Here is a 52314-nt window from a genome sequence, read left to right on the forward strand (position 1 = left end):
CGTGAATCGCTTCCTCGGCCTTCACCGGATGCATGAAGCACAAGGTCGCCTCGGGCAGGGTCTCGTGGACCAGCCGCACTTCGCCGATCGACGCCACGTCATAATGCGTGACACCGCCGTCCCACAGGACGCGCAGCAGGTCGGGCGAGGGATTGGCCTTGACCGCATAAAGCGACCGGCCCGGAAACTTCTCGACGAAGAAACGGGCAGCAGCCTTGGCCGCGTGGGGACGCAGCAAGGTGACCGGCTGGACCGGCTTCAGTCGTGCAATGTCAGACGCGCCGGTGGCCACAAAGGCTTCGGTGCGATCGGAAAGGGGCGCTAGCCCCAGCGCGAAGGGGTGCTCAGCCAATGCAAGGGACCTCCAAGTGCCTTTCGGCGACAGTTGACGAACAGCTGCCTTGCGGTTGGAAGTCCCATGGGGCAGCGGGGCGCGATATATGAACCGGTCCCCCTTAACGCAACCTTTTTGTCGCGTCGGATGCGGCTTCGGTTTCGGTCTGCCGCACCTCAGAAACGGATGAGCCAAGCTGTTGAGAGAGAATGACAATCTTCCGGGACGAGACGATGTCCTGAAGGCCCGGGAGCGGATCGCCGGACTGGTCGTCGAGACACCGCTCCGGCCGCTGCGTATCGGCGATGTCACGCTGTGGCTCAAATGCGAATCGATGCAGACCGGCGGATCGTTCAAGCTGCGCGGCGCGAGCAACCGTCTGGCCCTGCTCGATTCGCGCGAGCGGGCGGCGGGCGTGGTCGCCTTCTCCAGCGGCAACCATGCGCAGGGCGTCGCCATCGCCGCGCGGCGGCTGGGCATTCCGGCGACGATCGTGATGCCGTCGGACGCGCCCGCGCCCAAGGTCGCCGGGACCCGTGCCGAGGGTGCCGAGATCGTCTTCTATGACCGGGCGAGCGAAGACCGAGTCGCGATCGCCGCCGCGCTGGCGGCCGAACGCGGCGCGGTGGTGGTCCCGAGCTTCGATGATCCGCACATCATCGCGGGGCAGGGGACGGCGGGGCTCGAGATCATCGAGCAATGCCCAGAGCCGGTGTCGCGCATCGTCAGCTGCTGCGGCGGCGGCGGACTTGCAGCAGGATTGGCGCTCGCCGTTCCCGATGCCGAGATCGTCACCGCCGAGCCGGAGGGCTGGGACGACATGGCCCGGTCGCTTGCACTCGGACATATCGTCGGGGTCGCGCCCGATGCGCCGCCGACGGCCTGCGACGCGCTCCAGACTCCGCTCGTCTCGTCGCTGACGTTCGGCATCCTCCACGCGCGCGGCGCCCGAGGGGTCGCCGTCAGCGAAGACGAGGTCCGCGAAGCGGTCCGCTTCGCCTGGCGCAGCCTCGAGATGATGGTGGAGCCGGGCGGCGCTGCGGCGCTCGCGGCGATGCTCAGCGGAAAGGTCGCGGCGCAGCCGGGAACGGTGGTGATGGTGACCGGAAGCAACATGGACCCGGACGCGCACGCCCGGTGGGTCGCCTAGGCGCTGGTGCTGGTCCGGTAGGAGCCGGGATCGAGCTGGGCCGGCGAGCAGAGCTCGACGCTGCGGGTCAATTCCTCGAGCTCGGCGGCGAGCGTCTGGAGCTCGGCGACGAGGGTCTTGGGATCGGCTTCGCGAATGTCGCGGCTGGCATCGAGCAGCGTCTCAAGCATCATTGCGATGCAGGGCAGGATCGTGCCTTCGATGCGCTCGAACGCATCGGCAAGCTTCTGATTCTGGTCCCCACCCATCATGATGGTGCCCTGTAGGACAAGAGGGGTTAAGAAGCGGTTGCAGGAGACAGGATGAACCAGACCGCCGCCACCCTCATGTCCATCGCCATGCTGGCCGCCTTCGTGCTGCTCGGCTTCGGGGCGCGCTTCGCCTTCAAGCCCGACACGCGCAAGCAAGGCGGGCTGATGGTGCTCGCCGGCATCATCCTGATGGCGAACGTCTTGATCTGGACGGTGTAACGACCGCCCCGGCCTTCGCCGGGGCGACGCTCGAGAGCCTACTTGCCCAGCCGCATGTCCAGATAGCCGTCGACGCTCTTCATCAGGAGGTCGAGCTCGTTCGCGAAGAAGTGGTTCGCGCCCGGGATCGTGTCGTGATGAATGGTGATGTGGCGCTGGGTGCGCAGCTTGTCGACCAGCTTCTGGACGCTGCCCGGAGTGACCACCTCGTCCGCCTCGCCCTGGATGATGATGCCCGAGGAAGGGCAGGGGGCGAGGAAGCCGAAGTCATACATGTTGGCCGGCGGGGCGATCGAGATGAAGCCCTTGATCTCGGGCCGGCGCATCAGCAGCTGCATCCCGATCCAGGCACCGAAGCTGACGCCCGCGACCCACGTCTGCTCGGCCTCGGGGTGGATCTGCTGGACCCAGTCGAGCGCGCTCGCCGCGTCGCTGAGTTCGCCGATACCATTGTCGAACGTGCCCTGGCTCTTGCCGACGCCGCGGAAGTTGAACCGCAGGGTCGCAAAGCCGCGCCGGACGAACGTCTGGTACATCAGCTGCACGATCTTGTTGTTCATCGTGCCGCCCGCCTGGGGGTGGCTGTGCAGGATCAGCGCGACCGGCGCGCGCGGGCGGATGCCCGGGTGGAAACGGCCTTCGAGGCGGCCTTCCGGCCCCGGAAAGATGACTTCGGGCATGGGCTCTCTTGAGGCTATGGGGAGTAAGCGCGGGCGCCTATATAGGCGGCAGGCCCGAAACAGCAATCGTGAGTATCGCGCGTGATCCGACGTCGCATCTATCTGGACCATGCCGCGACCACGCCGGTCCTGCCCGAGGCGCAGGCGGCGATGGTCGAGGCGCTGGCGTTCTGGGCCAATCCGTCGAGCCCGCATGGTGAAGGCCGCGCCGCCAAGGCCGCGCTCGAACGAGCCCGAACCACGATCGCCGACGCGCTCGGCTGGCGCCATGACGTCATCGTCACGAGCGGCGCGAGCGAGGCCGTGTCGATGGTCGCGGCCCGGGCGACCGTCCCCGGTCGTGCGGTCGGCGCGACCGAGCATGACATCGTGCCGCATGCGATGGGCGAGGGCGCGGCGGTCCTCCCCGTGGGTGCGGACGGCCTGATCGATCGCGCGGCGCTGGCGGCGGTGCTCGCCAGGGGACCCACCCTCGTCGCCATTCAGCAGGTCAACAACGAGACTGGCATCATCCAGCCGCTCGGCGAGATCGCAAGCGAGGTCCGGGCAGCGGGATCGCTCCTCCTCGCCGACTGTGCGCAGAGCGCGGGCAAGATGCCGCTCCCCGACGCCGACTTCATCGCCATTTCGGCCCACAAGTTCGGCGGGCCTCCGGGCATCGGCGCACTGCTGGTCCGTGACCTTGCCACCCTCAAGGCGAGCGGGGGCCAGGAGAAGGGCTATCGGCGCGGCACGCAAAACCTGCCCGCCGTCGCCGGCATGGCTGCCGCTCTCGCGTCGCGCGCGCACTCGGGCGCCATGCCCCGGCTCCAGCGGCTCCGCGATCTCCTCGAAGGCGCGGTCCGGGACGCGGGCGGCGTGGTGATCGGCGATGGTGCCGAGCGCCTGCCTGCAATCAGTGCAATCGCGCTTCCGGGTGCCTCGAAGGACGGGCTGCTGATCCAGCTCGACCTCGCCGGCTTTGCGGTCAGCGCGGGATCCGCCTGCTCGAGCGGCAAGCTCAAGGCGAGCCGCGTCCTTGCGGCCATGGGCGTTCCCGAAAGCGTTGCCGCCGGCGCGCTGCGCATCAGCATGGGGCCGCAGACGAGCGAGGATGATATCCGCGCCTTTGCCGAGAAGTTCGCCGCCATCGCCACCCGTGCGCGGGCCGCATGATCTATCTCGACTATCAGGCGACCACTCCGCTCGCGCCCGAGGTGAAGGCGGCGATGCTTCCCTGGCTCGATCATTTCGCCAATCCGCATTCGCCGAGCCGCCCCGGCCGCGAAGCTGCCGCGGCGATCGAGATCGCGCGTAAGGACGTCGCGTCGCTGCTTCCTGCAGGCGGCAATCTGCTCTTCACCTCGGGCGCGACCGAGGCGCTTAACATGGCGCTGCGCGTGATCGAGGGGCGCATCGTCACCGTCGCCACCGAACATGCCGCGGTGCTCGATACGGCGGAGTGGCTGCGCGGACAGGGTCGCGACGTCGAAATCCTCCCGGTCGGCAGCGACGGCCTGCTCGACCTCGGGCGGCTCGAAGCTGCCCTGCGCACGCCGACCGCGCTGGTCGCAGTGATGCTGGTCAACAACGAGATCGGCGTCGTCCAGCCAATCCTCGACATCGCCAGGCTCGCGCACGAGGCCGGCGCGCTGATGCTGTGCGACGCGGTCCAGGGCTTCGGGCGATTGCCCATTCCGCAAGGGCCGGATCTCGTGGCGGTGAGCGCGCACAAGATCCACGGACCCAAGGGCATTGGCGCCTTGTGGGTTCGCGATGGCGTCAGGGTCGAGCCATTGTTCCACGGCGGCGGGCAGGAGCGGGGCCTTCGCTCGGGAACGCTGTCGCCGATGCTCTGCGTCGGCTTCGGGCAGGCCGCGCGCATCGCCGCGGACCGAGGCGCCGAGGACGTCGCCCATGTCGCCCGGTTGTGGGATCTCGCGCTCGAGGAGCTCGGGCATGATTGGACACTCAACGGAAGCGCGACCGAACGCTACCGCGGCAACCTCAATCTCCGCCGCGAGGGATTGGACGGCGCGCGCCTCCTTGCTGATTGCCGCCAGATCGCTTTCTCGCTCGGTTCGGCCTGCGCCAGCGGCTCGGGTCGTCCAAGCCACGTGCTGCGCGCGCTGGGGCTGAGCGACCGGGATGCGCGGAGCAGCATCCGCCTCGGCTTTGGCCGTTACACCAGCGCGCAGGACGTGATCTCTGCCTGCACCTTCATCAACGAGGCCGCCAAGGCCCAGCAACGGTTTGCCGCATGACCCTCATCACCTTCCTCAAGTCCGACGGGACCCCCGACGTGACCGTCGAGGCTGCCGAGGGGGCCAACCTCCTCGATGTCGCGCAGGAGGCGGGGCAGCCGCTCGAGGGCACCTGCGACAAGTCGATCAGTTGCTCGACCTGCCACGTCATCCTCGCGCCCGAGGACTTCGCCCGGATGCCGGCGGCGAGCGAGGAGGAAGAGGATCTGCTCGACCTCGCGCAGGACGTGCGGCGCACCAGCCGGCTGGCCTGCCAGCTCGCGGTTTCGGGATCGACGATGACGGTAAGGATGCCCGGCTGACGGGCCCGAGGGTGGGAGCCGGAACGACCCGGAACGAAATCGTTGTGGCTGCTTCCTTCCGGACCTGACCAGGTTGGCGACGGCTCCGTCCGCCCGACTCCCGCGGCGCATATGGCGGGACATGGGCCGGAGCGCAAGAAGTGGCGCAGCCTCGCCCCGCCGCTTACAACCATCCGCGATGACCGACGACGAATCGCGCCACGACGAACCCGGCCTTGGGCTCGACCTTCCTGCGCAGCCGCTGGAGAAGAGCGCGGGGGCGTCGCCCTACCGGGTGCTCGCCCGCAAATATCGTCCGCAGAGCTTCGCCGAGCTGATCGGGCAGGAGGCAATGGTCCGAACGCTCGGCAATGCGATCGCCAGCGGCCGCATCGCCCACGCCTTCCTGCTGACCGGGGTGCGCGGGGTGGGAAAGACCTCGACCGCAAGGCTCGTCGCCAAGGCGCTCAACTGCATCGGTCCTGACGGGAACGGCGGCCCGACGATCGACCCTTGCGGCGTGTGCGAGCTCTGCCGCGCGATCGCCGAGGGGCGCCACATCGACGTCACCGAGATGGACGCCGCGAGCCACACCGGCGTCGACGACGTCCGCGAGATCATCGAGGCGGTGCGCTATTCGGCGGTCAGCGCGCGCTTCAAGATCTACATCATCGACGAAGTCCACATGCTCTCGAAGAACGCCTTCAACGCCTTGTTGAAGACGCTCGAGGAGCCGCCCGCGCACGTGAAGTTCCTGTTCGCCACCACCGAGGTGAACAAGGTTCCGGTGACCGTGCTGTCGCGTTGCCAGCGCTTCGACCTTCGCCGGATTCCGGCCGAGAAATTGGTCGATCATTTCCGCCGCATCGCCGAGATCGAGCAGGTCGAGATCGAACCCGACGCCCTGACGCTCGTCGCGCGTGCCGCGGAAGGTTCGGCGCGCGACGGCCTGTCGCTGCTCGACCAGGCGATCGCGCATGGCGCCGGGGTCGTCACCAGCGCCGCCGTGCGCGACATGCTCGGCCTTGCCGACCGCGGACGCATCCGCCGCCTGCTCGCGGTGCTCCTTTCCGGCGATGCCGGGGCGGCGCTCGCCGAGCTCGACGAGGCGCAGGCGCTCGGCATTGACCCCACCGCGCTTCTCCGCGGGCTGATGGAACAGCTTCATTCCGCCTCGCGGGCCAAGGCCGGGGGCGGGGCCGATCCGCTCGCCAGCGCCGAAGAGCGCGAGGCGAGCGAGGAGCTAGCCGCGAGCCTCGGCTGGTCGCAGCTTCATCGCCTGTGGCAGTTGCTCCTGAAGGGTCTGGCCGACGTCGCCGCTGCGCCCGACCCCAACGAAGCCGCGGCGATGGTCCTGCTGCGGATCATCCATGCCGCCGAACTTCCCGATCCCGCAGCGCTGATCGCCCGTCTGCAGGATGGGGGCGAGACGAGCTCGGCGTCGCCGGCGTCTCGTGGTCCGGCACCTTCTCGAAGCGCTCCGGCGGCACAGACGCCCGTTGCGCCACCGCCGCCGCCGGCCGCACAGCCCGAGCCGCAACCGACCGCGCCCGCCACCTACCGCGAATTCGTCAAGGCGCTCGAGGACGGCGGCAAGGCACTTCGCGCGGTCCAGCTTCACAATCAGGTCGGGCTGGTCAGCTATGCGCCGCCCGATCTCGTGCTGAAGCCGCTCCAGCCGCTCGGCGCGACCTTCGCCCGCGAACTCGCCGACGACATCCGCGCGGTGATCGGCGAGCGCTGGCAGGTCACGCTCGGCGACGGCGAGGCACAGCCCTCGCTCCAGGCGCAGGACAAGATGGCCGAGGACCGCGCCCGCGAGGCGATCCTCGCCGAACCGCCGGTCGCCGCCATCCTCGCCCAATATCCGGGCGCCACCCTCGAAACCGTCACCCACAAGGATTCATCCCATGCCTAGCCTCGAAGAAATCATGCAGATGGCGCAAAATGCGCAGGCCGAACTCCAGAAGGCGCAGGACAGCCTCGACAAGATCGAGGTCGAGGGCCAGTCGGGCGGGGGCCTGGTCAAGGTGCGCTGCTCAGCCAAGGGCCGCATCATCGCCATCTCGATCGACGAGAGCCTTCTCGTTCCGTCGGAAAAGACGATGGTCGAGGATCTCGTCGCCGCCGCCTTCAACGATGCCCGCGCCAAGGCCGACCAGGCTGCCGCCGCCGAGATGCAGAAGATGAGCGCCACTTTGCCGCTCCCCCCGGGCTTCCAGATGCCGTTCTGATCCCTGCCGTCGCCCCGGCGAAGGCCGGGGCCTCGGTCGGTCGAGCGCCAGCCTCCTGAGGTCCCGGCCTCCGCCGTGACCACGCTTGACACCCGGCTCCTTGCCGCCACTCTCCTCGATCAGGAGGAGACAGACACATGCATCCACTCGGCGCCATGCAGCATTGGCCGTTGCGGGTCATGCGTCTCGTCGACCATGCCGAGCGCGAGCATGGCGACCGCGAGATCGTCAGTGCCTGGGCCGACGAGAGCATCACCCGGACCAACTGGCGGGGGGTCGCAAGCGATGCGCGGCGGATGGCCAAGCGCCTGGCCGGCCTCGGCATCGCCAAGGGCGACCGGGTCGCGACGCTGGCGATGAACCACGCCCATCACCTGACCAGCTGGTACGGCACCATCGGGATGGGCGGGGTGCTCCACACCATCAACCCGCGACTCTTTCCCGACCAGCTCGCCTTTATCGCCAATCATGCCGAGGACAGGGTGCTCCTCTACGACAAGGCTTTTGCGCCCCTGGTCGAGAAGATGAAGGGCCAGTGGCCGACCATCGAACATTATGTTTGCATGGACGATGGCGAGTTTCGCGCCTGGATCGACGGCAACGACGATGATTTCGCTTGGGTCGAGGGCGACGAACGCGATCCTTGCGGCCTTTGCTACACCAGCGGGACAACGGGCAATCCCAAGGGCGTCCTCTACGAGCATCGTTCGACGATGCTTCATACCCTGGTCGAGGTGAGCCCCGACGTGTTCGAACTGTCGGGGCGGACCACTGTCCTTCCGATCGTCCCGATGTTCCATGCCAATGCCTGGGGCGTCCCTTGGGCGGCACCGATGGTCGGCGCGAAACTGGTCCTGTCGGCCGACTATCGCCCGCAGCAGATGTGCGACCTGTTCCGCGAGGAAGGGGTGACCCATTCGGCGGGCGTGCCGACCGTCTGGCTCGGCATGATCGACCATATCGAGCGCACCGGTGCCGACCTCGGATCGCTGAGGAGCGTCTCGATCGGCGGTTCGGCAGCGCCGCGCGCGATGATCGAATGGTTTCGGAGCAAGGGGGTGAGCGTCGGCCACGCCTGGGGCATGACCGAAATGAGCCCGATCGGCACCTGCGGCACGCCGCCGTCCAACTGGGACGAGATGACCGACGAGGAGCAGGTCGACTTCATCTGCCGCCAGGGCCGGATCCCGTTCGGAGTCGAGCTCCGGATCGTCGACGACGAGGACAATGTCCTTCCGCGCGACGGCGTCGCCACCGGGCGGCTCCAGACCCGCGGCCACTGGATTGTCCAGCGCTACTTCAAGGAAGAACAGGACGCGACCGACGCCGACGGCTGGTTCGACACCGGCGACGTCGCCGCGCTCCATCCCGACGGCACCATGCAGATCACCGACCGCGCCAAGGACGTGATCAAGTCGGGTGGCGAGTGGATCAGCTCGATCGAGCTCGAGAATGCGGCCGTGGGCGTGCCCGGCGTCGCCGAGGCCGCCGCGATCGGCATCGCCCATCCCAAATGGGACGAGCGGCCCATGCTGCTGATCGTCCGGCGCCCGGGCAGCGACGTCCATGCCGAGACGATCCGCGAGCATCTGGCGAAGCACATCGCCCGCTGGTGGATGCCCGACGCGATCGAGTTCGTGGAGGAGCTTCCCCACACCGCCACCGGCAAGCTCAGCAAGAAGACGCTTCGCGAGCAGTGGAAGAATTACGTCCTGCCCACCGCCGAGGCGATGGTCGGGCGTTAGGCTTTCTGCTATCGGCGCCCTCGCCAGAGGGCCGGGCGGCCGCGTCGGGGACTTGTTCCCCGCCGAGGAAAGTCCGGGCACCACGGAATAACGGTGCCGGGTAACGCCCGGCGGCCCCGGCTTATGCCGGGGTCAGGGACAGTGCCACAGAAAGCAGACCGCCGCTCTTCGGGGCGGTAAGGGCGAAAGGGTGCGGCAAGAGCGCACCGCGGCTCCGGCAACGGCAGCCGGCACGGTAAACCCCACCGGGTGCAAGATCGAATAGGGGTGGCACATGGGCCTGTTCCGGCTCGCCGCCCGGGTTGATTGCTGGAGCCGTCGCGCAAGCGCCGGCCGAGAGGAATGGCCGCACAGCCGCCGCAAGGCGGTGGACAGAACCCGGCTTACAGGCCCTCTGGCACTTTCACCGCCGACCACTAGTTAGGCAGGCAATGGCGCGTTCCACCCGATCCAATGACTGGGGCTTTCCCCGCTGGCGTTCCTATGCCGACAAGGGGCGGGATGCGGCGCGCATCCGCCTGTGCGACCGCGAGGGTTGCACCGAACCCGGCGACCGTCCGGCCCCCAAGGCGCCCAACAGCCCCGAGCGCTGGCACTTCTGCGAAGCGCACGCCGCCGAATATAACAAGAACTGGGACTATTTCGCCAATCTCTCGGCCGCCGAAGCCGCGGCGCGCGAAGCCGACGAGCAGCGCGGCGCCAATGGCTTTAAGCAGAGCGCGCACTGGCAGTGGGGCGGTCCGGGCGACGGCACCCGCAGCCGCGAGGAAATGCGGGCCTTGTCGGTACTCGAGCTCGACAGCGACGCGAGCATCGCCGACATCAAGGCCGCCCACCGTCGCCTCGCCAAGGAAAGCCACCCCGACCTCAAGCCGGGGGACGAGGACGCGGCCAAGCAGTTCCAGGCGATCCAGGCCGCCTACGATGTCCTGAAGAAGGCCGAGGAACGGCGCGAAGCGGCGAAGTGACCGCCGCTTTCGTCTCGCTCTAGTCGACCGTCATGAAGGTGGCGACGCTGTGCGCGATGGCGCGGCTTTCGTCGCCGCCATGGGCGACCCCGCGGACGAAGGCGATCTGCCGGGTCAGCTTGTAGCATTCGCAGCGGGCGATGACGGTCTCGCCCTTGGCCGCAGGACGGAGATAGTCGAGCCGCAGGTCGAGCGTCACCGCCGGCCGGAAGCCGCCGAGCGCCTGCCAGATCGAAGTCCCCGAGCAGGTGTCGATCAGGCTGACGATCGCGCCCGTCGCCATCACGCCGCTGGCGGGAATGCTGACCAGCTCGGGCCGCCAGGGCAGCGCCAGCTCGACCCAATTGTCGCCATGGGCGCGATATTCGAGACCGAGCGCGCGGCCATGTCCGACCCGCCGCGCCATCGCGAAGAAGGCGGCGGGGTCGAACGGAGCCGTCACGCCGTCGCGAAAGTCGCTCATGCGTAGCGCTTTGCCGTGTCCTGGATCAGCGCGATCATGTTGGGAATGCCCTGGGTCCGGTTGGAGGAAAGCTGGCGCGACAGGTCGAACGGCGCGAGCGCTCCGGCAATGTCCATCGCCGCAATCTCGCTCGCCGGGCGGTCCTGCACTGCGCTCAGCACCAAGGCGACGATGCCCTTGGTGATGGCGGCATTGCTGTCGGCGAGGAAATGGAGGCGGCCGCCCTCGGCCTGCGTCGGATAGACCCACACGCTCGCCGAACAGCCGCGCACCTTGCTCGCGTCGGTCTTGAGCGGCTCGGGCATTTCCTCGAGGTCGCGCCCGAGGTCGATCAGCAGCCGGTAGCGTTCCTCGCCGTCGAGCAGTTCGTAATCGTCGAGAATGGCGGCAAGGGCGGGGAGGGGCATGGCCCGGCCTTAGGGAAAGCCGGCTGCGGAGAAAAGCGTCGTCCCTGCGCCGGCAGGGACGACAGGATCACTTGTTGCGCAGGTCGTCGATCTCGCGGGCGAGGCTGTTTTCCTTTTCGACCGTGATCCGCTCGAGCACGTGGATGCGCTCCTTGAGCTCGCGGACCTCGTCGCGCAGCATGCGCGTCTCGGCACTGTCCTCGGAGGCGGCGCTGTGAATGAGGCCGTTCATCCGGTCGCGCCGTCCGTCAAGACGGCCACCGCGCAGGCCACCCCTGGCCTTGATCAGCTGGAAGATGAAAACCATGCCGATCAACAGCAGCAGAAATTCGAACGGGTTCATCTACAGCACTTTCTCACGCACGAGGTCGGACGAAGCAGGGCTGTCGCGCAGCGCTTCGATCTGCGCCGCGGTATGGATCCCGCCGTCGGTCGCAATCCGCTCGAGAACCCGGACCCGCTGCTCGAGCTCGGCGACGCGGCTCGCATATTGGGCGGCCTTCTCGGCGGTATTCTCACCCATGGCGGTGATCTGCCGCTCCTTCATCTCCATCGCGCGCATCACGACCTTGGCGAGGATGGCGACGATCGGGATCATCATTCCGATGATCGGAATCATGAGAGGACTCATGGCTACTAGTTCCTTGTCAGCTGGAGCTGGTCGATCTCGCGGGCGAGGCGGCTGCCTTCGTCCGTGACGATCCGTTCGACATTGGCGAGCCGGTCCTTGATCGAGCCGAGCTCGGCGCGGAGCTGCGCATTCTCCTGGGTCAGGAGCTTCACCCGCTCCTCGGTTTCCTTGCTCTTGATGGGGTGGAGCGCCTGGCCCCACGCGCCGTCGAGCGGATAGCCGTTCTTGATCCGCAACCAGGTGGTGATCACCCAGCCGCCGATGGCAATCGCGACGATGGTCGCGATGAACGGAAACACCACGCTGATGATCTGGATCTTGTCGTCCATCGTGCCTGGCTCCCTAGCGGAGTTGCTCGATCTCGCGAGCGAGACTGCGATTGTTGGTGAGGACATAGCTCTCGACATCGCCGAGGCGGCGGTCGATCGCCTTGAGGCTGGCGCGGATCTCGCGCGCGGTCCGGGCCGGGGAGGCGCGGACCTGCTGCCAGAAGCGCTGGTCCTCGGGGCTGTCGTTCATCAGCTCGCGCGGGCGGTCCTCGGCGATCCAGCCGGCAATGAAATAGACCGGGAGGATCGAGAAGCCGCTCAGCCACAGAGCGAGGAACATCAGGATCCGGACGACCGCCACGTCGACGCCGGTATAGTCGGCGATGCCGGCGCAGACGCCCATCACCTTGCCGTTGCGCTTGTCCTTGTAGAAGCGCGTGCGGGTCGCGGGCTGGACGCTCATCAGCGGGCCTCCCGGATCCGGCTGCGCTCGGACAGGCGGGCGAGCTCGGCGTCGATGTCGAGGTCCATGCTGTCGCGGCCCGCAAGCTGCGGCCGGTCGGGCGCGCACTGCTGGCGCCAGTTGGGATTCTCGGCGGTCATGATCCGCTCGATCGAGCAGAGCCGGTCGTCGAGCCGCCGGGCGAGATCGTGCAGCTCCTCGAGCAGTTGCTCGTCGCCGCCGGTCAGCGTCGCCGCCGTCTTCCAGCGAGTGACGTAATGCATGATCAGCCACGGCAATCCGATGAACAGGATCGCGACGACCATCACCGGGATCAGAACCTCTTCCACTACTCTATTCCCCCTTGTTCGCGAGGCGCGCCTTCAGCGCTTCCAATTCCTTGTCGACCGCTTCCTCGGCACGGAGGTCGGCGATCTCTTCCTCGAGGCTCTTCGGACCGGTCATGCCGAGCGCCTCGGCGCGGCCTTCGGCGAAGTCGGCCCGGCGCTCGAGCAGTTCGAAGCGGCTGAACGCGTCCTCGGTCCGGCTGCCGTTCAGCATCTCGCGCGCCTTGGCGCGGGTCACCGCGCTCTCGATCCGGGTCGAGATGGCGTTCTGGCGCGAGCGCGCCTCGCGCAGCTTGCCCTGGAGCTTGGCGATGTCGGCCTCATAGGCCTTGAGGGTGGAGTCGATCACGGCGACCTCTTCCTCGAGCCCCTTGGCCATGTCGGCCGCCTTCTGGCGCTCGATCAGCGCCGCCTTGGCGAGGTCCTCGCGGCCCTTGCTAAGCGCCAGCTCGGCCTTCTCGGTCCAGCTGTCGGTCAGCCCTTCGAGCCGGACCATCGCGCGGCGCATTTCCTTGGCATCCGCGATGCTCCGGGCGGCCGACGCGCGAACCTCGACCAACGTCTCTTCCATCTCGAGGATGACCATCCGGATCATCCGCGACGGGTCTTCGGCCCGATCGAGAAGCTCGGTCAGATTGGCGGCCATGATGTCCCGGGTTCGGGAGAAGATGCTCATTCTAAATATACCTCACACGTCGTGGGGTCCCTGCCTGAATTGGGATATGCAGGGGATGTGCCAATACCGGTTTTCCGGCGTTTGTGCTCCCGCCGTTCGTCGGTCTGCCTGAAATCGCTTGCCAAGACTTGGAAATTTGCACCAACTCGACCCCGTGGCGCGCGTCCAGAACTTCATCGGTTCGAGCCTTGCTTTTCTCGACGCGGTCGAGCGGGCGAGCCGTGCTGCGCCCCTGAACCGCCCGGTGCTGGTGATCGGCGAGCGCGGGACCGGCAAGGAGCTGATCGCCGAGCGCCTTCACCACCTGTCCTCGCGCTGGGCAGGGCCGCTGGTGACGATGAACTGCGCCGCGCTGCCAGAAAATCTGATCGAGGCCGAATTGTTCGGGCATGAGGCCGGCGCGTTCACCGGCGCCGCCAAGACCCGCAAGGGCCGCTTCGAGGAAGCCGACGGCGGCACCCTGTTCCTCGACGAACTCGCGACGCTGTCGAGCCCGGCGCAGGACCGGCTGCTCCGCGCGGTCGAATATGGCGAGGTCACCCGGATCGGCGCCTCGCGCCCGGTGAAGGTCGATGTCCGCATCGTCGCCGCCACCAACGAACATCTGCCCAAATTGGTCGACGAGGGCCGCTTCCGCGCCGATCTCCTCGACCGGCTGAGCTTCGAGGTCGTCACCTTGCCGCCGCTCCGGCTCCGCTCGGGTGACGTGCCTCTGCTGGCCGAACATTTCGGTCGGCGCATGGCGTCCGAACTCGAATGGGGCGGCTGGCCGGGTTTCTCGCCCGAGGCCCACGTCGCGCTCGAACGCTATCCCTGGCCCGGCAACGTTCGCGAGCTCCGCAACGTGGTCGAGCGCGCGGTCTATCGCTGGGACGATCCCGAAAGTCCGATCGCGGCGATCCAGTTCGATCCCTTCTCCTCACCCTGGTCGCTGGGCGCGCAGGGCGAACGACCCGCGTCCGTCCCGGCCGACGCCGGCGAGCAGCCCGCCGAGCCCACGCCGGCGGCGCCTGCCATGCCTTCGACCTATACCAGCGACTTCCGCGCCGCGGTCACGACGTTCGAACGCCAGATCCTCGAGGAAGCGCTGCGCGCGAACCGCTTCAACCAGCGCGCGACCGCGGCCGCGCTCTCGCTCAGCTACGACCAGCTCCGCCATGCGCTGAAGCGCCACAAGCTGATGGACGCCGAACCGGCCTGACCGAGCGGCGGGCCTGCGTTGACTTCGCTCCGCCCCCCAACCACATGGCACCCGACATCATCCGACAGGGAGAAGACCATGGCTTTCGAAGTCGCGCCGCTGCCGTACGATTATGCGGCGCTGGAGCCGACCATCGACGCACAGACGATGAAGCTGCATCACGACAAGCATCATCAGACCTACGTCGACAATCTCAACAAAGCGGTCGAGGGCGATCCCTCGCTCCAGGGCAAGAGCCTCGAGGAACTGGTCGCCGGTGCGGATGCCGGCCCCAAGGTCGTCCGCAACAATGGCGGCGGTCACTGGAACCACACCTTCTTCTGGGAAACGATGACCCCGGGCGGCGGCAACCCGTCGGGTGAGCTCGCCAGCGCCATCGACAGCGCCTTCGGTGGCCTCGATGCGCTCAAGGAGAAGTTCAACGCCGCCGGCGCCGGCCAGTTCGGCTCGGGCTGGGTCTGGCTCGTCGCGGTACCGGGGCAGGGGCTCCAGGTCACCTCGACCCCCAACCAGGACAATCCTCTGATGGACATCGCCGAGGTGAAGGGCATCCCCATCATCGGCAACGACGTCTGGGAGCACGCTTACTATCTCACCTACAACAACCGCCGCGCCGATTATCTCAAGGCGTGGTGGGATGTGGTGAACTGGGACAAGGCGGCGGAGCGCCTGGCTGCGGCCCGCTAAGCGACTAGCGTCAAGCTGGAGAACGTCGTCCCTGCCTGCGCGGGGACGACGTTTCCTTATCTAGGCCTTGAGCCGGTAGCCGGTCCGGAAGATCCACCAGATCCCGGCAAGACACGCCGCCGCAAAGGCCAGCGTCGCCGCCAGCGCCACCCCGAAGCTCACGTCCGCGGTGCCGAAGAAGGTCCAGCGGAAGCCGTTGATCAGATAGACCACCGGATTGAAGAGGGTGATCGTCCGCCACGGTTCGGGCAGCATCTCGATCGAGTAGAAGGCCCCGCCGAGGAAGGTCAGGGGAGTCACCACCAGCAGCGGGATTACCTGCAGCTGCTCGAACCCCTTGGCCCAGACCCCGATGATGAAGCCGAACAGGCAGAAGGTCACCGCGACTAGCAGCAGGAAGGCGAGCGCCAGCAGGGGATGCTCGACCCGCAAGGGGACGAACAGGTGCGCCGTCGCGAAGATGACGAGGCTCACGATCGTCGCCTTGCTCGCGGCCGCCCCGACATAGCCGATCACCGTCTCAATCGCGCTCAAGGGCGCGGAAAGAATCTCGTAGATGGTGCCGGTGAAGCGCGGCATGTGGATGCCGAAGCTCGCGTTGAAGATGCTCTCGGTAAACAGCGACAGCATCATCAGCCCCGGCACGATGAAGGCGCCATAGGGAATGCCGCCGACCTCGGTCATCCGGCTGCCGATGGCCGAGCCGAAGACGACGAAATAAAGGCTGGTGGTGATGACCGGCACGGCAAGGCCGGTCCACAGCGTCCGCCGGAATCGGTGCATCTCGAACTTGTAGATGGCGAGAATCCCGCGAATGTTCATGCGCGCGCTCCCGTATTTTCATCCCGGATCAGTCCGACAAAGATGTCCTCGAGGCTCGACTGCTTGGTATCGAGGTCCTTGAAGGCGATCCCCTCGTCACGCATCGCCGCGAGCAGCGAGGGGATGCCGGTCTTCTCGGCATGGCGGTCGAAGTCATAGGTGAGGGTCATGCCATCCTCGGACAATTGCGGAGCCCAGGACGCGAGCGCGGTCGGGACCGTCGGCAGCGGCTCGGCGAGCTGCAGGTGCAGCGTCTTGCGGCCGAGCTTCTTCATAAGCTCGGCTTTCTCCTCGACGAGGATCAGTTCGCCCTTGTTGATAACGCCCACGCGGTCGGCCATCTCCTCGGCTTCCTCGATGTAATGCGTGGTGAGAATGATGGTTGTCCCGCGCTCCTTGAGCTTGCGGACCATTTCCCACATTTCCTTGCGCAGCTCGACGTCGACGCCCGCGGTCGGCTCGTCGAGGAAGAGGATGCTCGGCTCGTGCGCAAGTGCCTTGGCGATCATCACCCGGCGCTTCATCCCGCCTGACAATTCCTTGAGGATGGCCTTGCGCTTGTCCCACAGGGTGAGGTCCTTCAGTACCTGCTCGAGATAGGCGTCGTTGCGCGGCAGGCCGAACAGTTCGCGGCTGAAGGCGATCGTGTTCCAGACCGGCTCGAACACGTCGATGTTCATTTCCTGCGGCACCAGCCCGATCTGCCGCCGCGCCGCCTTGTAGCGGTCACGCCAATGCTCGCCATTGACCAGCACCTCGCCGCCGGTCGCCGAGACCAGCCCGCAGACGATCGAGATGAGTGTCGTCTTGCCCGCGCCGTTGGGGCCCAGGAGCGCGAAGATCTCGCCGTGGGCGATGTCGAGATCGACGCTCTTCAGCGCCTCGGTGCCGCTCGCATAGGCCTTGCGCAGGCCGCGGATCGACAGCGCCCGGTCGGCCTTCCTGCTCTGTTCGCTCATTCGATCGGTCCCGGTTCGGCCGGCGTCTTGTCCTCGGCGGTGAGGCCGTGGCGCATCAGCATCGGCAGGTTGGCGGCGGCGAACAGGAAGGTGAGGGGAATTGCCCCCCACAATTTGAACCCGACCCAGAAGTCGGTGCTGCTGTTGCGCCAGACCAGTTCGTTGAGGACGCCCATCGCGAGGAAGAAGATCGCCCAGTTGCGCGTGAGCTTCTTCCAGCCGAGGTCGCTGAGGCCTGGATAGGCCGACCCCAGCACCATCTTCAGCAGCGGCTTGTCCTTCCACAGCCCGAAGCCGAGCAGCGCCGCGACGAACCAGTAATAGATGGTGGGCTTGAGCTTGATGAAGGTCTCGTTGTGCAGCCACAAGGTGAGGCCGCCGAGGATCACCACCATGATCCCGCTGAACCAGAGGAGCGGCGACACGTGGCGGAAGCGGATCGCCGAATAGGCCACCGCGGCGACCATCGCGATCATGAAGGCGCCGGTTGCGACGAAGATCTTGGCGATGCCCGGCACTGGCGCCAGGAAATTGACCGCGAAGAAGACGAGCAGTGGCCCGAGGTCGATCAGCAGCTTCGCGCCGCCGGTGGGTTCCGCCCCCTTGGCTGGCACGGCGCTCATGCCGGCAGCCCCGCAATGGCACGGGCGACCGCGCGGGGGTCGAAGGGACGGAGGTCGTTGACGCCTTCGCCGACCCCGATCGCGTGGATCGGCAATTTGTACTTCTCCGCCGCCGCGACCAGCACGCCGCCGCGCGCCGTCCCGTCGAGCTTGGTCATGACAAGGCCGGTGACCCCGGCAAGGTCGCGGAACACCTCGATCTGGTTGAGCGCATTCTGCCCGGTCGTCGCGTCGAGGACGAGAATGACGTCGTGCGGCGCCTCGGTGTTGAGGCGGCCGAGCACCCGGCGGACCTTGGCCAGTTCCTCCATCAGGTGGGTCTTGTTCTGCAAGCGGCCCGCGGTGTCGACGATCAGGCAGTCGATGCCCGTCTCGGTCGCCTGTTTGACCCCGTCGAACACGATCCCCGCCGCGTCGCCGCCTTCCTTGCCGCTGATGACCGGCGCGCCGATGCGCTCGCCCCAGATGCGCAATTGCTCGATCGCCGCCGCCCGGAAGGTGTCACCCGCCGCCAGCATCACGCCATAATCCTGCTCCTGGAGCCAGGCACCAAGTTTCCCGATGGTGGTCGTCTTGCCCGAGCCATTGACCCCGATGACGAGGATGACATGCGGGCGCGGAAAGCCCCAGATGTCGAGCGGCTTGGCGACGGGAGCGAGGATCGCTTCCATCTCTTCCGCCAGGATAGTGCGCAGCCCGCGCTCGTCGAGCTGCTCGAACTTGCGCGCGGCGATTGCGTTGCGGATGCGCTTCGAGGCCTCGGGCCCGATGTCGGACGCGATCAGCGCTTCCTCGATGTCGTCGAGGGTCGCAGTGTCGAGCGCCGCTTTCGCGCCCGTGCCGAGCCCGCCGATATTGTCGCCGAGGCGATCGGCGGTCTTGCGGAAGCCGCCGGTGAGTTTGTCGAGCCAGCTCATGATGTGATGTCGATCGTACCTTGGAAGACATGGGTCGCGTCGCCGCGCATGTGGACGGGCTGGCCCGGAGACCAGCTGATGGTCAAGGCGCCCCCGGGCATGGTCACCCGCACCGGGGAGGAGACGAGCCTGGCGCGGATCGCGGCCACGGCGGTGGCGCAGGCGCCGGTCCCGCAGGCGAGGGTCAGGCCCGCCCCGCGCTCGAATGTTTTCAGGCGGATGCTGTCGCCGGTCACCTGCGCGACATTGACGTTGATCCGTTCGGGGAAGACCGGGTCGGTCTCGATGCCGGGGCCAAGTCCCTCGATGTCGATGTCGTCGAGATCGTCGACGAAGAAGACGACATGCGGATTGCCGACGTTGACCGCATGGGGTCGCTCGAGATTTTCCCAGCCCATCGGCATCGGGTCGGTCGCCATCGGATAGGCGAGGGGAATGGCGTCCCAGTCGAAGCGCGGTTCGACCAGGCTGACCTCGACCTCGGCGCCCGCGACGGCACCGTGGATGGTCCCGCCCGCGGTCTCAATGTCGCGCGCGCCGGTCAGCTTGACCACGCAGCGCGAGGCATTGCCGCAGCTTTCGACCTCGCTCCCGTCGGCATTGAAGATGCGCATCGCCACGTCGGCGACGTCGCTCGGCTCGAGCAGGATCAGCTGGTCGCAACCGATGCCGGTGCGACGGTTGGCCAGGTGGCGGGCCAGCGCCTCGGTCATCGCCAGCGGCTCGTCCCTCGCATCGAGGATGACGAAGTCGTTGCCGAGGCCATGCATCTTGTGGAATTGCCGAAGCATCGCGGCGGACTTAGGGGGCGCAGGAACCTTCGTCTACCGCTCAGGAGTTGAGCCTTAATGCCCCGCGCTGCCCAAGACGTCATGCAAAGCCTGATTTTCTCCGCCGTGCTCGATGCGATCGCGGCGCTGAAGGCGGCGAGCGGCAATTTGCCGAACAACCTCCTGCGCCAGGTCCAGGCGATCCACGGCAACGTGACCATGGCCGACCTTCCCAAGGAATTGCAGGACGCAATCGCGGCAAGCACGCGGGCCGCGTTCGCCGGCCTCCTCAAGGAGGGCTATTCGGTCGCGCCCAAGGATGGCGGACCGATGCGGGCGCCGCCCCGCCAGGGCGAACTGGTCCAGCGCGGTGCCGACCGTCCGAGCCGTCCCGCTCCGCGCGGGCCGCGCACCGACAATCGCGGCGGTCCGCGGGGCGAGCGTCCCTCGGGCCCGCGTGGCGACCGGCCCGGCGGCCCTTCGCGCGGTCCGCGTGGGCCGCGCGGCCCGCGCCAGGGCTGAGCGTGCGCGAACCCGTGCCGGCCGTCCCGCGGCCCGCCTTGCTCGCTTTCCTGCCCGAGCGGCTGTTCCGCCCGGAACGGCCGCTGACCTATGTGCCGCTCGCCTGGCTGCTCGCGCTCATCCCGTCGCTGGCATTGTCGGCGCTCGCCAACTGGCTGTTCCCCCAGGGTGGGCCGGAATTCCCAGTGGTCGATCCGAAGCTGCAATTCTTCGGCCTCGTCATCTTCGCGCCGGTCGTCGAGACGCTGATCATGGGCAGCGTATTGCTGCTCCTCAATCGCCTGTTCGGCTTGCTTCCGGCGATCCTGCTGAGTTCGCTCGGCTGGGGCATCGCCCACTCGCTCCAGGCCGTCGCCTGGGGGCTGGTCATCTGGTGGCCGTTCCTGATCTTCTCGACGGTCTTCCTCGTCTGGAAGCAGCGGAGCCTGGTGCTGGCCTTTCTCCTGCCGATGCTCGTGCATGGCCTGCAGAACCTCGGCCCCGCGCTCCTCGTCATCCTCGAGCAGCAGCAGCGCTGATCCTAGCTCGGGATCGGCGCACCCAGTTTCTGCGCGATCCGGGCGATCTCCTCGTCGCTCGGGGGGTCGGGAAGGTCGCGGCCCGGCGTCGCCGCCTCGTCGGGAAGGCCACCACCGGTGCCGGCGATCGTCTCGTTGCGGGGCGACTCATTGGGTCCAGTGCTGATCTTCTCGCGCTCGTCCATCGGGCTCACCTCCTTATGTCGTCTGGCGGACAAGAGACGAGCCGAGCCCGTGGTTCCCGAAGGCTGCGCCCACTCGATTGATTAGCCCGGCAGGGCGGCCCATATGAGGGACAAGGGCCGCGTATCCTCGCGGCGCCAAGGAGCCTATCCAACTTGACCGTCACTCTGCCGATCCTCCCGCTTCGCGACATCGTCGTGTTTCCCAAGCGGATCGTCCCTCTGTTCGTCGGCCGCGAGAAATCCGTCGCCGCGCTCGAGGCGGCGATGGGTCAGGACAAGCAGATCTTCCTCGTCGCTCAGCTAGATCCGAGTGAGGACGATCCCGACCGGGATGCGCTCTACGACCTCGGCGTGATCGCCTCCGCGATGCAGTTGCTGAAGCTCCCCGACGGCACCGTCCGTGTGCTGGTCGAAGGCGTGAAGCGTGCCCGCCTGGTCGGCCTCCACCAGGAGGAAGGTCATCTCACCGCCGAGGTCGAGGAAGTCGACGAGGAAGAAGCCGATTCGACCGAGGCGCAGGCGCTGATGCGCTCGGTGCTCGAGCAGTTCGACAATTACGCCAAATTGAACAAGCGGCTTCCGGCAGAGACCGGGGTGCAGCTGGCCGAGATCGAGGAGCCCTCGGTCCTTGCCGACGCGGTCGCTTCGAACCTGTCGGTCAAGGTCGCCGACAAGCAGGCGCTGCTGGGCGAGCTCAACCCCGCCCGCCGTCTCGAGATGGTGTTCGCCTTCATGGAGGGCGAGCTTGGCGTCCTCCAGGTCGAGAAGAAGATCCGCAGCCGCGTGAAGCGGCAGATGGAGAAGACCCAGCGCGAATATTATCTCAACGAGCAGTTGAAGGCGATCCAGCGCGAGCTCGGCAACGAGAGCGAGGACGGCGGCGACGAGCTGCTCGAACTGGCTGCGAAGATCCGCAAGACCCGCCTCAGCAAGGAAGCCCGCAACCGGGCCAATGCCGAGCTCAAGAAGCTTAAGGCGATGGCGCCGATGAGCGCCGAGGCGACCGTTGCGCGCAATTATCTCGACATCCTGCTCGGCCTGCCGTGGGGCAAGAAATCGAAGCTCAACAAGGACATCGTCACGGCCGAGAAGGTCCTCGACGATGACCATTACGGGCTCGAGAAGGTCAAGGACCGGATTGTCGAATATCTTGCGGTCCAGGCCCGCACCAACAAGCTGAAGGGCCCGATCCTTTGCCTCGTCGGCCCGCCCGGCGTCGGCAAGACCTCGCTCGGACGCTCGATCGCCAAGGCCTGCGGACGCGAGTTCGTCCGCCAGAGCCTCGGCGGCGTGCGCGACGAGGCCGAGATCCGCGGCCACCGCCGGACCTACATCGGCTCACTGCCGGGCAAGATCATCTCGAACCTAAAGAAGGCCGGGACCAGCAATCCGCTCTTCCTGCTCGACGAGATCGACAAGCTTGGCCAGGACTTCCGCGGCGATCCCGCGGCGGCGCTGCTCGAAGTTCTCGATCCCGAGCAGAACAACAAGTTCCAGGACCATTATCTGGAGCTCGACTACGACCTGTCGGACGTCATGTTCGTGACCACCGCGAACAGCCTCGACATGCCGCAGCCTTTGCTCGACCGCATGGAGATCATCCGCCTCGAGGGCTACACCGAGGACGAGAAGGTCGAGATCGCCAATCGCCATCTCATTCCCAAGCAGCTGGAAGCGCACGGGCTGAAGGAGGGCGAGCTGACCATCGCCGACGATGGCCTCCGCGCCGTTCTCCGCTTTTACACCCGCGAAGCCGGCGTCCGGACGCTCGAGCGCGAGCTCGCTAAGGTCGCGCGCAAGGCGCTTCGCCAGATCCTCGAGGGCAAGGCCGAGGCGGTCACCGTCACCGCCGAGAACCTCCACGACTTCCTCGGCGTGCGCCGTTACCGCTTCGGCGTCGGCGAGGAAGAGGACCAGATCGGCGCGGTGACGGGCCTCGCCTGGACCGAGGTCGGCGGCGAACTCCTCACGATCGAGGCGGTGACCGTTCCCGGCAAGGGGCAGATCCGCACCACCGGCAAGCTCGGCGAAGTCATGCAGGAAAGCGTCCAGGCCGCCTGGAGCTTCGTCAAGGCGCGCGCGCCGGCCTATGGGGTGAAGCCGAGCCTGTTCGCGCGCAAGGACGTCCATGTTCACCTGCCCGAGGGCGCGGTGCCCAAGGATGGACCGTCGGCGGGCATCGGCATGGTGACCGCGCTCATCTCGACGCTGACCGGCATTCCGGTCCGCCGCGATGTCGCGATGACCGGCGAGGTGACGCTTCGGGGCAGGGTGCTTCCGATCGGCGGGCTGAAGGAGAAGCTGCTCGCGGCGCTGCGCGGCGGGATCACCACGGTGCTCATCCCGCAGGAGAACGAGAAGGACCTGGCCGAGCTTCCGGCGAACATCCGCGAAGGGCTGACCATTGTGCCCGTCGCCCATGTTGATGAGGTTCTGGCGCAGGCGCTTAGCGCCAAACTCGAGCCGATCGAGTGGAGCGAGGCCGACGAACATGCGGCGGAAGCGACGCCTGGCGCGGGACCGACGGTTTCGCCACTTCGCCACTAGCCTTTTGCGGTCGTGTCCGGCACTACGCGAACTTAATCTAAATCAATGATCGCGCTTGGCCGCGAGTAGCGGGATGTGAGCCAATGAATAAGCAGGACTTGATTGGTAAGGTTGCCGAGCAGGCGGGGCTCAACCGCAATGACGCGGCGCGTGCCGTGGAAACGATGCTGGACGTGATTACCGATGCACTTCGCCGCGGCGACGAGGTTCGCCTAGTCGGTTTCGGCAATTTCGTCGTGACCCGGCGCAAGGCTTCGGTCGGACGCAATCCGCGGACCGGCGAGCCGCTCCAGATCGACAGCACGTCGCAGCCCAAGTTCCGGGCCGGCAAGCTGCTCAAGGAAGCCGTTCAGTAAGGCTGGACAGGCAGGGGGCGGTTCGCTAACCGCCCGTCACCCAAGGCGTGGGCGCGTAGCTCAGTGGTAGAGCACACCCTTCACACGGGTGGGGTCGCAGGTTCAATCCCTGCCGCGCCCACCACGCCGCACTTCCTATCTACGCCGGATCGATCGCCGTAGTTCGCTGCGAAGCAGTCGTGCGCGCGAAGAAAAAGGCCGGCCGCCTCATGGCGACCGGCCCTTTTGCTTACTGGAGGTAGCCCGCGCTGAAGCTGGCCACCCGGCGAAGTTCGCCCCAATCCTCGAAGATGACCTCGCGGCCCTCGCGGCGGATCAGCTTCTGCCGTTCGAGGTCGGCGAACACGCGGTTCACGTTGACGCTCGTCTGGCCGGTGATGTCGGCGATCTGCTGCTGGGTGAAGGGATTGGACATTCGCCGGTTGGCGGCATCGATCCCGCTCCGCTCGGCCGTCTCGCACAGGAGATGCGCGACGCGGGCCATCGAATCGCGGCGGCCGCAATTGAGCAGCCACTCATAGCCGATCGAGGCATGCCGCTGCTCGAGCTTCCAGAAGAAGCGGGCGAGCTCGGGATGGCTGTCGACCACCGCGTCGAAGTCCTTGCGCGGGCCGACCGCGATCTTGCTCTTCACGATCGCCTGGATGCCATAATCCGCCGGCGTGTCGCGCGGGAGGATGCCGTCCCCGGCGAACCGCAGGGCGATGATCTGCCGCCGCCCGGCGCCGTCGGTCTTATATTTGGAAAGGATGCCCGAGTAGACGAAGAAGAATTCGTTCCGCTCGACCCCCGTTTCGCGGAAGGGACGTCGCGGATCGACGTCGACCATCCGGTGGGGAAGCTTTTCGAGGATCGCAACCAGATCCGGCTGCAAACCCGCGCTCGTCAGCGCCTCCCCGACGTGTACACTTGCGCCCGCAGCGCTTCTCAAACGTCTGCTCACTGCAATGCCTTTCGCCCTTGCCCGGGTCGATTATCTCAACAGCATGACAGCTTCGCAAGTAAATTAACGTAAGTTGGCAACCGCAGTTTCGTGCGATTCCTCAGGCCCACATGTTGCGAAGTGTTTCGCAGAAACTGTCGGTTGCGGATTGCGACTGATTTAGCGCGGGAAGGGCGGGCCAACCCGAGTCGGCCTGCGTCAGTCCGGCGAGGCTCCGCTCGCCCTCGTATCGGGGGATGACGTGGAAGTGGACGTGGGGGTCGACCATCATCAGCATCAGATAATTGATGCGGCTGTAGTCGACGGCCTGTCGAAGCATCCGCTCGATTCGCGCGACGAGGTCTCCCTGCTCGGCAAAAGCCTCCGGCGGAAGGTCGCCATAGGCGGTCGCATCGGACGTGGTGCAGAGCACCAGGCTGCCGAGCGTTGGCTGGGCAGGGCGCACCAGCACCGCCCAATGGGCGCCTTCGTGGACGAGATTATGGGGGTAGCCGAACTTGCGCAGGGTCGCGTGCGGATCGGAAAGGGTCATCGGGCTGTCGCTGTTGCTTGCATCGGGAGCCACGCACCCTTAAGGGGCCTTCGCGCCGTGCCAAGCCGTTTGACGGTCAGTGCAGGGTCGTGGCGATCGTAGCTCAGTTGGTTAGAGCATCGGTTTGTGGTACCGAGGGTCGCGGGTTCAAGTCCCGTCGATCGCCCCATCTTTCCTAGTAAACAGCGATCCGGACCGCCCCCCGACATGACCGATCTTTGGAGCTTGCCCGATTTCGACGGGCACGAAGCCGTGCACTTCGTCACCGACCCGGCGAGCGGTCTCAAGGCAATCATCGCGATGCATTCGACCCACCTCGGGCCGGCCGCGGGCGGATCGCGTTTCTGGCATTATGCGCAAGGCGAGCAGGCGCTGACCGACGCGCTGCGCCTGTCGCGCGGCATGAGCTACAAGAACGCCATGGCCGGGCTGCCGCTCGGCGGCGGCAAGGCAGTCATCCTCGCAGACGAAAACCGCACCAAGACCCCGGCGATGCTGGCGGCCTTCGGTCGTGCGGTCGACCGGCTCGGCGGCCATTACGTCACCGCCGAAGACGTCGGAATCGGCGTTGCCGACATGCAGGCGGTACGCCGCGAGACCCGCCACGTCGCCGGCCTTCCGGTCGCCGAAGGCAGTGTCGGCGGCGATCCGGGACCCCACACCAGCTATGGCGTCTTCCTCGGCATCAAGGCCGCGGTGAAGCGCGGGCTCGGCCGTGACAGCCTGTCGGGCCTCCACCTCGCGCTCCAGGGCGCCGGCAGCGTCGCAAGCGGGGTCGCCCGCCGCGCCGCCGCGGAAGGCGCGCGCCTGACCATCGCCGACGTCGACCAGGAGAAGGCCGCCCGGCTTGCCGCCGAGGTCAATGGCCAGCTCGCCGATCCGGCCGAGATCCTCGGCCTCGAAGCCGACGTCATCAGCCCCAATGCGCTTGGCGCGATCCTCGACGATTCGAGCATCGCCGCGCTGCGCGCGCCGATCGTCGCCGGGGGCGCCAACAACCAGCTCGCCCGGCCCGACCATGGCCGGATGCTGATGGAGCGCGGGATTCTCTACGCCCCCGATTATGTCATCAACGCGGGCGGGATCATCAACGTCTCGACCGAATATCTGCAGGACGGCGGCCCCGAGGTCGTGCGCGAGCGGATCGAGGGCATTCCGGGCCGCCTCGAGGCGATCTGGAGCGAAAGCCAGTCGAGCGGCCGCGATCCCGCGACCGTTGCCGACGCCATGGCCCAGAAGCTGATTGGTCGGGGCTAGGGGGGTATGCAGTCGCGCGGGAACGGCGTCGGTCGTCCCGATCAAGGTCGAGGGGCGTCGGCACTTCGTCGCCACCTCGTTGAACCGCCTATTTCCAAGCTGATACTTTGGTTTAAGAAGGTGCCGTACCGATGCACCGCTTCGCCAATCCTGCCCGCTTCCTGAAGATCGCCCGCCCGGCCACCGCGTGGCTGCTCGGGCTCGGGCTCGTGCTGAGCGCGATCGGCATCGCCGGCGCATTGTTCGTCATTCCGCCCGACTATCTCCAGGGGCAGACCGCGCGGATCCTCCACATTCATGTCCCGACCGCCTGGCTCGGCATGGGCGGCTGGACCGGGATCGCCGTCGCCAGCGCCGCGCAGATCATCTGGCGCCATCCGCTCGCCGGGGTCGCCGCGCGGGCGATCGCCCCGGCAGGCGCCTTGTTCGCCTTCCTATGCCTCGCCACCGGCTCGATCTGGGGCCGCCCGACCTGGGGCACCTGGTGGGAATGGGACGGGCGGCTGACCAGCATGCTGGTGCTGTTCTTTCTCTATTGCGGCTACATGGCGCTTGCCGCGGCCGAGAAGGAGCGGGGGCCCGAGGGCCGTGCCGCGCCGATCTTCGGGCTGGTCGGCGCGATCAACCTGCCGATCATCCATTATTCGGTCCTGTGGTGGAACACGCTCCACCAGGCCGAGAGCATCGAGCTCACCCGCTCGAGCATCGCGCCCGAACTGCTCTGGCCCTTGGGCTTCACCCTGACGGGCTTTTCCGCATTGTTCGGCGCGGTGGTCCTGCTCCGGATGCGCGCCGAGCTCGCCTCGGCCAAGGTCGAGGCCCGGCTTCGCAGGGCCGCCGCCGAATGAACCAGTGGGCATTCGTGGTCGCGGCCTATCTGGTCGTCATCGGCGGGACCGCGGGCCTGCTCTTCTGGGCGCTCGCCGCCTGCCGCCGCGCCGAAGCGCAGGCGGAAAGGATCGGCCGACCGCGATGAGCCTTGCGCCCAAGCACCAGCGGCTGGTGCTGGTTTCCCTTGCCGTGGTCGCGCTGATCGGCGCTGCCGTCCTCGCCATGTGGGGCCTCGCCGACCGCGCTGCCTATTTCCGCACGCCCCAGGACGTCGCCGCCGGTCGCGCCGAGATCGGCGTTCCGGTGCGCCTCGGCGGGATGGTCAAGGCGGGCTCGATCCAGCGCCAGCCCGACGGGGTGAGCGTCGCCTTCGTCCTGACCGACGGCAAGGCCGATGTACCCGTCCGCTTTCGCGGGATCGTCCCCGACCTGTTCAAGGAAAACAGCGGCGCGATCGCCGAAGGGCGGCTCAATCCCGACCGCAGCCTCACCGCCGACACGATCCTCGCCAAGCATGACGAGCGTTATATGCCCCCACAGATGGGCAACCAGGCGGCCGAGCTGAAGACGAGGGAAACGGTCAAGTGACGAGCTTGCTGGTCATCCCGGGCCTGACCCGGGATCCGCCTGCCTTCGTGCGACGCGCGCCGGGGCCGCAAGGAAGGCAGACCCCGGATCGAGTCCGGGGTGACGATCTCCTGGAGGTCGAAGCATGATCGCCGAAGCCGGCCTTGCCGCGCTTTGGCTCGCCGCCAGCCTTGCCCTTCTCCAGTTCGCCCTGTCGCTGCTCGGCAATCGCATCGGCGAATTGCGCACCATGGTGGTTCCGGTCGCGGTGGCGCAGGGGGTGCTGACCCTGTTCAGCTTCTTCATGCTGGTCTGGCTGTTCGTCCGCACCGACACGAGCGTCGAACTGGTCGTCGCCAACAGCCATAGCGCCAAGCCACTCATCTACCGGATCGCCGGGACCTGGGGCAATCACGAGGGCTCGATGCTGCTTTGGGTGACGGTGCTGACCGTCGCCGGCGCGCTGCTCGCCCTGGTCGAGCGGCGCTTGCCCGAAAAGAGCCTCCGGGCGACGCTCGGGGCGCAGGCCCTGCTTGCGCTCGGCTTTTTCGGCTTCCTCCTGATCGCCTCCAATCCCTATGCCCGACTCAATCCGGCGCCGGCGAACGGGCAGGGGCTCAACCCGCTCCTTCAGGACCCGGGCCTCGCCTTCCATCCGCCGACCCTCTACCTCGGCTATGTCGGGCTCTCGATCGCCTTCAGCCTCGCGGTGGGTGCGCTCCTCACCCGCGAGGTGGGCCCGGCGATGGCCCGCGCGATGCGGCCGTGGGTGCTGGGCGCCTGGGTGCTGCTGACCATCGGCATCGTCGCCGGCAGCTACTGGGCCTATTACGAGCTCGGCTGGGGAGGCTGGTGGTTCTGGGACCCGGTCGAGAATGCCTCGCTGATGCCATGGCTCGCCGCGACCGCCTTGCTTCACTCGATCAACGTGCTCGCGGCCCGCGGTTCGTTGCGCGCCTGGACGATCATGCTCGCGGTGGTCGCTTTCTCCATGTCGATGATCGGCACGTTCCTCGTGCGCTCGGGCATCCTCACCAGCGTCCACAGCTTCGCGGTCGATCCGACCCGCGGCACCTTCATCCTCGGGCTGCTGGTCTTCTACACCGGCGGGGCCCTGCTGCTGTTCGCGCTGCGCGTGGCGAGCGTGCGCGAGGGCGCACGGTTCGACCCCGTCAGCCGCGAAGGGGCGCTGGTCGCGAACAACCTCCTTCTCTCGGTCATCCTAGGCACCGTGTTCGTCGGCACCCTCTATCCGGTGCTGGTCGAGGCCGTGTCGGGAGAGAAGATCTCGGTCGGGCCGCCCTATTTCAACGCGGTCACCGGGCCGATCGTTTTGCTGCTTGCGGCCCTGCTGTTCCTCGGCCCCCTGCTTCGCTGGCGCCGCGACAGCCGGCCCAACCTCCGCCGGATCGCGTTGCCGACGGTCGTGACGGTGATCGCACTCGCCGCGACCTTCGGCACCGACATGGGCTGGCTCCCTCGGCTTGGCCTCGCTTTCGCCGCGGGCCTTGCAGTGGCGTGCTTCCTTCCGCTCCAGGGCCGGGTGCTCCGTCGGACGCCGCTCACCATCTGGGGCATGGTCGTCAGCCATCTCGGGATCGCCGTCGCCATGGCCGGCGCCGCGGCCGATTCCTCGCTGACGAAGGAGACGCTTGCCGCTGCCCGCCCGGGCGAGGTGCTGACCGTCGGGCCCTGGTCGGTCCGCTTCAACGGCGTCGATCCCGTCGGCGGCCCCAACTGGACCGCGATCGAGGGCCACCTCGTCGCGACCCGTGGCGGCACCAGCATCCGGCTCGATCCGCAGAGCCGCTTTTTCAGCGCACCCCCGACCGAGACCAACGAAGCGGCGATTATTACCCGCCTCGACGGCCAGCTCTATACCGTCATCGGCCACCGCGAAGGCGACCGGTGGCAGCTTCGTCTGTGGTGGAAGCCGATGGTGACCCTGATCTGGCTCGGCGGCGCGCTCATCGCGCTCGGCGGCTTCCTCGCGCTCATCGGGCGGATTCGGCGTGAACGCACCCGGCCGACCGTCTTTGCCGGAGCCGAGGGATGAGCCGCAAGCTCTGGCTGCTCCTTCCATTGCTCGTCTTCGTCGGCTTCGTCGCGGTCGCCGGCTGGCGCCTCAGCGATCCCCCCGACACCACCATCAAGAGCCGGATGATCGGCCGCGACGCGCCCGCCTTCGTCACCGCCGCCATGCTCCCCGGCCGTCCCGGCCTCGCCCGCGCCGACCTCGGCAAAGGCAAGCCGCGACTGATCAACTTCTTCGGCAGCTGGTGCGTCCCCTGCATCGCCGAGGCGCCGGTCCTGCTCGAGCTCCAGAAGCGCGGGGTGGTGATCGACGGAATTGCGCTTCGCGACCAGCCGCAGGACATCGCCAAGTTCCTCGCCGACAATGGCGATCCGTTCGCCGCAATCGGCAGCGATCCCGTGGGCGAAGCGCAGATCGCCTTCGGCTCCTCGGGCGTGCCCGAAAGCTTCATCGTCGATGCCCGCGGGGTCATCCGCTACCAGCATATCGGCCCGATCGCGCCTGAGCAGATCGGCGAGGTGATGGACGCATGGAGGAAGGCGCAGTGATGCTCCTCCCGCGCCCTTCGACTTCGCTGCGCTCCGCTCGGGACGAACGGTGGCGGAAGGTCGTTCGTCCTGAGCGCAGTCGAAGGACGCTGGCGCTCGCCCTGATGGTCGCGTTCGCGCTTCCGGCCCACGCCGACTCCAACCGCCCGCCGGCGCCCTATGCCTACAAGCAGCTTCCCGATGCCCGGCAGGAAGCGCAGGCCACCGCGCTGATGGGCGAGCTTCGCTGCCTCGTCTGCCAGGGCCAGTCGATCCACGACAGCGATGCCGAGATGGCGGGCGACATGCGCCACCTCGTCCGGACCCGGATCGCGGCGGGGGAGAGCCCCGAAGAGGTGCGCTCCTTCCTCATCGATCGCTATGGTAGCTGGGTCAGCTACCAGCCGCGGCTCGACCGCGAGACCTGGTTCCTGTGGGCCTTTCCCCTGCTTCTGCTGCTCGCGGGCGGGTGGCTGGTCCTTCGCCGTCTCAAGGTGCGCCGCTGATGGGTTACCTCTGGCTCCTCATCCTTCTGATCGTCACCGCCGGCGGGCTGTGGCTGGCGGGCAAGCTTAGCGGTGCGGCGCTGCAAGTGATGCTGGCGACCATGTTCGTTGGCGCCGCCGGCTACGCGCTCCAGGGCAATCCGACGCTGGCCGGCGCGCCCAAGGAGGATGAGGCACCGCCGCCCGCGTTGGCGCTGACTGGTCCGCGCCAGGCGATGCTCGGCACCTTTACCGGGGGCGAGCGCTTCCTGCTGGTCGCCGACGCCTTCGCCCGCCGCGGCAACACCCGTGAGGAAATTGGCGCGGTCAAGGCCGGCCTCAAGCGCTATCCTGACGATCTCGCGCTTCGTATCGGGCTCGCCAATGCGCTGGTCGACCATGCCCAGATGATGACCCCGGCGGCCGAACTCGCGTTCGAGCAGGCACGGGCGCTCAACCCGCGCCACCCGGCGCCTTATTTCTTCGAAGGCCTCGCCCGCGCCCGTGGCGGCGATCCCGAGGCGGGGCTGGCGCTCCTTCGCCGGTCGCTCGCGCTGACCCCCGAGGGCGTCAGTTACCGGCCGATGATCGCGCAAGGAGTGGCGATGCTCAGCGGCGCCATCGCCGAGCAGCAGATGGTCCCGCCGCGCCAGGGCGGCGAGCCCGCACCGACGTCGCCGCCGCCCGCGCCCGCTCGCCGCTGACGTTTCCGGGCGGGAACCCGGGTCGCTGCTGCCGCTATTGCGCTACTGGCCCCGGCCGGTCTCGCCCTGAAGCGCGTCGATCTTCTTGGACGCCTCGGCCTTGCTGAGTGAGGAATCGAATTCCTCGCCCGCTTCCTCGCTAAGCGTCTGGAGATAGGAAGCCTGCGCCCCCGTCATCGGCTCGTCGCCGGTAGTCCAGTGATCCGGGTCCTTGACCGCATTGCCGGTCGGATGGGCCTTGGGATCCTGGTCGATCTTGTCCGTCATTGTCCTGCCTTCTCAAAAACTTGATCTGGCAGGACAACGACGATGTTCTTGTCCTGTTCCGCTTAGGCGGCGGCCTCGAACGGAAGGTCGAGCGCCTCGGCGACGGCCTGGTGGCGGATCTTGCCACCCGACACGTTGAGCCCGTTGGCGAGGTGCGGGTCCTGCCGCATCGCTTCCTCGGCGCCGAGGTTGGCGAGCTTCAGCGCGAAGGGCAGGGTGGCGTTGTTGAGCGCGAAGGCACTGGTCCGTGCCACCGCACCCGGCATGTTCGCGACGCAATAGTGGATGATGCCGTCGACCTCGAACACCGGATCGGCGTGGGTGGTCGCATGGCTGGTCTCGAAGCAGCCGCCCTGGTCGATCGCAATGTCGACGAGCACGCTCCCGCGCTTCATCGTCTTGAGCATGTCGCGGGTGACGAGCTTGGGCGCGGCGGCGCCGGGGACCAGCACCGCGCCGATCACCAGTTCGGCTTCCTCGACCGCCTTGGCGATGGTCGCCTTGGTCGCATAGGCCGTCTTGATCTGACTCGAGAAGAACATGTCGAGCTCGGCCAGCCGCTCCATCGAGATGTCGTAGATGGTGACGTCGGCGCGCATGCCGACCGCCATCTGCGCCGCGTTGACGCCCGAGACACCGCCGCCGAGGATCGCGACCTTCGCCGGGGACACGCCCGGAACGCCGCCCAAGAGCACGCCGCGGCCGCCCTGTTCCTTTTCGAGATAATGGGCGCCGACCTGGACGCTCATCCGGCCCGCGACCTCGCTCATCGGCTTCAGAAGCGGGAGCGAACCCGAGCGGCTGGTCACCGTCTCATAGGCGATGCAGGTCGCGCCCGACTTCATCAGCCCTTCGGCCTGAGGCTTGTCGGCGGCGAGGTGGAGGTAGGTGAAGAGCAGGTGGTGCGGCTTCAGCAGGGCGATTTCCTGCGCCTGCGGTTCCTTCACCTTGACGATCATCTCGGCCTTGTCGAACACGCTCTCGGCGTTCGGCAGGATGGTCGCACCGGCCTTCACATAGGCGCTGTCGGGGCAGTCGATCCCGTTGCCGGCACCGGTCTCCACGAACAGTTCGTGACCGGCCGCGACCAGCTCCTTGACCGAGGCCGGGGTAAGGCCGACACGATATTCGTGGTTCTTGATTTCCTTGGGCACGCCAACGCGCATGGGAAAGATCGCCTTCTGCTGAGTTGTGATGGGTAATGCGTTTCGCGCGCGCCTATAGACCGGGTTTGGCCGGGGATGCCAGCAGCTTGCGGCGAGCCGGGCAGGGGAGAGTCGTGCAATTGCAGGCCCATGAGGCCCCTGCTAGGGGGCGCGCCCGATGAACGTCACCGCTGAAGGTGCTGCCGGCCCCGCTCCCGAAGCGATGACCGAAGGCAGCCAGGGTCATGGCCAGGTACACCACGGGTCGCTCGCCAAATTGATGGTGGGCGCCGTCGGAGTCGTGTTCGGCGACATCGGCACCTCGCCCATCTACGCTTTCCGCGAGACCTTCGCCGGGCACCACCTCCTCGCACCCGACCGGCTCCATATCTATGGTGTCCTCAGCCTGATCTTCTGGTCGATGATGATCATCGTGACTCTGAAATATGTCACGATCATCATGCGCGCCGACAACAAGGGCGAGGGCGGCAGCCTGGCGCTCCTCGCGCTGATCAACCGCTCGACCGGAAGCCCGCGCAAGTGGACCAGCGGGATCATCCTCCTCGGCGTGTTCGCGACCTCGCTTTTCTACGGCGACAGCATGATCACCCCGGCGATCTCGGTCCTGTCGGCGGTCGAGGGATTGACCACGGTCAACCAGGGGTTCGAACCGTTCGTGCTCCCGCTCGCGATCGGGATCCTCATCGGCCTGTTCATGATCCAGAGCCGGGGCACGGCCAAGGTCGGCAACCTCTTCGGGCCGATCATGATCGTCTACTTCATCACCCTCGCGGTGCTCGGCGTGTCGCACCTCGCCGCCCAGCCGCTGCTGGTGGTGGAGATGCTCAATCCCGGCAACGCCGCCGCCTTCTTCCTCGCCGAGCCGCTCCCGGCCTTCATCGCCATGGGCTCGGTCGTGCTCGCCGTCACCGGCGCCGAAGCGCTCTATGCCGACATGGGCCATTTCGGCCGCCAGCCGATCCGCTACGCCTGGGTGCTGGTCCTCGTCTGCCTCCTGCTCAACTATCTCGGCCAGGGTGCGATGCTGCTTTCGGTCTCGCCCGCCGAAGCGCTTGAGCGGGTCAAGAACCCCTTCTTCTTCCTCGCGCCCGACACGCTGCGCCTCCCGCTCGTGCTGCTCGCGACCTGCGCCACGATCATCGCCAGCCAGGCGGTGATCACCGGCGCCTTCTCGGTCACCCAGCAGGCGATCCAGCTCGGCTTCATCCCGCGCCTGCGCATCCGCCACACCAGCGAGACCGCCGCTGGCCAGATCTACATCCCGGCGATCAACTGGGCGCTGATGGTGATGGTGCTGCTGCTGGTGGTGAACTTCCGCTCGAGCTCGAACCTCGCCGCCGCCTACGGCATCGCGGTCACCGGCGCGATGTTCATCGACACCCTGCTGCTGGCGGTGGTCCTCGGTTCGCTGTGGAAGTGGCCGGCGTGGAAGGCCTGGCCGCTCCTCGCGCTCTTCTTCGTCGTCGACCTCGCCTACTTCGGCGCCAACCTTCTCAAGGTCCCGGTCGGCGGCTGGTTCCCGCTGCTGGTCGGCGCCATCGCCTTCACCATGCTGACCACCTGGGCCCGCGGCCGCCAGCTGATGCTGCTGCGCATGGCCGAGGCGAGCCTGCCGATGGAAGTGTTCGTGAAGTCCGCCGCGAGCAGCGCGACGCGCGTCCCCGGCACCGCCGTCTTCATGACCAGCTCGGCCAAGGGCGTGCCCCACGCGCTGCTCCACAATCTCAAGCACAACAAGGTGCTGCACGAGCGCGTGATGCTGCTGACCGTCCGGATCGAGGACGTGCCCTATGTGCCGGTCGAGAAGCGGATGGAGACTCAGGACTATACGGCGGGCTTCTTCCGCGTGATCCTGCGCTACGGCTTCATGGACGAGCTCAATGTCCCCCAGGACCTCGGCAAGCTCGAAGGCTGCGGCCCGGCCTGCAAGATGATGGACACCAGCTTCTTCCTCGCGCGTCAGACGCTCATCTCGACGTCGCGCCCGGGCATGGCGAGCTGGCGCGAACGGCTGTTCGCTTGGATGCTTCGCAACTCGGAAAGCGCGATGGAATTCTTCAAGCTTCCGCCCAACCGGGTGGTCGAGCTGGGCAGCCAGGTCGAAATCTGACCCCCTGACACGCGTCGTCCCGGCGAAGTCCGGAACCGCGTCGCCGAACGCGCATACCTCTTGAGGTCCCGGCCACCGCCGGGACGACGCAACTTTCGGTGCGGTTCGGGGCTTCACCGCGCATGGATCAACTCGCCTCCTGGGTCGCGACCATCGCGACCATCACTGCCGCCTGCTTCACCGCCTCGAACCTCGGCAGCCGGATTACCGGCATCGGCTTCATCATCTTCACCATCGGCTCGCTCGCCTGGTTCACCACCGGACTGCTGACCGGGCAGCCGGCGCTGATGTGGACCAATGTCGTGATGACCCTGCTCAACGCCTTCGGCGTCTATCGCTGGCTCGGCCGTCAGGCGAAGCTCGAGGAGGGCGCCAGTCGCGCCGCCGAAAAATCGCGCGAGCTCAGCAGCGAGACCCTGTTCCCGGCCTCGACCCTGACGGCCGCCAAGCTCAAGGCGCGTGACGGGAGCGACCTTGGCACCTGCGTCGACGCGATGGTCGGCTGCAACAGCGGAAGCCTGTCCTATCTGGTCGTCGCCGAGGGCGGCATGGCCGGGGTGGGGGAGACCATCCGCCGGGTCGACTGGCACGGCCTCAAGGTCCACGACGGCGCGGTGAACAGCGACATCGAAACCGCGGCCTTTGCGCGCCTGCCCGAACTTCCCCGCGACAACTGGCCGGGCCGGTGAGCGGCGCGCTGATCGTCACCGCCGGGCTCGGCCGCGAGGACTTTGCCTGGCTCGACGGCGAACGGCGGACCTATTTCCCGCCCGAGCGCAACCAGCTGAGCGCCCACCTCACCATGTTCCATGCTCTCCCGCCCTCGGCCGAGGCGGAGGCCGCGCGCCTGTTGTCCGAACTGTCTCGGCGGGCTCCGCCCAAAGCGACCGTCGCCGGACTGATGAACCTTGGCCGCGGAGTCGCCTACCGAATCGCGTCCGAAGAACTCGAGAAGATCCGGGGCGAGATCGCCGAGCATTTCCACGGCTATCTGAGCGCGCAGGATTCGCAGGGCTGGCGTCCGCACGTCACCGTCATGAACAAGGCCGAGCCCGCCGCCGCCAAGGCCGTGCTCCGGACCCTCGAATCGCAATTCGGGCCGCGACCCCTGAAGATCGCGGCCCTCGAACTGCATCGCTATCTCGGCGGGCCGTGGGAGCGGCTCGGCCGCTGGCCCTTCCGGCCCTAGCTGAGGTCGCCCACGCCGTCGCAGGAGAGATCGAACGCCGCCATGCCGCTCTCGAGCACGCTCGCGAGCATCGGCATCTCGAGAAACTGGTCGACGACGTTGCCGGCGCGAATCTCGTCGGTCGCCTCGGCGATCGCCTCGTCCCAGTCGCTCGCCTCGTAGGTGCCCTGGCCGACCCAGCAGAAGGCGAGGAGCTCGGCCTGCTGGTCCTCGGCAAGGTCGTCGATCGCCGCGCGAAGCTCTTCCTCGACGCCATCGTTGATGTCGTCGTCGAGCACCGACAGCGCTTCGCCATCCTCGCCGTCGACATTGTCCGCATCCTCGTCCGCGTCATAATCGGACGGCACCTGCGCCTCATATTCCTTGGCGCGCAGGATGATCCGGCACAGGGTGTCGATGGGGGTCAGCGGGTCCATGATAAAGTCTCTCCTTTGGCCTGCGTAACACAGGGTGGGGGAGACCGGTTCCTTCTCCGTTGACCGCTCCGAAACCCCCGCCTATATGCCCGCCCGCCATCACGGCGCCTCGACTGCGGGGCGGAGTAGCTCAGCTGGTTAGAGCAGCGGAATCATAATCCGCGTGTCGGGGGTTCAAGTCCCTCCTCCGCTACCACGTCGGTCACGCCCGATGGTGAACTGAAAACCCGCATGGGGGGCAACATAGCCCGGTGCGAAGCGCAAATGCTTCGTTCCCGCCCCCCAGAGGATCAACCGGAAGGAATTATCCTATGGCGAGCACGCTCGTCACGATGCAGCAACTGCTCGAAGCTGGCGCCCACTTCGGCCACCAGACCCACCGCTGGAACCCGCGGATGAAGCCGTACATCTTCGGCGACCGCAACGGCGTTCACATCATCGACCTCTCGCAGAGCGTTCCGCTGTTCGCCCGCGCGCTCGACTTCGTCCAGCAGAGCGTCGCTCGCGGCGGCAAGGTGCTGTTCGTCGGCACCAAGCGCCAGGCGCAGGACGCCGTGGCCGAGGCCGCGCAGCGTTCGGGCCAGCATTTCGTCAACCATCGCTGGCTCGGCGGCATGCTGACCAACTGGAAGACCATCTCCAACTCGATCAAGCGCCTCAAGAGCCTCGAGGAGCAGCTGTCGGGTGACACCGCCGGTCTGACCAAGAAGGAAGTCCTGCAGCTCACCCGCGAGCGTGACAAGCTCGAGAAGAGCCTCGGCGGCATCCGTGACATGGGCGGCCTGCCCGACGTCATGTTCGTGATCGACACCAACAAGGAAGAGCTGGCGATCAAGGAAGCCAACGTCCTCGGCATTCCGGTCGTCGCGATCCTCGACTCGAACTCGAACCCCGAAGGCATCGCCTTCCCGGTCCCGGGCAACGACGACGCCAGCCGCGCCATCCGACTCTATGCCGACGCGATCGCCGAAGCGTCGCTCGCCGGCAAGTCGGGCAATGCGCAGCGCCAGGGTGTCGACATCGGCGCCATGGCCGAGCCGCCGGTCGAAGCCGCGGTCGAGGCGTAAGCCCTTTTCAGAGCGGCCCTTCGACTACGCGCTTCGCGCTCCGCTCAGGACCAACGAGTCTTGAAAGCACAACATCGTTCGTCCTGAGCGTAGTCGAAGGACGCTCGGACGAACGGCTCCACAAAGGAATTCCAAATGGCTGACATCACGGCCGCAATGGTCAAGGAACTGCGCGAGCGCTCGGGCGCCGGCATGATGGACTGCAAGAAGGCGCTGGCCGAGACCGGCGGCGACATCGAGGCGGCGATCGACTGGCTGCGCGCCAAGGGTCTCGCTTCGGCGGGCAAGAAGGCCGGCCGCACCGCCGCCGAGGGTCTCGTCGGCGCGGCCGTCGACGGCACCAAGGGCGTGGTCGTCGAGGTCAACTCGGAAACCGACTTCGTCGCCAAGAACGAGCAGTTCCAGGGCTTCGTCCGCGACGTGACGCAGCTTGCGCTGCAGACCGGCGACGACGTCGAGGCGCTCAAGAAGGCGTCGATGCCGAACGGCAAGACGGTCGAGGAAGCGCTGACCGAGAACATCGCCACCATCGGCGAGAACCAGAACCTGCGCCGCGCCAAGAGCCTTTCGGTGAGCCAGGGCCGCGTCGTCTCCTACGTCCACAACGCTGCGGCGCCGGGCATGGGCAAGATCGGCGTCCTGGTCGCGCTCGAGGGCGACGCCCCGGCCGACAAGCTCGAAGCCATCGGCCGCCAGCTCGCCATGCACATCGCCGCGGCCAACCCGCTGGCGCTGACCGGCGACGACATCGACCCGGCCGTGATCGAGCGTGAAGCCGCGATCGCCCGCGAGAAGAATGCCGACAAGATCGCCGGCAAGCCGGCCGACATCGCCGAGAAGATCCTCAAGGGTCCGGTCGACAAGTTCCGCAAGGAATCGGCGCTGCTCAGCCAGGCGGTCGTGTTCGACGGCAAGACCCCGGTCCAGGACTGGGTCGCCGGTGAAGCCAAGTCGGCCGGCGGCAACGTCACCGTCAAGGACTTCGTCCGCTTCCAGCTCGGCGAAGGCATCGAGAAGCAGCAGAGCGACTTCGCTGCCGAAGTCGCCGCCGCCGCCGGCGTCGCGTAAGACATCTTGCCCCTCCCCCTCGGGGGAGGTGGCAGCCGAAGGCTGACGGAGGGGTTTGCGGTGCGCGCGGCGAACCCCTCAGTCACTTCGTGACAGCTCCCCAGAAGGGGAGCGGCAAGTCTGCACTTCCCAACGGGGCGGGGGCTGCATAGAAGCGCCTCCGCCCCGTTTCGCTTGCTGGAGACCGATCGCCCCATGCCCCGCCGCTTCAACCGCATCCTTCTGAAGCTGTCGGGCGAGGCGTTGATGGGCCCCGGCCAGTTCGGCATCGATCCCTCGACCGTCGCCGCCATGGCCGCCGAGGTGAAGGCCGCCAAGGAAGCCGGCTTCGAACTCTGCCTCGTCATCGGCGGTGGCAATATCTTCCGCGGCATGGCCGGCGCCGCCAAGGGCATGGACCGGGCCCAGGCCGACTACATGGGCATGCTCGCGACCGTGATGAACGCGCTCGCGGTCCAGAATGCGCTCGAGCAGATGGGCGTCGAGACCCGCGTCCAGTCGGCGATCAAGATGGACCAGGTGTGCGAGCCGGTCATCCGCCGCCGTGCCGAACGCCACCTCGCCAAGGGCCGCGTGGTGATCTTCGCCGCGGGCGTCGGCTCGCCTTACTTCACCACCGATACCGGCGCCGCGCTCCGCGCCGCCGAGATGAAGTGCAATGCGCTCTTCAAGGGCACCAGCGTCGACGGCGTCTATTCGGCCGACCCCAAGAAGGTCGCCGACGCCAAGCGCTTCGACACCATCGGCTTCGACCGGGTGCTCGCCGAAGATCTCAAGATCATGGACGCGGCCGCGGTCGCCTTGTGCCGTGACAATGACATTCCGATCGTCGTTTTCAACATCCGCGAGCCGGGCAATCTCGCCAAGGTGCTGGCGGGCGAAGGCGTTGCGACGATCGTTCAGGACCAGGAGGGAAACTGACCAATGCCAGCCTATGACAAGGCCGATATCCAGCGCCGCATGACGGGCGCCGTCGAAGCGCTCAAGAGCGACCTCGGCGGTCTTCGCACCGGCCGCGCCTCGACCGCTTTGCTCGATCCGGTGCAGGTCGAGGTCTATGGCGCCAAGATGCCGCTCAATCAGGTTGCGACCGTCTCGGTCCCCGAGCCGCGGATGATCTCGGTGCAGGTGTGGGACCGCTCGAACATCACCTCGGTCGAAAAGGCGATCCGTTCGGCCGGCCTCGGCATCAACCCGATCACCGACGGGCAGATGATCCGCCTGCCGATCCCCGACATGACCGAGGAGCGCCGCAAGGAGCTCGCCAAGCTCGTCAGCCAATATGCCGAGAAGGCCCGGGTCGCGGTCCGCAACGTTCGCCGCGACGCGATGGACGCGCTGAAGACCGACGAGAAGAAGAAGGAAATCGCCGAGGACGAGCACAAGCGCCTCGACACCGAAGTCCAGAAGATGACCGACGACACGATCAAGGAGGTCGATGCGGCGGCTGCGGCCAAGGAAAAGGAAATCCTCGGCAAGTGAGGTCGCGTCGAACCGGTACCGTGCTTCGACTTCGCTCAGCACGAACGAGCTGAACGTGTCCGACCCCATCGTTCGTCCTGAGCGGAGCGCGGAGCGCGACGTCGAAGGGCAAAGGGCGATCCCCCGCCACGTCGCCATCATCATGGACGGCAACGGCCGCTGGGCCGCCAAGCGCTCGCTGCCGCGGGTCGCCGGGCATCGCGCCGGGGCCGAGGCCGTGCGCCGGACGATGCAGGCAGCGGTCGACAGCGGGGTCGAGGTCCTCACCCTCTACGCCTTCTCGAGCGAGAACTGGCGGCGCAGCGAGGACGAGGTCAGCGACCTCAAGGGCCTGATGCGCTTCTACCTCGAGCGCGAGCTCGGCACGCTCCAGAAGGAGAAGGTCCGCCTTCAGCTGATCGGCGAGCCCGCGGCCTTCGGCAACGAGCTTTACGATCGCCTCCAGCGTGCGGTCGAGGAAACCGCCGCAAACGACCGGCTGACCCTGGTCGTGGCGCTCAACTATGGCAGCCAGGCTGAACTAGTCGGCGCCGCGCGCGAGCTTGCCCGCCAGGCCGCCGCAGGGACGCTCGACCCCGAGGGCATCGACGTGCCGATGCTCGAGAGCCTGCTCCACACCCGCGACCTTCCGCCGCTCGATCTCCTGATCCGGACTTCGGGTGAGGTGCGGCTGTCGAACTTCCTGCTGTGGCAGGCGGCCTATGCCGAGCTTCATTTCACCGACGTCCTGTGGCCGGACTTCGACGAGGCGGCGTTCGGCGCCGCGCTCGCCGAATTCGCCCGGCGCCAGCGGCGGTTCGGCGGCCGATGAACGAAGTCGCACTGCGCTCCGTCACGGGCGTGCTGATGATCCTGACCGCGCTCACCGCCGAATGGTTCGGCGGGACCGCCTTCGCGATCCTCGTCGCTGCGGCCGCGACCGCCATCTATTACGAATGGTCGAAGATGGTCCGGGGCTGGGGCCTCGGTTGGCATGTCGCCGGCTTCATCTTTGCCTTGCTCCCAGCGCTCGCCCTCCTTTGGGTGCGCGAGCGGGCAGGGGTGCCGGTTGGGTCAAAGGGCTTCGAACTCGTCCTCTGGGCCTTCATCGTCACCTGGAGCGCCGACATTGGCGCTTTCTTCACCGGACGCACCTTCGGCGGGCCCAAGCTCGCGCCGACGATCAGCCCCAACAAGACAATCTCCGGCCTTGTCGGCGGCCTTGTCGCGGCAACGCTCCTGTCTGGCATCTGGGCGGTGAACCGCCAGCTCGACTGGGCCTGGCTGGTGCTCGCGCCCGTCTTCGCCGCGGCGGCGGCGGCGGGCGACCTGTTCGAAAGCTGGATGAAGCGCAAGGCTGGGGTCAAGGACAGCGGGCGGATCCTGCCCGGCCACGGCGGCGTGTTCGACCGGCTCGACGGGCTGGTCCCGGTCGCCGTCCTCACCGCGCTGGCGGTGCTCGCGGGTCTCGGCTGATGAAGCGCATCGCCATCCTCGGCGCGACCGGCTCGATCGGCCGCTCGACCCTCGATCTCGTCGAAGCCGCACCCGAACGTTTTGCCGTCACCGCACTGACCGCGGCGACCAACGTCGCGCAGCTCGCCGACGATGCGCGCCGGACCCGCGCCGAACTGGCGGTCATCGCGGACCAATCCCGCCTTGCCGAACTCGAAGCGGCACTCGCGGGCTCTGGGATCCGCGCCGCGGCGGGCGAAGCGGCGCTCGCCGAAGCGGCGACCTCGGCCGACCTCGTCATCGCCGCGATCGTCGGCACCGCCGGGCTCGCCCCGGTCATGGCGGCGGTCCGCGCCGGCAAGACCATCGGCCTCGCCAACAAGGAAGCGCTCGTCTCGGCGGGCGAGCTGATGCTCGAGGAGGCCCGCCGCACCGGTGCGACCCTGCTTCCTATCGACAGCGAACATAATGCGATCTTCCAGTGCCTTGCGGGCCAGGATTGCGACCGCGTCTCGCGCCTGATCCTGACCGCGAGCGGCGGACCCTTCCGCACTTTCACGGCCGAACAGATGGCCCGCGTCACCCCGGCGCAGGCGGTCGCGCATCCCAATTGGTCGATGGGCGCCAAGATCAGCGTCGACAGCGCGACCATGATGAACAAGGGGCTCGAGCTGATTGAGGCGCACCACCTGTTCGCGCTGCCCGAGAGCCGGATCGACATCCTCGTCCACCCGCAGTCGGTCATCCACAGCCTCGTTGAATATGCCGATGGCTCGATGCTGGCGCAGCTCGGCTCGCCCGACATGCGCGTTCCAATCGGCCATATCCTCGCCTTTCCCGAGCGGATGGCGACCGGCGCGCGGCGGCTCGACCTGCTTGCAGTCGCGCGGCTCGATTTCGAGGCGCCCGATCCGTTGCGCTTCCCCGCGCTCCGGCTTGCCCGCGAGGCGCTTCGCCGCGGCGGGGCGGCGCCGCTCACTCTGAACGCGGCGAACGAGGTCGCAGTCGAGGCCTTCCTCGGCGGCGCAATTCACTTTGCCGCCATCGCCGAACTGGTAGAGAAGATGCTGACCGATATGGACAGGCCACTTCCGACCAGCATCCCCGATGTCCTCGCGCTCGACGCCGAGGTGCGCGTGCGTGCCCGCGAAGCGCTTCGGGATGTTGCTGCCTGATGCTCGAAACGCCGCCTATCTGGTTCATCCTGCTGGCGTTTCTCGCGGCTCTTGGCCCGCTCGTCTTCATCCACGAATATGGCCATTACATCGTCGGCCGCTGGTTCGGGATCGGGGCGGACACCTTCTCGATCGGCTTCGGCCGCGAGGTCGCGGGCTGGACCGACAAGCGCGGAACCCGCTGGAAGGTCGGCTGGCTGCCGCTTGGCGGCTACGTCAAGTTCGCGGGCGACATGGACCCGGCCTCGATGGGCAAGGACCTCGACAGCCTGCCCCCGGACGAGCGGCTCCGCGCCTTCCACGCGAAACCCGTGTGGCAGCGCGCGCTGGTCGTCGCGGCGGGACCGATCGCCAATTTCATCCTGGCAGTCCTGATCTTCGCCGCCTTCATCGCCGTCTATGGAGCGCCGCGCACCCCGGCGGTGATCGCGACCGTCCTGCCGGGCTCGCCAGCCGCGGTGGCCGGGCTTCGGCCGGGGGATCGGATCCTTTCCGCCAACGGCAGCGCGATCGACGACTTCAACGAACTGTCCGACTATGCCCGGCTTCGCCCCGGTGAGCAGATCACGCTGACCGTCACCCGCGACGGCGTCGCCCGCGACGTCTCGACCAACCTCGCCACGGTGATGGAGGAGGATCGGTTCGGACAGAAGTTCCGCATCGGCCGCCTCGGCATCGGCTCGCCCAAGCGGGTCTACGAGAAGGTCGGCCCGCTCGCGCTCCTGCCGGAGGCCGTGAAGGTCACCGGCAATGTCATCGAGGGGACCGCGCTCGGCCTGTGGCAGATCGTCACCGGCCGACGTCCGCTGACCGAGCTCGGCGGTCCAATCAAGATGGCGCAGGTCGCCGGCCAGGTCGCCAGCATCGGCATGTTCGAATTCGTGCAGCTGCTGGCCTTCTTCTCGATAAACCTCGGGTTCATCAATCTCCTGCCAGTCCCGATGCTCGACGGGGGACATCTCGCGCTTTACGCGGTCGAGGCGGCTCGCCGCCGTCCGCTGGAAGCGCAGGCGCAGGAGTGGCTGTTTCGCGGCGGACTGGCCGCTCTTCTGACCTTGATGCTGGTCGCGACCTTCAACGATTTGGGGTCGATCGGTCTGTGGCAGGCATTGGGGCGATTGTTGGGCTGACGTACGCTTGATTAAAGCAGGTTGGCGGGGCAGGGGCCGCCCGCTAGAGGCAAGCAGGCATTCGCAAAGCCGTCCGAACGGACGCATCATCAGGCATTTTCCGATGGCGGGGAACGATTACGTGAGTTCAGAGGCGAACAAGGCTTTGACCAGGCGGACGCAGGCAGCGCTGCTGCTCGGCACCATCATCGGCGGTTGGACCGCTCCGGCACTGGCCCAGACGGCCGCGTCGGCGACCACGGCCCCGGCGCCCCAGGCGGCGCCAGCCCCGGCCCCGGCCGTGGCCCAGCAGCGGATCATCCGTAGCGTCGCGGTCCGCGGCGCGCAGCGGCTGGAGGCGGAAACAGTCCGCTCCTATTCGCAGCTCCAGCCCGGCCAGCCCTACGACAGCGAGACGCTCGATGCGGCGATCAAGGCGCTGTACGACACCGAGCTGTTCCAGGATGCGCAGATCACCGGCGTCGACACCGGCAACCTCGTCATCGAGGTGCGCGAGAATCCGGTCGTCAACCGCATCGTCCTCGAGGGCAACAAGCGCCTCAAGGAAGACAAGATCCGCCCCGAGATCCGGCTCGCGCCGCGGCAGATCTTCACCCGCTCCAAGGTCCGCGCCGACGTCGAGCGCATCATCGAGCTCTACAAGCGCCAGGGCCGCTACGGCGCCCGGGTCGAGCCGAAGATCGTCAACCTCGACCAGAACCGCGTCGACCTGGTGTTCGAGATCCGCGAAGGCGACCTCAGCAAGGTCCGCGCGATCAACATCATCGGCAACGACAAATTCTCCGACGGCCAGCTCCGCAAGGAGATGTACACGCGGGAATCGGGCGGCCTGCTCGGCTTCCTCAAGTCCAACGACACCTATGATCCCGACCGTCTCGCGGCCGACCAGCAGAAGCTTCGCGCTTTCTACCTGACTCAGGGCTATGCCGACTTCCGCGTCGTCTCGGCGCTCGCCGAGTTGACCCCGGACCGCCGCGACTTCGTCATCACCTACGTCGTCGAGGAAGGCCCGCGCTACAAGTTCGGCGACATCGCCGCCGAATCCGAACTGCGCGACTTCAAGAACGACACGATCCTGGCGCTCGCCGGAATCAAGAAGGGCGACTGGTTCAACGCCAAGGCGATCGAGGACGCGGTCACCCGTCTCAACGAATCGGCGGGTCTCCTCGGCTACGCCTTCACCGAGATCGACCCGGCCTATGACCGCCAGGCCGACACACGGACGATGAACATCACCTTCCGGGTGGGCGAGACCCCGCGCACCTACGTCGACCGGATCAACGTCAGCGGCAACACCGGCACCCGCGACAAGGTCATCCGCCGCGAATTCCGCGTCAACGAGGGCGATGCCTTCAACACCCTCAAGGTGAAGCGCAGCCAGGACCGCATTCAGAGCCTCGGCTACTTCCAGGAGAAGCTGGAAGTGAAGCAGGAGCAGGTCGCTCCGGACCGGGTCGCGCTCAATGTCGACGTCGAGGAGAAGCCGACCGGCCAGCTCCAGGTGTCGGCGGGCTATTCGAGCCTCGAGCGCTTCATCCTCGCGCTGTCGGTCGAGCAGAACAACTTCCGCGGCATGGGCCAGTCGCTCTCCGCGGGCGTCAACTATTCGCGCTATTCGAAGTCGGTGAACCTCGGCTTCACCGAGCCTTATCTGTTCGACAAGCAGATCCTGCTCGGCGGCCAGATCTATCGCCGCGACTTCAGCAGCTTCAACTATATCGGTAGCGAGCGGAACCGGACCTACAGCCAGGTCCAGACCGGTGGCGGCTTCTCGCTCGGTTTCCCGATCAACGAATATATCAACTTCGGGACCCGCTACACGCTCAACCTCGACGACATCACGCTCGACAAGGATACCTTCTACACCGACCTCGACGGCAGCGGCCCGGGTGGCCTCGTCTGCGATCCCGCCAAGGCCGGCCAGTATCTCTGCGACGAGTTGGGCAAGCGAACCACCTCGCTGGTCGGCTACAGCCTGGTCTATGACAACACCAACGGCATCCGCGCGACCCGCGGCCAGCGGATGGTGTTCAGCCAGGACTTCGCCGGTCTCGGCGGCTCGGTGAAGTATCTGCGCCAGCGCGCCGAAGCGACAAAATATTGGGGCCTCGGCCGCGGCTTCATCCTCTCGGCGCGCGCCGAGGGCGGTTACATCCATGCGCTCGAGAAGGCCCGTCGTCCGGAGCTCGACCCGATCCGCATCTCGGACCGCTTCTTCACGCCGCAGCTGCGCGGGTTCGACCTGCGCGGCATCGGCCCGCGCATCCGCCGCACCAACTATACGGGTGACGGCACGACGCTCGAGGAGAAGGGCCGGATCACCGACGCGCTCGGCGGCCGCGCTTACTACCAGGGCCGGCTCGAGCTCGAGCTCCCGCTCGGCGCGGGCGCGCGTAACCTCGGCCTCCGCCCGTCGGCCTTCATCGACGTCGGTTCGCTGTTCAAGCTGCGCTCGCCGACGCTGGCGAACGTGCCGGGCGTCTGCACCTTCGTGGTCGGCACCGGTGACACCGCCACCGTCACCAACATCCCGCTGGTCGCGGGCCAGAGCCAGAGCAATTGCGCGACCCTCCCGGGCCGTCCGACCGGCTCGGCCGACCCGACCTTCACCCCCGGCTATCGCGAGGAATATCTCGGCGACAGCGCCAAGCCGCGTCTCTCGATCGGCATCGGCGTCAACTGGACCTCGCCCTTCGGCCCGCTCCGCATCGACCTCGCCAAGGCGATCCTGAGCCAGGAAGGCGACGACACCAAGCTCTTCCAATTCAACGTAGGGACTGCATTCTGATGACCAACAAGTTCGTGCTTGCGGCGCTCGGCGTCGTTGCCGTGGCCGCTCCGGCCGCCGCCCAGAACCGCCTTCCGGCCGCAGTGATCGCGGTGGTCGACACCGACCGCATCTACACCGAGTGCACCGCCTGCAAGTCGGCCGTGTCGCAGCTGCAGACCCAGGCCAATTCGATCCGTTCGCGCCAGCAGGCGCTGGCCGCCCCGATCGAGACCGAGGGCAAGGCCATCCAGGCCGCCGTCGACGCGCTCCCGGCCGCCCAGAAGCAGAACCCGCCGGCGGCCCTTTCGCAGCGCGTCCAGCGCTGGCAGCAGTCGCAGCAGACCGCGAACCAGGAGCTCGCCCGCCTGCAGCAGAACCTCCAGTCGACGCAGGCCAATGTCCGCCAGCAGATCGACGCTCGCCTCGGCCCGATCATCAACCAGGTCATGACCCAGAAGGGCGCCAACGTGTCGATCGACACCAATGCGACCCTCGCCCGCGCCAACAGCGTCGACATCACCACCGATGTCCTCGCCGCGCTGAACCAGCAGCTTCCGTCGGTCAGCGTCACTCCGCTGCCGCAGCAGGCCGCGCCGGCGCAGCAGCAGCGTCCGCAGGGCCGCTAAGCCGATGAGCGACGGGGGCAGCACCACCAGCAACGCGCCGCGCGACATTCGTGCGGTGATGGCGGCGCTGCCCCATCGCTATCCCATGCTGCTCGTTGACCGGGTCGCCGAACTGGTCCCGGATGAGCGCATCACCGCCATCAAGGCGGTGACGATCAACGAGCAATTCTTCCAGGGGCATTTCCCCGGCCGTCCGATCATGCCGGGCGTGCTGATCGTCGAGGCGATGGCGCAGGCCGCCGGCGTGCTCGCGGTCGAGAGCCTCGGCCTCGCCGGCTCTGGCAAGCTCGTCTACTTCATGGCGATCGACGGGGCGAAGTTCCGTACGCCGGTCGAGCCGGGCTGCCTGCTCGAGCTGAAGGTCAGCTTCGTCCAGAAGCGCAGCAGCGTCTGCAAGTTCGCCGGCCAGGCCTTCGTCGACGGCAAGCTTGCCGCCGAGGCCAATTTCACGGCGATGATCGCCGATCCGCCGAAGCACTGAGCGTCCAGCCGGTCGCTGCCGGCTCGACCCCGAACACCTGCCGGAATGCCGCCGATCCGAGGATCGCGTCCGGCGTGCCGTCGGCCACCAGCTTCCCGTGTCCCAGCATCAGCAGGCGGTCGAAGCCGCCCACCAGTGACAGATCGTGGACCGAGGCGATCACTGCGGCGCCCTCGCGCGCGATGTCGTCCAGCAGCGCAAGCGTACGCAGGGCCCAGGCCGGGTCGAGGTTGGACAGGGGCTCGTCGAGCAGCAGAAGTCTGGGCCGCGGCGCGAGCGCCCGGCCGAGGAGCGCGCGCGCCCGTTCGCCCGTCGACAGTCGGTCGACGGCCCGCTCCGCCAGGGCCTCGAGATCGAGGATCGCCAGCAATTCCTCCACTCGCGCCGGATCGGGCCGGTCGAGCCCTAGCGCGACGACGTCGCGCACCGGGATCGGCCACGCCATGTCGCGGGACGCAGGAAGAAAGGAGAGCAAGGCGCGGCGACGCGCGGGGCTGAGCAAGCGCAGGCTCTCGCCGCCGATTTCGAGCGCGTCCGCCTCGCCGTCGATCCCCGCGAGCGCCCTCAGCAGGCTGGTCTTGCCGCTGCCGTTCGGCCCGATCAGCCCGATGCGCTCGCCCGGCGATACGGCAAGATCGAGCGGGGCGAGCCTGCCGGGAACGGCGAGGCCGCGCGCTTCCAGGAGTGACGTCATGCCGTCAGCCTCCAGCGCATCCGCAGCAGCACCCAGAGGAAGAGCGGGGTGCCGGCAACCGCGGTCACCAACCCGAGCGGGATGCTCCGGCCAAGCGGGGCGACGCGGGTGAGGAGGTCGGCGGCGGTCAGCAGGATCGCCCCGAGGAGCGCGGCGGGGAGGAGCGCCCGTCCCGGATGCCCGCGGGTCCAGCGCCGCGCGATGACGGGGGCGATCAGCCCGATGAAGCCGACCGCGCCCGCAACCGCGACGCAGGCCCCGACCGCAATCGCCGCGGCGATGACGACCTCGCGCTGGAGCCGTCGCGGATCGGTGCCGAGCGAGGCGGCGACATCCTCCCCGAGGGTCAGCCGGTCGAGCGCGCCGGCACGGGTCGCAAGGAAGGCGCAGGCCAGCCCGGCAGGAATGAGCGCGGCGGCGGCCTGGGGGAGGCTGCGGTCGACGAGGCTTCCCATCAACCAGTCGAACGCCTCGTAGAAAGCGAAGGGCGAGGGGGCGAGGGCGAGCGCGAGACTGGTCGCGGCCCCGGCGGCGAGGCTGATGGCGAGGCCGGCGAGGAGCAGAGTGGATGTATCCGAGCGCCGTCCGGCAAGTGCGAACAGCAGGAAGAGGGCAAGGCCCGCCCCCGCGGCGCCGCTCGCGCCCATGGCGAGCGGACTGACGAAGCCGAGGAAGCTGCTCCCGACCACCGCGCCCAGTGCCGCGCCGCTGCTCGCGCCGGTAAGGTCGGGCGAGGCGAGGGGGTTGGCGAACAAGGCCTGCAGCGCCGCGCCGGTCAGCCCCAGCGTCGCGCCATAGCCGAGCGCGAGGAGCAGACGGGGCAGGCGAAGCTCGACAAGGACGAGATTGCGGACGGCACCCGGGCCTTCGAGCGGGCCAAGCGGCCAGAGCATCGCCAGCGCGGCCAGGACGAGCAGCAGGCCAAAGCCGAAGAGCGGTGCCGGGCTCCGGGTCACCGCCGCAGCTTCCTCAGCCGGGTGACCTCGGCCAGCATCGGCAGACCGCCGCAGGTCCAGGGGCGGCCATCGGTGGATATTGTTCGGTCCTGCAGTCGGCGCACCAGCGGATGGGCGAACCAGGCCGTGGCGCGGCTCGCCTGGCGCGCGCGATAATCGCTTCGGATCAACAAGCTGGGCGGGCTTGCTGCGAGCTCTTCCAAGGACAGGCGATTGCCACGAAGCGCCCGCTGGCGATAGCCCGCGAGCGCGAGCCAGCGCGCGCCGAGCCCGTCTGGGGCAAGGCTCAGCCCGCCGCCGGTGGCGAAGGCCGCGTCGCGCAGGGGCGGGCGGCTGGCCTCGAGCCGGGCGAGCCACGCCCGCCAGGGCCGTGCCGCCTCGGGCCGGCCGAGCGCGGCGGCGACCTGTTCGGCCTGCCCGACCGTCTCACGCGGGGTTGCGGCATAAGCGAGGTCGAGGAAACGATAGCCGAGCTTTCCCGCCAGCGCCGCCCGGGCCCGGCCGCTTCCCCCCATCGAGAGGATCAGGGTGGGGCGCCGCGGGGCGACGCTTTCGAGGCTGCCGTCGTTGCGCGGATAGCGCCGCGCCCGCTGCCACAGGGCGGTCTCGTCGGGCGTTTGGCTGAGATGGCTGACCGAGACGATCTGCTCCGGCCGCGCGAGCAGCAGGAGCAGTTCGTCGGTGCACAGGTTGAGCGACGCGGCGCGGACGGCCGCGTCAGCCGCCAAGGCCAAGGCGAATGCCGGCATAGGCCGTCCTCCCTTCCGAGCGATAGCCGACCACGTCGACCGCTTTGTCGTCGAAGGCATTGGCTACCCGCGCGAAGACCTCCGCCTTGTCGCCCAGCATGTAGCCGACCCGCGCGCTTGCCAGCCAGTAGGGGCTGAGCCGGACCAGCGGGGCCGGGAAAAGGTCGAAGTCGCGGTCGCGGCGCGATCCGGTGTAGCTCAGCGCAGCGCCATAGCGGAAAGCGCCCGCCACGCCGTCGGCGGCGATTGACCCGCTTCGGCGCGGTCGGCGAAGCTCGCGCCCGGCGGGCTCGCTGGCATCGAGCGTCGCGAAGGTCGCGGTGAGATTGAGCCAATCGCCCGGGCTGTAGCCGGCTTCAAGCTCTACCCCCTGCCGCTTGCTCCGTCCCTCCGCATTCTCCGCCGAGGACAGGCCCGAGACGGGATCGTAGCTGTCGATGATCTCGTTGCGAAGCCGCTGGCGGTAGACGGTCGCGGCCGCGCGCCACGGGCCCTGATGACAGCGCAGCGAGACTTCGCCGCCCCGGCTGCGTTCGGGGCGAAGCGCCGGATTGCCCTGAAAGCTTCCGGGGAAGAAGCCGTAGAGGTCGAAGAAAGTCGGCTGCGCGATCCCCTCGCCCCAGTTGGCCGCGAGTTGCAGCCCGCCGCCGATTGTGACCAGCGCGCCCACGCGGACCGTGGTCGCATCGCGAAAATCGCTGAACGCATCGTGGCGAAGCGCCACCGTCGCAACCACCGGCCCCGCCTCGCCGCGATATTCGCCGGTCACCGCCGATTGCTCGCGCGAGCGGCGCTGATTGGTGAAGCCGCCGTAGATGGTGTCGGAGGCGCGGAACTTCTCCTCGCTCCATTCCCCCGCAACGGTCAGCCGGTGGGCGATGCCACCCGCTTCGATCCGGCGGCCGATCTCGCCCGTGAGCGTGTCGCGCCGGCCCTTGGTGCGGTTCTGCCCCGCATCGTCGAGGAGGTTGCGATTCCGCGAGCTCAGCCGCGAGACGCCGGCCGAAGCGGTCCAGCCATCCTGTTCGAAGCGGAGGCCGAACCGCCCCGCGCCAAGCCGGTTGCGGCTTTCATCGCCGGTGTCGGCGCGGACGAAGAAGACGGGATCGAACCCGTCGAACTCCGACCGGGCGCGGATGGCGAAGCCGCTCGCCGAGAGGGTGAGGGGGCCGCGGGTCCAGTCGACCCGGCCGCGCAGCACGCCGTTGCGATAGCCGTCGCGGTCACCCGGGCCCCCGGCGAAGCTGTTGATCCCCCGCGCGCCCTGAAAGCCCACGGCAAGGCCGAGGGTGAGGCCGTTCCGCGCCAGGCCGGCCGATCCGCCGATCCGTGCAAAGCCGTGGCTGCCTGCCTCGGCGGTCGCGCTGGCGCCGGTCACCGGGCTTGCGGTCAGCGAGACCACGCCGCCGATGGCTTCGCTTCCCCACAGCGCCGACTGCGGGCCGCGGACCACCTCGATCCGGTCGGCAAGGTCGGCCGAAAGCAGCTCGAAGCGCGGCTCGTTGCCGGCGGCGGGATCGTTGGCGCGGATCCCGTCGATGAAGAGGAGGGTGTGATTGGCTTCCGCTCCGCGTAAGCGGAGCTGGGTCTGCGAGCCCGCGCTGCCCGACACCGACAGTGACGCGGACGGGGTCAGGCGAAGCAGACTGGCAAGCAGCGGTTCGCCGAGCTGGGTCGTGCGTTCGGTGCGGATGACGGTGACGCTGGACGGGGTCCGATCCTGCGCTTCGGGCGCGCGGGAGGCGGTAACGACGATGGTCTCCGCCGGGACCGGCGAAGGGGGAAGATCGGTCAGGAACAAGGTTCAGGCACTCCTCAAGACGACATTTCACTCAGTCGTCTCGGAGGCTGCTGCCACGTCTTCCGCCTGGCCCCGGACGGTCGATCGGACGACAGATCAGGCCGACGATCGGACTTGTCGCTGCATTCGGCAGCCACTCACCGTTCCGGGCAGAGCGCCGGAGTTGCACCGGCTTCCTCGGGTCCTGATCCCGCGCGCCTTGTCCGCGCTCCCTGCCTGCCTTGTCAAGAAAGCCCGTAACGGTTAGAGGGCCGCGACCTTTTCAAGGCTGGTCGGAACCAGCCGCTATCCCAAGGAAACGACCCATGAAGAACGGCGCTCATCCCGATTATCACTTCATCACCGTCGAGATGACCGACGGCACGAAGTTCCAGACCCGTTCGACCTGGGGCAAGGAGGGCGACA

Annotated in this window: 64 protein-coding genes, 3 tRNA genes, 2 other RNA genes and 1 riboswitch (2 of these 70 only partly in view); of the genes, 42 read left to right on the top strand and 27 right to left on the bottom strand. The window is 67.6% G+C overall.

The annotated features are described in order from the left end of the window. Positions 1-352, bottom strand: the 5' end (the start) of a protein-coding gene (locus tag AC4GYU_RS09280) for a type III PLP-dependent enzyme (RefSeq protein ID WP_491086603.1). 902 nt of this gene lie to the left of the window's left edge; 352 of the gene's 1254 nt are visible here — the first part of the coding sequence; it begins with the start codon at positions 350-352; its stop codon lies off the left edge, out of view. Positions 353-533: 181 nt separating this feature from the next. Here AC4GYU_RS09280 and AC4GYU_RS09285 point away from each other — a divergent pair, with 181 nt between their 5' ends. Further along, on the top strand, positions 534-1484 hold the full coding sequence (locus tag AC4GYU_RS09285; protein ID WP_491086604.1) for a threonine ammonia-lyase: 951 nt from the start codon (positions 534-536) through the stop codon (positions 1482-1484). Here AC4GYU_RS09285 and AC4GYU_RS09290 read toward each other — a convergent pair. Continuing rightward, a complete protein-coding gene (locus AC4GYU_RS09290) occupies positions 1481-1735 on the bottom strand; it encodes a hypothetical protein (protein ID WP_491086605.1) in 255 nt (84 codons plus the stop codon). The two genes, AC4GYU_RS09285 and AC4GYU_RS09290, sit on opposite strands and share 4 nt — an antisense overlap. A 51-nt stretch (positions 1736-1786) precedes the next feature. Between AC4GYU_RS09290 and AC4GYU_RS09295 the strand changes: the two genes are divergently transcribed. Further along, entirely contained in the window at positions 1787-1954 is a 168-nt protein-coding gene (locus tag AC4GYU_RS09295) for a hypothetical protein (RefSeq protein ID WP_491086606.1), read from the top strand. A 38-nt stretch (positions 1955-1992) separates the two neighbouring features. Here AC4GYU_RS09295 and AC4GYU_RS09300 read toward each other — a convergent pair whose 3' ends face one another. After that, positions 1993-2634, bottom strand: coding sequence for an alpha/beta hydrolase (locus AC4GYU_RS09300; protein WP_491086607.1), 642 nt, complete (start codon positions 2632-2634; stop codon positions 1993-1995). Between the two features lie 81 nt (positions 2635-2715). Between AC4GYU_RS09300 and AC4GYU_RS09305 the strand changes: the two genes are divergently transcribed. The 3 genes from AC4GYU_RS09305 to AC4GYU_RS09315 are packed head-to-tail and all read left to right on the top strand — an operon-like array spanning position 2716 to position 5179. Then, the gene (locus tag AC4GYU_RS09305) at positions 2716-3789 is read left to right on the top strand and encodes a cysteine desulfurase family protein (protein WP_491086608.1); all 1074 of its coding nucleotides are present in this window, start codon (positions 2716-2718) and stop codon (positions 3787-3789) included. Then, a complete protein-coding gene (locus AC4GYU_RS09310) occupies positions 3786-4877 on the top strand; it encodes a cysteine desulfurase family protein (protein WP_491086609.1) in 1092 nt (363 codons plus the stop codon). The genes AC4GYU_RS09305 and AC4GYU_RS09310 overlap by 4 nt, the downstream gene beginning before the upstream one ends. After that, complete coding sequence (locus AC4GYU_RS09315) at positions 4874-5179, top strand: 2Fe-2S iron-sulfur cluster-binding protein (RefSeq protein WP_491086610.1); 306 nt, start codon at positions 4874-4876, stop codon at positions 5177-5179. Before AC4GYU_RS09310 ends, AC4GYU_RS09315 begins: the two co-directional genes overlap by 4 nt. A gap of 7 nt (positions 5180-5186) precedes the next feature. On the opposite strand, the gene ffs is transcribed toward AC4GYU_RS09315, so the two are convergent. After that, positions 5187-5284, bottom strand: an RNA gene (gene ffs, locus AC4GYU_RS09320) — signal recognition particle sRNA small type. 73 nt (positions 5285-5357) lie between these two features. On the opposite strand from ffs, the gene AC4GYU_RS09325 reads away from it, so the two are divergent. From AC4GYU_RS09325 to AC4GYU_RS09345, 5 genes are all read left to right on the top strand, one after another. Next, on the top strand, positions 5358-7076 hold the full coding sequence (locus AC4GYU_RS09325) for a DNA polymerase III subunit gamma/tau (protein ID WP_491086611.1): 1719 nt from the start codon (positions 5358-5360) through the stop codon (positions 7074-7076). Next, positions 7069-7392 (top strand): YbaB/EbfC family nucleoid-associated protein, encoded by a 324-nt coding sequence (locus AC4GYU_RS09330; RefSeq protein WP_491086612.1) that lies wholly within the window; start codon positions 7069-7071, stop codon positions 7390-7392. Before AC4GYU_RS09325 ends, AC4GYU_RS09330 begins: the two co-directional genes overlap by 8 nt. Positions 7393-7529: 137 nt before the next feature. Further along, complete coding sequence (locus tag AC4GYU_RS09335) at positions 7530-9137, top strand: long-chain fatty acid--CoA ligase (protein WP_491086613.1); 1608 nt, start codon at positions 7530-7532, stop codon at positions 9135-9137. Between the two features lie 23 nt (positions 9138-9160). Continuing rightward, an RNA gene (rnpB, locus tag AC4GYU_RS09340) (RNase P RNA component class A) lies at positions 9161-9539 on the top strand. Positions 9540-9568: 29 nt separating this feature from the next. After that, complete coding sequence (locus AC4GYU_RS09345; protein WP_491086614.1) at positions 9569-10105, top strand: J domain-containing protein; 537 nt, start codon at positions 9569-9571, stop codon at positions 10103-10105. A gap of 19 nt (positions 10106-10124) precedes the next feature. Here AC4GYU_RS09345 and AC4GYU_RS09350 read toward each other — a convergent pair whose 3' ends face one another. From AC4GYU_RS09350 to pspA, 8 genes are all read right to left on the bottom strand, one after another. After that, positions 10125-10568: a PaaI family thioesterase gene (locus tag AC4GYU_RS09350; protein ID WP_491086615.1), complete on the bottom strand. Its 444-nt coding sequence runs from the start codon at positions 10566-10568 to the stop codon at positions 10125-10127. Then, positions 10565-10975, bottom strand: coding sequence for a SufE family protein (locus tag AC4GYU_RS09355; RefSeq protein ID WP_491086616.1), 411 nt, complete (start codon positions 10973-10975; stop codon positions 10565-10567). Before AC4GYU_RS09355 ends, AC4GYU_RS09350 begins: the two co-directional genes overlap by 4 nt. A 67-nt stretch (positions 10976-11042) precedes the next feature. After that, the gene (locus AC4GYU_RS09360) at positions 11043-11318 is read right to left on the bottom strand and encodes a hypothetical protein (protein ID WP_491086617.1); all 276 of its coding nucleotides are present in this window, start codon (positions 11316-11318) and stop codon (positions 11043-11045) included. Then, positions 11319-11606 carry a hypothetical protein gene (locus tag AC4GYU_RS09365; protein ID WP_491086618.1) on the bottom strand — a complete coding sequence of 96 codons (288 nt, stop codon included), beginning with the start codon at positions 11604-11606 and terminating at the stop codon, positions 11319-11321. Between the two features lie 5 nt (positions 11607-11611). Then, positions 11612-11935, bottom strand: coding sequence for a hypothetical protein (locus AC4GYU_RS09370; RefSeq protein WP_491086619.1), 324 nt, complete (start codon positions 11933-11935; stop codon positions 11612-11614). 13 nt (positions 11936-11948) lie between these two features. Further along, positions 11949-12338, bottom strand: coding sequence for an envelope stress response membrane protein PspC (pspC, locus tag AC4GYU_RS09375; protein WP_491086620.1), 390 nt, complete (start codon positions 12336-12338; stop codon positions 11949-11951). After that, positions 12338-12667, bottom strand: coding sequence for an envelope stress response membrane protein PspB (gene pspB, locus AC4GYU_RS09380; RefSeq protein WP_491086621.1), 330 nt, complete (start codon positions 12665-12667; stop codon positions 12338-12340). The genes pspC and pspB overlap by 1 nt, the downstream gene beginning before the upstream one ends. A gap of 4 nt (positions 12668-12671) precedes the next feature. Then, positions 12672-13340: a phage shock protein PspA gene (gene pspA, locus AC4GYU_RS09385; protein ID WP_491086622.1), complete on the bottom strand. Its 669-nt coding sequence runs from the start codon at positions 13338-13340 to the stop codon at positions 12672-12674. A 154-nt stretch (positions 13341-13494) separates the two neighbouring features. On the opposite strand from pspA, the gene pspF reads away from it, so the two are divergent. Further along, a complete protein-coding gene (pspF, locus tag AC4GYU_RS09390) occupies positions 13495-14541 on the top strand; it encodes a phage shock protein operon transcriptional activator (RefSeq protein WP_491086623.1) in 1047 nt (348 codons plus the stop codon). Positions 14542-14619: 78 nt separating this feature from the next. Next, positions 14620-15228, top strand: a complete 609-nt coding sequence (locus AC4GYU_RS09395) for a superoxide dismutase (RefSeq protein ID WP_491086624.1) — start codon at positions 14620-14622, stop codon at positions 15226-15228. A gap of 60 nt (positions 15229-15288) precedes the next feature. Here the strand turns inward: AC4GYU_RS09395 and AC4GYU_RS09400 are convergent, their stop codons facing one another. Genes AC4GYU_RS09400 through dapF form a run of 5 tightly spaced genes read right to left on the bottom strand, consistent with a single transcriptional unit; the run spans position 15289 to position 19340 of the window. After that, positions 15289-16050 (bottom strand): ABC transporter permease, encoded by a 762-nt coding sequence (locus AC4GYU_RS09400; protein ID WP_491086625.1) that lies wholly within the window; start codon positions 16048-16050, stop codon positions 15289-15291. Beyond that, complete coding sequence (locus AC4GYU_RS09405) at positions 16047-17009, bottom strand: ABC transporter ATP-binding protein (RefSeq protein WP_491086626.1); 963 nt, start codon at positions 17007-17009, stop codon at positions 16047-16049. Before AC4GYU_RS09405 ends, AC4GYU_RS09400 begins: the two co-directional genes overlap by 4 nt. Continuing rightward, entirely contained in the window at positions 17006-17632 is a 627-nt protein-coding gene (locus AC4GYU_RS09410; RefSeq protein ID WP_491086627.1) for a septation protein A, read from the bottom strand. Before AC4GYU_RS09410 ends, AC4GYU_RS09405 begins: the two co-directional genes overlap by 4 nt. Continuing rightward, entirely contained in the window at positions 17629-18549 is a 921-nt protein-coding gene (ftsY, locus tag AC4GYU_RS09415) for a signal recognition particle-docking protein FtsY (RefSeq protein ID WP_491086628.1), read from the bottom strand. The genes AC4GYU_RS09410 and ftsY overlap by 4 nt, the downstream gene beginning before the upstream one ends. Continuing rightward, positions 18546-19340: a diaminopimelate epimerase gene (gene dapF / locus AC4GYU_RS09420; RefSeq protein WP_491086629.1), complete on the bottom strand. Its 795-nt coding sequence runs from the start codon at positions 19338-19340 to the stop codon at positions 18546-18548. Before dapF ends, ftsY begins: the two co-directional genes overlap by 4 nt. Positions 19341-19421: 81 nt before the next feature. On the opposite strand from dapF, the gene AC4GYU_RS09425 reads away from it, so the two are divergent. Further along, positions 19422-19841, top strand: coding sequence for a hypothetical protein (locus tag AC4GYU_RS09425; protein ID WP_491086630.1), 420 nt, complete (start codon positions 19422-19424; stop codon positions 19839-19841). 2 nt (positions 19842-19843) lie between these two features. Next, a complete protein-coding gene (locus tag AC4GYU_RS09430; RefSeq protein ID WP_491086631.1) occupies positions 19844-20359 on the top strand; it encodes a CPBP family glutamic-type intramembrane protease in 516 nt (171 codons plus the stop codon). A gap of 2 nt (positions 20360-20361) precedes the next feature. Here the strand turns inward: AC4GYU_RS09430 and AC4GYU_RS09435 are convergent, their stop codons facing one another. Further along, a complete protein-coding gene (locus tag AC4GYU_RS09435; RefSeq protein WP_491086632.1) occupies positions 20362-20544 on the bottom strand; it encodes a hypothetical protein in 183 nt (60 codons plus the stop codon). Positions 20545-20697: 153 nt separating this feature from the next. On the opposite strand from AC4GYU_RS09435, the gene lon reads away from it, so the two are divergent. From lon to AC4GYU_RS09450, 3 genes are all read left to right on the top strand, one after another. Continuing rightward, a complete protein-coding gene (gene lon, locus AC4GYU_RS09440) occupies positions 20698-23091 on the top strand; it encodes an endopeptidase La (RefSeq protein ID WP_491086633.1) in 2394 nt (797 codons plus the stop codon). A gap of 41 nt (positions 23092-23132) precedes the next feature. Next, positions 23133-23447, top strand: a complete 315-nt coding sequence (locus AC4GYU_RS09445; RefSeq protein ID WP_491086908.1) for an HU family DNA-binding protein — start codon at positions 23133-23135, stop codon at positions 23445-23447. A 49-nt stretch (positions 23448-23496) separates the two neighbouring features. After that, positions 23497-23571 (top strand) — tRNA-Val (locus AC4GYU_RS09450). Between the two features lie 105 nt (positions 23572-23676). Here the strand turns inward: AC4GYU_RS09450 and AC4GYU_RS09455 are convergent. Together AC4GYU_RS09455 and AC4GYU_RS09460 are read right to left on the bottom strand one after the other, a co-directional pair. Then, the gene (locus AC4GYU_RS09455) at positions 23677-24321 is read right to left on the bottom strand and encodes a Crp/Fnr family transcriptional regulator (RefSeq protein ID WP_491086634.1); all 645 of its coding nucleotides are present in this window, start codon (positions 24319-24321) and stop codon (positions 23677-23679) included. A gap of 169 nt (positions 24322-24490) precedes the next feature. Next, entirely contained in the window at positions 24491-24922 is a 432-nt protein-coding gene (locus AC4GYU_RS09460) for an HIT family protein (protein WP_491086909.1), read from the bottom strand. A gap of 92 nt (positions 24923-25014) precedes the next feature. On the opposite strand from AC4GYU_RS09460, the gene AC4GYU_RS09465 reads away from it, so the two are divergent. The 9 genes from AC4GYU_RS09465 (at position 25015) to AC4GYU_RS09505 (ending at position 31328) form a co-directional block, all read left to right on the top strand. After that, positions 25015-25091, top strand: a tRNA-His gene (locus AC4GYU_RS09465). A gap of 38 nt (positions 25092-25129) precedes the next feature. After that, positions 25130-26179, top strand: coding sequence for a Glu/Leu/Phe/Val family dehydrogenase (locus AC4GYU_RS09470; protein ID WP_491086635.1), 1050 nt, complete (start codon positions 25130-25132; stop codon positions 26177-26179). A gap of 131 nt (positions 26180-26310) precedes the next feature. Next, the gene (gene ccmC, locus AC4GYU_RS09475; protein ID WP_491086636.1) at positions 26311-27027 is read left to right on the top strand and encodes a heme ABC transporter permease CcmC; all 717 of its coding nucleotides are present in this window, start codon (positions 26311-26313) and stop codon (positions 27025-27027) included. Next, positions 27024-27155: a hypothetical protein gene (locus AC4GYU_RS09480; protein WP_491086637.1), complete on the top strand. Its 132-nt coding sequence runs from the start codon at positions 27024-27026 to the stop codon at positions 27153-27155. The genes ccmC and AC4GYU_RS09480 overlap by 4 nt, the downstream gene beginning before the upstream one ends. Continuing rightward, positions 27152-27598 carry a cytochrome c maturation protein CcmE gene (gene ccmE / locus AC4GYU_RS09485; protein ID WP_491086638.1) on the top strand — a complete coding sequence of 149 codons (447 nt, stop codon included), beginning with the start codon at positions 27152-27154 and terminating at the stop codon, positions 27596-27598. The genes AC4GYU_RS09480 and ccmE overlap by 4 nt, the downstream gene beginning before the upstream one ends. 124 nt (positions 27599-27722) lie before the next feature. Beyond that, complete coding sequence (locus AC4GYU_RS09490; protein WP_491086639.1) at positions 27723-29633, top strand: heme lyase CcmF/NrfE family subunit; 1911 nt, start codon at positions 27723-27725, stop codon at positions 29631-29633. Beyond that, positions 29630-30160 (top strand): DsbE family thiol:disulfide interchange protein, encoded by a 531-nt coding sequence (locus AC4GYU_RS09495; RefSeq protein ID WP_491086640.1) that lies wholly within the window; start codon positions 29630-29632, stop codon positions 30158-30160. Before AC4GYU_RS09490 ends, AC4GYU_RS09495 begins: the two co-directional genes overlap by 4 nt. A 104-nt stretch (positions 30161-30264) precedes the next feature. Further along, entirely contained in the window at positions 30265-30645 is a 381-nt protein-coding gene (locus AC4GYU_RS09500; RefSeq protein ID WP_491086641.1) for a cytochrome c-type biogenesis protein, read from the top strand. Continuing rightward, positions 30645-31328 (top strand): tetratricopeptide repeat protein, encoded by a 684-nt coding sequence (locus AC4GYU_RS09505; RefSeq protein WP_491086642.1) that lies wholly within the window; start codon positions 30645-30647, stop codon positions 31326-31328. The genes AC4GYU_RS09500 and AC4GYU_RS09505 overlap by 1 nt, the downstream gene beginning before the upstream one ends. 42 nt (positions 31329-31370) lie before the next feature. Here AC4GYU_RS09505 and AC4GYU_RS09510 read toward each other — a convergent pair whose 3' ends face one another. Continuing rightward, positions 31371-31595, bottom strand: a complete 225-nt coding sequence (locus tag AC4GYU_RS09510; protein WP_491086643.1) for a DUF3072 domain-containing protein — start codon at positions 31593-31595, stop codon at positions 31371-31373. Positions 31596-31657: 62 nt separating this feature from the next. Further along, positions 31658-32761: an alanine dehydrogenase gene (ald, locus tag AC4GYU_RS09515; RefSeq protein ID WP_491086644.1), complete on the bottom strand. Its 1104-nt coding sequence runs from the start codon at positions 32759-32761 to the stop codon at positions 31658-31660. 157 nt (positions 32762-32918) lie between these two features. Between ald and AC4GYU_RS09520 the strand changes: the two genes are divergently transcribed. The 3 genes from AC4GYU_RS09520 to AC4GYU_RS09530 all read left to right on the top strand — a co-directional run bounded on the left by AC4GYU_RS09520 (position 32919) and on the right by AC4GYU_RS09530 (position 36060). Further along, entirely contained in the window at positions 32919-34871 is a 1953-nt protein-coding gene (locus AC4GYU_RS09520) for a potassium transporter Kup (RefSeq protein WP_491086645.1), read from the top strand. Between the two features lie 122 nt (positions 34872-34993). After that, positions 34994-35560: a PRC-barrel domain containing protein gene (locus tag AC4GYU_RS09525; protein ID WP_491086646.1), complete on the top strand. Its 567-nt coding sequence runs from the start codon at positions 34994-34996 to the stop codon at positions 35558-35560. After that, positions 35557-36060 (top strand): 2'-5' RNA ligase family protein, encoded by a 504-nt coding sequence (locus AC4GYU_RS09530; protein WP_491086647.1) that lies wholly within the window; start codon positions 35557-35559, stop codon positions 36058-36060. Before AC4GYU_RS09525 ends, AC4GYU_RS09530 begins: the two co-directional genes overlap by 4 nt. Here the strand turns inward: AC4GYU_RS09530 and AC4GYU_RS09535 are convergent. Continuing rightward, entirely contained in the window at positions 36057-36476 is a 420-nt protein-coding gene (locus tag AC4GYU_RS09535) for a DUF3775 domain-containing protein (RefSeq protein ID WP_491086648.1), read from the bottom strand. The genes AC4GYU_RS09530 and AC4GYU_RS09535 overlap by 4 nt on opposite strands. Before the next feature lie 119 nt (positions 36477-36595). On the opposite strand from AC4GYU_RS09535, the gene AC4GYU_RS09540 reads away from it, so the two are divergent. From AC4GYU_RS09540 to fabZ, 12 genes are all read left to right on the top strand, one after another. Further along, positions 36596-36672, top strand: a tRNA-Met gene (locus tag AC4GYU_RS09540). Between the two features lie 115 nt (positions 36673-36787). Beyond that, positions 36788-37543, top strand: coding sequence for a 30S ribosomal protein S2 (rpsB, locus tag AC4GYU_RS09545; protein WP_491086649.1), 756 nt, complete (start codon positions 36788-36790; stop codon positions 37541-37543). Positions 37544-37678: 135 nt separating this feature from the next. Then, positions 37679-38611 carry a translation elongation factor Ts gene (gene tsf / locus AC4GYU_RS09550; protein WP_491086650.1) on the top strand — a complete coding sequence of 311 codons (933 nt, stop codon included), beginning with the start codon at positions 37679-37681 and terminating at the stop codon, positions 38609-38611. 195 nt (positions 38612-38806) lie between these two features. Beyond that, positions 38807-39532, top strand: coding sequence for a UMP kinase (pyrH, locus tag AC4GYU_RS09555; RefSeq protein WP_491086651.1), 726 nt, complete (start codon positions 38807-38809; stop codon positions 39530-39532). A gap of 3 nt (positions 39533-39535) precedes the next feature. Beyond that, the gene (gene frr / locus AC4GYU_RS09560) at positions 39536-40093 is read left to right on the top strand and encodes a ribosome recycling factor (RefSeq protein ID WP_491086652.1); all 558 of its coding nucleotides are present in this window, start codon (positions 39536-39538) and stop codon (positions 40091-40093) included. A 142-nt stretch (positions 40094-40235) separates the two neighbouring features. Next, the gene (gene uppS / locus AC4GYU_RS09565) at positions 40236-40904 is read left to right on the top strand and encodes a polyprenyl diphosphate synthase (protein WP_491086910.1); all 669 of its coding nucleotides are present in this window, start codon (positions 40236-40238) and stop codon (positions 40902-40904) included. After that, on the top strand, positions 40901-41548 hold the full coding sequence (locus AC4GYU_RS09570; RefSeq protein ID WP_491086653.1) for a phosphatidate cytidylyltransferase: 648 nt from the start codon (positions 40901-40903) through the stop codon (positions 41546-41548). Before uppS ends, AC4GYU_RS09570 begins: the two co-directional genes overlap by 4 nt. Further along, the gene (locus AC4GYU_RS09575; protein WP_491086654.1) at positions 41548-42702 is read left to right on the top strand and encodes a 1-deoxy-D-xylulose-5-phosphate reductoisomerase; all 1155 of its coding nucleotides are present in this window, start codon (positions 41548-41550) and stop codon (positions 42700-42702) included. Before AC4GYU_RS09570 ends, AC4GYU_RS09575 begins: the two co-directional genes overlap by 1 nt. After that, positions 42702-43832, top strand: coding sequence for an RIP metalloprotease RseP (rseP, locus tag AC4GYU_RS09580; RefSeq protein ID WP_491086655.1), 1131 nt, complete (start codon positions 42702-42704; stop codon positions 43830-43832). Before AC4GYU_RS09575 ends, rseP begins: the two co-directional genes overlap by 1 nt. A gap of 145 nt (positions 43833-43977) precedes the next feature. Then, positions 43978-46620: an outer membrane protein assembly factor BamA gene (gene bamA, locus AC4GYU_RS09585; protein WP_491086656.1), complete on the top strand. Its 2643-nt coding sequence runs from the start codon at positions 43978-43980 to the stop codon at positions 46618-46620. Continuing rightward, positions 46620-47228, top strand: coding sequence for an OmpH/Skp family outer membrane protein (locus tag AC4GYU_RS09590; RefSeq protein ID WP_491086657.1), 609 nt, complete (start codon positions 46620-46622; stop codon positions 47226-47228). The genes bamA and AC4GYU_RS09590 overlap by 1 nt, the downstream gene beginning before the upstream one ends. Before the next feature lie 4 nt (positions 47229-47232). Beyond that, positions 47233-47709: a 3-hydroxyacyl-ACP dehydratase FabZ gene (gene fabZ, locus AC4GYU_RS09595; RefSeq protein WP_491086658.1), complete on the top strand. Its 477-nt coding sequence runs from the start codon at positions 47233-47235 to the stop codon at positions 47707-47709. On the opposite strand, the gene AC4GYU_RS09600 is transcribed toward fabZ, so the two are convergent. The 4 genes from AC4GYU_RS09600 to AC4GYU_RS09615 are packed head-to-tail and all read right to left on the bottom strand — an operon-like array spanning position 47675 to position 51909. After that, positions 47675-48403 (bottom strand): ABC transporter ATP-binding protein, encoded by a 729-nt coding sequence (locus AC4GYU_RS09600; RefSeq protein WP_491086659.1) that lies wholly within the window; start codon positions 48401-48403, stop codon positions 47675-47677. The genes fabZ and AC4GYU_RS09600 overlap by 35 nt on opposite strands. Beyond that, positions 48400-49359, bottom strand: a complete 960-nt coding sequence (locus AC4GYU_RS09605) for a FecCD family ABC transporter permease (RefSeq protein WP_491086660.1) — start codon at positions 49357-49359, stop codon at positions 48400-48402. The genes AC4GYU_RS09600 and AC4GYU_RS09605 overlap by 4 nt, the downstream gene beginning before the upstream one ends. Continuing rightward, positions 49356-50087 (bottom strand): substrate-binding domain-containing protein, encoded by a 732-nt coding sequence (locus tag AC4GYU_RS09610; RefSeq protein ID WP_491086661.1) that lies wholly within the window; start codon positions 50085-50087, stop codon positions 49356-49358. Before AC4GYU_RS09610 ends, AC4GYU_RS09605 begins: the two co-directional genes overlap by 4 nt. Further along, on the bottom strand, positions 50077-51909 hold the full coding sequence (locus AC4GYU_RS09615; RefSeq protein WP_491086662.1) for a TonB-dependent receptor plug domain-containing protein: 1833 nt from the start codon (positions 51907-51909) through the stop codon (positions 50077-50079). Before AC4GYU_RS09615 ends, AC4GYU_RS09610 begins: the two co-directional genes overlap by 11 nt. Before the next feature lie 94 nt (positions 51910-52003). Then, positions 52004-52099: riboswitch (adenosylcobalamin-variant (AdoCbl-variant) riboswitch) on the bottom strand. Between the two features lie 115 nt (positions 52100-52214). On the opposite strand from AC4GYU_RS09615, the gene rpmE reads away from it, so the two are divergent. Continuing rightward, on the top strand, positions 52215-52314 hold the start of the coding sequence (gene rpmE / locus AC4GYU_RS09620; protein ID WP_491086663.1) for a 50S ribosomal protein L31. The gene runs 131 nt beyond the window's last position; 100 of the gene's 231 nt are visible here — the first part of the coding sequence; its start codon is at positions 52215-52217; its stop codon lies beyond the right edge, outside the window.

The sequence above is a fragment of the Sphingomonas sp. SP2 genome, assembly GCF_058313385.1.

Coding starts and splice junctions, on each gene's coding strand:
- AC4GYU_RS09290 (WP_491086605.1), bottom strand. CDS start 1,735: ATGATGGGTGGGGACCAGAATCAGAAGCTTGCCGATGCGTTCGAGCGC.
- AC4GYU_RS09295 (WP_491086606.1), top strand. CDS start 1,787: ATGAACCAGACCGCCGCCACCCTCATGTCCATCGCCATGCTGGCCGCC.
- AC4GYU_RS09300 (WP_491086607.1), bottom strand. CDS start 2,634: ATGCCCGAAGTCATCTTTCCGGGGCCGGAAGGCCGCCTCGAAGGCCGT.
- AC4GYU_RS09310 (WP_491086609.1), top strand. CDS start 3,786: ATGATCTATCTCGACTATCAGGCGACCACTCCGCTCGCGCCCGAGGTG.
- AC4GYU_RS09315 (WP_491086610.1), top strand. CDS start 4,874: ATGACCCTCATCACCTTCCTCAAGTCCGACGGGACCCCCGACGTGACC.
- AC4GYU_RS09325 (WP_491086611.1), top strand. CDS start 5,358: ATGACCGACGACGAATCGCGCCACGACGAACCCGGCCTTGGGCTCGAC.
- AC4GYU_RS09330 (WP_491086612.1), top strand. CDS start 7,069: ATGCCTAGCCTCGAAGAAATCATGCAGATGGCGCAAAATGCGCAGGCC.
- AC4GYU_RS09335 (WP_491086613.1), top strand. CDS start 7,530: ATGCATCCACTCGGCGCCATGCAGCATTGGCCGTTGCGGGTCATGCGT.
- AC4GYU_RS09345 (WP_491086614.1), top strand. CDS start 9,569: ATGGCGCGTTCCACCCGATCCAATGACTGGGGCTTTCCCCGCTGGCGT.
- AC4GYU_RS09350 (WP_491086615.1), bottom strand. CDS start 10,568: ATGAGCGACTTTCGCGACGGCGTGACGGCTCCGTTCGACCCCGCCGCC.
- AC4GYU_RS09355 (WP_491086616.1), bottom strand. CDS start 10,975: ATGCCCCTCCCCGCCCTTGCCGCCATTCTCGACGATTACGAACTGCTC.
- AC4GYU_RS09360 (WP_491086617.1), bottom strand. CDS start 11,318: ATGAACCCGTTCGAATTTCTGCTGCTGTTGATCGGCATGGTTTTCATC.
- AC4GYU_RS09365 (WP_491086618.1), bottom strand. CDS start 11,606: ATGAGTCCTCTCATGATTCCGATCATCGGAATGATGATCCCGATCGTC.
- AC4GYU_RS09370 (WP_491086619.1), bottom strand. CDS start 11,935: ATGGACGACAAGATCCAGATCATCAGCGTGGTGTTTCCGTTCATCGCG.
- pspC (WP_491086620.1), bottom strand. CDS start 12,338: ATGAGCGTCCAGCCCGCGACCCGCACGCGCTTCTACAAGGACAAGCGC.
- pspA (WP_491086622.1), bottom strand. CDS start 13,340: ATGAGCATCTTCTCCCGAACCCGGGACATCATGGCCGCCAATCTGACC.
- AC4GYU_RS09395 (WP_491086624.1), top strand. CDS start 14,620: ATGGCTTTCGAAGTCGCGCCGCTGCCGTACGATTATGCGGCGCTGGAG.
- AC4GYU_RS09400 (WP_491086625.1), bottom strand. CDS start 16,050: ATGAACATTCGCGGGATTCTCGCCATCTACAAGTTCGAGATGCACCGA.
- AC4GYU_RS09405 (WP_491086626.1), bottom strand. CDS start 17,009: ATGAGCGAACAGAGCAGGAAGGCCGACCGGGCGCTGTCGATCCGCGGC.
- AC4GYU_RS09410 (WP_491086627.1), bottom strand. CDS start 17,632: ATGAGCGCCGTGCCAGCCAAGGGGGCGGAACCCACCGGCGGCGCGAAG.
- ftsY (WP_491086628.1), bottom strand. CDS start 18,549: ATGAGCTGGCTCGACAAACTCACCGGCGGCTTCCGCAAGACCGCCGAT.
- dapF (WP_491086629.1), bottom strand. CDS start 19,340: ATGCTTCGGCAATTCCACAAGATGCATGGCCTCGGCAACGACTTCGTC.
- AC4GYU_RS09425 (WP_491086630.1), top strand. CDS start 19,422: ATGCAAAGCCTGATTTTCTCCGCCGTGCTCGATGCGATCGCGGCGCTG.
- AC4GYU_RS09435 (WP_491086632.1), bottom strand. CDS start 20,544: ATGGACGAGCGCGAGAAGATCAGCACTGGACCCAATGAGTCGCCCCGC.
- AC4GYU_RS09460 (WP_491086909.1), bottom strand. CDS start 24,922: ATGACCCTTTCCGATCCGCACGCGACCCTGCGCAAGTTCGGCTACCCC.
- AC4GYU_RS09470 (WP_491086635.1), top strand. CDS start 25,130: ATGACCGATCTTTGGAGCTTGCCCGATTTCGACGGGCACGAAGCCGTG.
- ccmC (WP_491086636.1), top strand. CDS start 26,311: ATGCACCGCTTCGCCAATCCTGCCCGCTTCCTGAAGATCGCCCGCCCG.
- AC4GYU_RS09480 (WP_491086637.1), top strand. CDS start 27,024: ATGAACCAGTGGGCATTCGTGGTCGCGGCCTATCTGGTCGTCATCGGC.
- ccmE (WP_491086638.1), top strand. CDS start 27,152: ATGAGCCTTGCGCCCAAGCACCAGCGGCTGGTGCTGGTTTCCCTTGCC.
- AC4GYU_RS09490 (WP_491086639.1), top strand. CDS start 27,723: ATGATCGCCGAAGCCGGCCTTGCCGCGCTTTGGCTCGCCGCCAGCCTT.
- AC4GYU_RS09495 (WP_491086640.1), top strand. CDS start 29,630: ATGAGCCGCAAGCTCTGGCTGCTCCTTCCATTGCTCGTCTTCGTCGGC.
- AC4GYU_RS09500 (WP_491086641.1), top strand. CDS start 30,265: ATGGTCGCGTTCGCGCTTCCGGCCCACGCCGACTCCAACCGCCCGCCG.
- AC4GYU_RS09505 (WP_491086642.1), top strand. CDS start 30,645: ATGGGTTACCTCTGGCTCCTCATCCTTCTGATCGTCACCGCCGGCGGG.
- AC4GYU_RS09510 (WP_491086643.1), bottom strand. CDS start 31,595: ATGACGGACAAGATCGACCAGGATCCCAAGGCCCATCCGACCGGCAAT.
- ald (WP_491086644.1), bottom strand. CDS start 32,761: ATGCGCGTTGGCGTGCCCAAGGAAATCAAGAACCACGAATATCGTGTC.
- AC4GYU_RS09520 (WP_491086645.1), top strand. CDS start 32,919: ATGAACGTCACCGCTGAAGGTGCTGCCGGCCCCGCTCCCGAAGCGATG.
- AC4GYU_RS09525 (WP_491086646.1), top strand. CDS start 34,994: ATGGATCAACTCGCCTCCTGGGTCGCGACCATCGCGACCATCACTGCC.
- AC4GYU_RS09535 (WP_491086648.1), bottom strand. CDS start 36,476: ATGGACCCGCTGACCCCCATCGACACCCTGTGCCGGATCATCCTGCGC.
- rpsB (WP_491086649.1), top strand. CDS start 36,788: ATGGCGAGCACGCTCGTCACGATGCAGCAACTGCTCGAAGCTGGCGCC.
- tsf (WP_491086650.1), top strand. CDS start 37,679: ATGGCTGACATCACGGCCGCAATGGTCAAGGAACTGCGCGAGCGCTCG.
- pyrH (WP_491086651.1), top strand. CDS start 38,807: ATGCCCCGCCGCTTCAACCGCATCCTTCTGAAGCTGTCGGGCGAGGCG.
- frr (WP_491086652.1), top strand. CDS start 39,536: ATGCCAGCCTATGACAAGGCCGATATCCAGCGCCGCATGACGGGCGCC.
- uppS (WP_491086910.1), top strand. CDS start 40,236: ATGGACGGCAACGGCCGCTGGGCCGCCAAGCGCTCGCTGCCGCGGGTC.
- AC4GYU_RS09570 (WP_491086653.1), top strand. CDS start 40,901: ATGAACGAAGTCGCACTGCGCTCCGTCACGGGCGTGCTGATGATCCTG.
- AC4GYU_RS09575 (WP_491086654.1), top strand. CDS start 41,548: ATGAAGCGCATCGCCATCCTCGGCGCGACCGGCTCGATCGGCCGCTCG.
- rseP (WP_491086655.1), top strand. CDS start 42,702: ATGCTCGAAACGCCGCCTATCTGGTTCATCCTGCTGGCGTTTCTCGCG.
- AC4GYU_RS09590 (WP_491086657.1), top strand. CDS start 46,620: ATGACCAACAAGTTCGTGCTTGCGGCGCTCGGCGTCGTTGCCGTGGCC.
- fabZ (WP_491086658.1), top strand. CDS start 47,233: ATGAGCGACGGGGGCAGCACCACCAGCAACGCGCCGCGCGACATTCGT.
- AC4GYU_RS09600 (WP_491086659.1), bottom strand. CDS start 48,403: ATGACGTCACTCCTGGAAGCGCGCGGCCTCGCCGTTCCCGGCAGGCTC.